The organism is Paenibacillus sp. ALE3 (assembly GCF_054113405.1).
The window spans coordinates 4,650,343-4,707,515 of record NZ_CM134214.1; the positions used below are offsets into that span (position 1 = coordinate 4,650,343).

Genomic DNA, 57,173 nt, shown 5'->3' on the forward strand with positions numbered 1-57,173 from the left:
AGAGCTCTGCTGCATCGTTATATAGTGCTTTTCCACTCTTCGTCAGGGTAAGGCAGCGGTTCCGGCTTCCCTCGGCGGATGTATCCTCCACATACCCGCTTTGTTCCAGTGCCTTCAAATTGCGCACAAGCGTGGTTCGGTCGAGTCGCATCTCCAATGCTAATTCGCTTACACTTACCGGTCCCAGTACCGTTAAATGCTTGAGCAGCGAAAACTGGCTGATATTGAGTCCACTTGGAGCCAGATACTGGTCATACAGCCCTGTTACAGCCATCGAGGCACGACGCAGATTAATGCATGTGCAGACTGAGGGCGAGTTATTCTGTGATGTTTTTTTGTCTTTCCTTGAGGCAGTCATAGTTCTTAATTTCCTTCCATCTTTTCGTGTAACTACACTATTTCAAAATTCGGGTGCTTTGTCAGAGCAATTTATCACAGTCTCCATTCTCTGCAAATGCAAATGAGTCTAATTCATTGCAGAAAGTGCATTATTTCCAGTCTACAATCAAAAAAAACCATAAATACCTTGCGTTTTAGAATTAAGCTTGTTATACTAATAAAGTATGTATTAACCCCATAGGATTCCACGCAAGAAGCTATACTCCTAATACCGCATGGAGCTTCTCCAAATTTTATGTATAACCCTAATGTAGAATTTTGAGCTTTTGCCGAAGATTTTCACATTCACACTGGCGCGGTCATCGGAGCCGCAAGGACGAAAGAGAGGTAGGGCTTTTGTCGTTTGGAAAATGAACAGAGGAATCAGACTGCCCCTTATGAACATGCTGACCATATAATACAAGGTAGCAGGGGTTAAATATATATTATGCCGTCAAACGATGAAGTTTGATCAGGCCGTGCAGTATACGCAAGCTGCACACATCCTCCGGATGATCCCCGGGGGATTTTTTATATACGGAAAACGTATCTATGAACAAAAAAGTGACCCTGCCGATACATCGACAGGGCCTATAGCTTGATCAAAAAGGGGTTAATAGGGTCATTATAGTCTTGCTTTCTTAAAACTAAATGATATGCACCTTAAAAACTCATTAATTTTCCAGCTATATATCGCTGCTAATAATTCGTCCAATATTCCGTACTACCAGACTGTATCGTTTGGGTAGTAGGGCGTCCAGCTTCCACTTGGGCAGGCTTGTAGGTGGAAGGACGCTCCCATCCTTCCAGTAACACAATATGCTGGGTACCTGTGTTATTTTCCCATGTGATATATCGCTCTTGTTCCATATGCCGCAATGCGGCTGTAATTTCAGAATTTCGCCTACCCGTTTTTGCTGACAATTCAGCCATTGTAGGCATGTGGCGATGCTGGGCAAAATAATTATACAAAATACGCAGTAACTTCCGTTCCAAATCCGGCAACATTATTATCCCTCCTGCAAAGAACGTATGTTCCCATTATAACATATAAAAATGCACCCTCCTACTGGAAGATGCATACGGGCTTGTATGCCCATGCTGAATTTAGTTTTTTTCCTTCTCCTGACGACCGATAGAGCGCAACCACCAAGAGATTCCTCCAACACTTCCAAGTGCCAGAACCGTCAAGAAAATAATATAAAACAAATGAAATGCACGATCACTCATGGCAATCGCCTCCTCACTTTATGTATACACTTTCCAGCTAAGCCTGTAAACCTCTTTTTGATCCCACAATCACATTTTCGCCAAACATTTGACAATACATACTTGCTTGGGATGCATCGGTGCACACTTATTAAAAATGGTTAATATCAAATAGGAGACAGATCAAGGAGGTTATCGAATATGAAGTTTCTATTGATCGTGATCATCATTGTGCTGATCGTTGTTTTGCTCATGAGAAGACGTAGATGAACGAAAACATCCTGTATCGTTAACTAAGAATACAAAAAGGGCTTTCGGTACATCACCGAAAGCCTTTGTTCATCTGAGGTTAAGGCTGAACTACGCCTTGTTCCTTTTGCTATATTTAATAAAAGCAATCACAAGCGCTACAGCAAACAATATTCCGCTGACTACCCATGTGGTCAGAAACGCCATACCCAGACCGACATTAGCCCCCATGGTCGGGTGCTTCATAGCAGTAAACACCGAGCCCTGCATCATAAATATGGTACAGAACAAAACAATGGGTGCCAAAATAATCGTGCTTGCGGTCTTCCGACTACCAGATACTGCAATCACACACAGAGCAGAAATCACCAAGATCACCCAATAGATAACTGCTTCCCAAATCGCTGAAGTGCCCACCTGTTCGACCTCTTTTCTATCCATCATATATGCCTCTTCTATTGTAACAGACGTCACACAGTGAACCAAGCCATAAATTTAATCAGAAAAGGGGTAAACCCTGCCGACAATGTAAATAATGTATGGTAGCAGACAGCCCTACATAGAAGAAATGAGAGGATTGGATCCCATGAGAAGTGCAAGTCCTTTTGTCATTGTAAACGATGTGCAGCAATCGGTTGACTACTACCAATCTGTTTTAGGCGGGAAAATCAAAGTACTGAACAAGCAAGAAGGCAAGCTTTTACATGCCGAACTGCACCTAGGTAGCAGTCATATCCATTTCTCCGATTCCTACGGTAAACCGCTGAAAGCACAGCATGTCCAAATCATTCTCGACTGTGAGAGTGAGGATGAGCTTAAACAGGCTTACTACTCACTATCAGAAAAAGGTACCATCACTGTAGAGTTACAAGATACCTTCTTTGGTGCGCTGCACGGCGAAGTAACGGATCATCTTAATCAGATTGGATGGGTGATGAACTATTTTAAAAGATGACCACGTTTAGCTATAACCGAATACGTTTTGTAGCCACCATCAACGTTCCTTACCCGATAGCCCGATTGGGTCAGAATTCTGGCCGCTAGATAGCCACGCAGCCCGACTTGGCAGGATACCGCGATCTCCAGATCACGAGGAATTTCCGACATCCGCTCTCTGATCTCGGCCAGAGGAATATGCATGGAACCTGGAATGGTTCCTCCCTGTAGCTCCACCGCATCCCGGACATCAATAACAAGACCACCATTGCGGTGGAAATCGTCAACTTCATGCCATTGTATCGTCTGAACCAGCCCATCCATAATATTCGCAGCTACGTATCCCGCCATATTCACAGGATCTTTAGCTGAAGAATAAGGAGGTGCATAAGCAAGTTCGATATCTGCCAATTCACGGACATTCAAATGACCGCGAATCGCCGTCGCAATAACATCAATCCTTTTGTCCGCGCCATCAGCCCCAACAGCCTGCGCCCCGTAGATCATCCCAGTCTCCGGATGAAAGAGCAGCTTCATCGAAATGGGTGACGCGCCAGGATAATAACCGGCATGTGAACCGGGATGAATATGAATAGCCTGATAAGGAACAGCCAGTCGCTGCAATGTTTTTTCATTGTTGCCTGTAGAAGCTGCGGTCAATGCAAAGGTCTTAATTACGGATGTTCCGAGCGCACCATCATAGGAAATCGCCTGACCATTAATATGATCTGCGGCCAAACGCCCCTGCCGATTGGCTCCCCAGGCCAGCGATACCATCGTTGCAAACCCATGATTGCGGTCTTTGACCTGGATGGCATCCCCTACCGCATAAATGGACGGATCACTGGTTTGCAGCTGAGCATTCACCTGAATGGCACCGCGAAAACCTAGTTCCAATCCGCATTGCTTGGCCAGCTCATTTTCAGGCACAACACCAATCGCCAGAATAACCAGGTCCGTCTGAAGCATCTCCCCGGAAGTCAAACGGAGCTGTGTACCCTGTTCTTCAAAAGCTGCGACTCCTTCCTCTAAACGCACCTCCACCCCGTTCAGCTTCACATGCTGTTCCACCAGTTTAGCCATTTCGGGGTCAAGCGGATTCAACAATTGTTGTCCCTTATCCATGATGGTTACTGCAAGTCCACGCTCCCGCAAATTTTCAGCCATCTCCAGCCCAACAAACCCGGCCCCGATTACCGTGGCATGCTTGGGATGCCTTTCATCTACATATGCCTTAATAAGGTCGGTGTCATGAATGTTTCTTAACGTAAATACATTTGTAGCTTCATGTAATCCGGGAATATCCGGTATCATCGGTTTGGCTCCCGGCGATAATACCACAATATCGTATGGCTGCTCATCCGTCTCTCCTGTGATCATATCGCGATAATGGACAAGCTTATGCTCGCGTTCTATTTGTATTACTTCTTTTTGCACCCGTACATCTATATTAAAACGGTCTCTAATGCCTTGAGGCGTCTGGAGAAACAGCTTCTCCCGCGCCTGGATTGTCCCCCCAATATAGTAGGGAAGGCCACAGTTTGCAAAAGAAACATGCTCACCGCGTTCAAATAGAATAATCTCGTCTTCCTCACTCCATCTACGCAATCTTGCCGCAGCAGAAGCTCCACCTGCTACCCCGCCAATAATAATTATTTTCCTACTCAATTTCTTCCCCTCCTTATATACCCTATGGGGTATAATATATACCTATGGGGGTATGTTGTCAACATACAAAAAAGGCGAAGGTTGCCCCCCGCCTGATCAAACTCTGAATGAAAACCGATCGGAATCAAAAATCACTTGCGAATGCTACAAAACTTCCCTAACTCACTGGGCCTAACAAGACGCCAACTACTGTTTGTTATTGTTGACTGGCCGCGATTGCCTGCTCCAGATCATACAAAATATCGTCTATCGCTTCGGTCCCAACAGATAAACGTAACAGCTCCGGTTTGACTCCGGCAGCTACCTGTTCCTCTGCATTCAGTTGCTGGTGAGTCGTGCTTGCCGGATGAATAATCAAAGACTTGGAATCGCCCACATTCGCCAGATGAGAAAACAGCTTTACATTCGCAATCAGCTTGCTTCCCGCCTGGCTCCCGCCTTTGATACCAAAGGTCAGAATTGCCCCTTGTCCTTTTGGCAAATATTTTTGGGCTAACTCGTAGGATGGATGGCTCGGCAATCCGGCATAGCTGACCCACTCCACATCCTTGTGACTTTCGAGATATTGCGCTACCTTCAGGGCGTTCTGACTATGTCTTTCCACCCGCAGATGCAATGTTTCCAAGCCTTGAAGCAGCAGCCATGAATTGAACGGAGAAATGGCTGCTCCCAAGTCACGCAGCAATTGCACCCGTGCCTTGATAATATACGCAATAGGTCCCACCGCCTCGGTGTATACAACCCCATGGTAGCTCGGGTCCGGCTCAGTCAGTCCTGGAAAACGGCCACTCGCTTTCCAGTCAAACTTGCCGCTGTCCACAATCACTCCGCCAATAGACGTACCGTGTCCGCCAATAAACTTTGTTGCCGAATGCACAACAATGTCCGCTCCATATTCGATAGGACGCAATAAATAAGGGCTCGGGAACGTGTTATCCACAATCAGCGGAATACCATATTCGTGCGCAATCGCAGATACTGCTTCCACATCCAGCACATTGCCCTGTGGATTGCCAATCGTTTCGGCAAAGATGGCCTTCGTTTTATCCGTAATGGCATGACGAAAATTCTCTGGATCATCCGAATCGACAAAATGCACCTTAATACCCAATTTGGGCAGTGTGGTAGAAAACAGATTATATGTACCGCCATACAGGCTGGAGGCTGATACAATTTCATCTCCAGCTCCCGCAATGTTCAGAATGGAGAAGGAAATCGCCGCCATTCCCGAAGCTGTGGCCAACGCGCCAGCCCCGCCTTCCAGTGCGGCGATCCGTTGTTCGAACACATCCGTGGTCGGATTCATCAGACGCGTATAAATGTTGCCAAATTCTTTCAGCGAGAACAAATCAGCCGCATGCTCGGCATCCCGAAATCCATATGAAGTGGTTTGGTACAACGGAACGGCGCGGGAAAAGGTAGTAGGATCAATCTCTTGTCCGGCATGGACAGCGAGGGTTTCGAATGACAGCTTGCGTTCATCTGACATGATTATTTCCTCCCTTGTTATTACGTGCTGTATGAATCGTCTCTTCCTGTATGCGTAGTCATGGATGATTTTTCAATTATTCTCGCATAAAACGAACGATTTGGGAAGATAATTCTCATTATTCAGGTAGGATATTATCATTTTATTTAAAGCATTTCAGGTTTCGGATCGGAAGGTTTTGCCCAAATGCTCACCCAGACCAAAATAATGGCGGAAATTATAGATGAGCGGACTCCACTTTGCCGGATCAATATGATTCTCACCGAGGATGATATCCTGATGAACATGCACCTGTATGGCTTGGGTTTCGACGATCGCAAAATAAGGAGAATGGTCAGGAATCCGGACTTCCTTCACCTTTGCTTCGATTTGAATAGGGCACTCCCTGATTCGGGCGGGCTTGACCCTATTCGAGTCAATCGCAGTCAGTCCGCTGATCTCATACTTGTCTTTTTGATATGTAAATCCATGTTTCTCTTTTTCCACTGGAACGGGATTCTTACCTGTAAAAGGAGCCAAACGCTCTACATTTTCCCACATGGAAGGCCCAGGAACATTGATTACACATTCAGAATGCCGCTCCATATTTTCTAGTGCTTTGCCACCTGTTCCAATGCCTAGTACCACACAATCTCCTAATGCCCACGAGGAGGAAATAGGGCTAATATTGGTCGTTCCATCCTCATTCAGCGTGTTGAGTAAAATCACAGGGGTTCCGTAATATAAAATGCTAGGGGTTATCGTTTTTATACTTGGGCTGTAGTTCATCTGATTTATTTGATTTATTTGATTCATTTGGTCCATGTTCTCTTCTCCTTCTGTTCAGATCTGCCTCCTTATTGTAAAATGTAAACATTTCAACCTTCATCGAAGTATGGATTACTAAGGGGGATACCGTGCCATGAGCACCAAATCAAATGTAGCCATGATTGCTTCTCTCGTAAGTGAGCCTTCCCGGGCAACCATTCTCACCGCTCTATTAGATGGCAGATTTCACACGGCAAGTGAATTAGCCCATATGGCAGGTATCAAACCGCAAACCGCCAGCTTCCATCTGGCTAAAATGACCGAGGCACAAGTCGTTACCGTAGAAAAACAAGGTCGGCACCGTTACTATGGCATTCAAGACCCCGAGGTTGCCCAGGTGATGGAGTCACTTTTATCCATAGCTCCACCTGTTCCAATCAAGTCATTCAAACAAGCCTCCGAAAACGAGGCCATACGGTTGGCAAGAACTTGCTACGATCATGTTGCGGGTCATTTAGGCGTACAAATCATGAGTTTTTTCATTCAAAGGGGGATTCTTTCCGAGGATCAGGACGGACTTCATATTACCCAACAAGGAGAGATTTTCTTCGCTGACTTTCAGATAGACCTCAAGAACACAAGACAAAAGCGTCGCTCCTTCTCACATAAATGCCTGGATTGGAGTGAACGACGCCATCACCTTGCCGGTGCTTTAGGAAGTGCTCTTCTGGACAGATTATTCGAATTACATTGGGTCGAGCATCTGCCCACAACCCGAGCGATACGCATTACAGCCGAGGGTAAAAGAGGTTTTAAAGAGGTATTTTCGATAGAGATCGGCTAGATAATCATAGTCTAATGCTTTTCTTGTTCTGTATTGGATGTTATGACCGGAGACAAGGACCTTTGTTTTCTGGTCAATGGCCGGACATAGGCATAATTGTTTTTTGGAGCCTTTCCTTTTGCCACACCTGCCTTATATCCTCCAGCAGCAGCCGGAATGGCAACCAAAGTCCCATAGGTTCTCATCGCCCGTTCAATTGGGAAAGATACAGAACGCGTTCCATCGGTAGATCCGGCAAAATGAACCGCGGCTGCATAATTGTTCAACCGATCGTTACTGTCATTCAGCCATACGGAACCCGAATCTCCAGGTCCAGTTCGCCCCTGGGTAAAACGAACGACGGTTTGATCACGGAAAATCTTGATTCCCGAATCGCCCCTCACTCTTTGCTCCACGCCAATCGCCTCCACAACTCCTCTGGCGAAGCCGTTTGTTTTAGCCATTCTTTTAAACGTCATCCCCAGACGATAGCTCAATAAGTGCCCAGGTACGGTAATGAGACCACCACTTTGGTTAATCAGATACCTCGGATTAAGCAGACTATTTGAATTGGCAATAGCTATGGCAGAGTCCTGAAAGTTAACACCTGTCGTAGTAAGCGGGACAAATTGAAAAGCTCTCCCGATCTGATCCGCCGTTCTACCCCCATCTGCCGGAGAAGGCTGAATGGTATTGTGAAATTGGCTTGTATTCGTCGGGACTAGAACATGGGCATTACTCAAAATAAACAAAGTATTATTCTTAATAACAATGAGTCCTCCGGTCCCTCCTGCAGTGGTGGGAACCGTTGTTCCTACACTGACTGCACCGGGCACGGGGCGCCATCTTTGGCGAGGGTTTGTTTGGGTAGGCATCGCCGCTTCCCTTTTGAAGGAACCCACACCTAAAATTCGGATAGGTATCGCAGAAGCCCGACTTATATTTTGGGTTACTGCCTGCAATTTGGTTTGCGACACAGCCGAAAGATTTCTCAAGGTGTATAACACAATCGCAGCACCCTTTGCCGGTCTATTGGGATCAGCATAACCTACTCCAATCCCTGTTACTCCGTTTCGCTTTAGCATCGTTCGCCAAATCCGACTCTTCAACTTGAAAGCTTGATAAAAGGTAGCCACAGCCACATGCATCTCCTTTTCATAGTCAATGATGTATATACATATGACTAATCGGCACATCATGACTGTACGTTTCCCCAGAACAGTGAAAAAGGTGTGGGCTAGAAGCAAACGACTACTTTTATTGATCAACCTTCCTGAAGAACTCTACCATTTCGTTAAATGATTGCTGCGCTGAGTGTACGTGATATCGGGGAGAGTAGGGGTCACTGAATCCGTGCTGTCCGTTGAATTTATGTACCCGGATATTATAGTTGTCTAAAGTTGAAATGAGCTCATCCACATTAAATGATTTTTCTTCCTGCGGGAAAAAAAGCAGTGTTGGACAATGTGGAGTTATTTCCAAATAATTTCGAATACGAGAGCCATAGTATCCTACGATTCCATCAGCATATTTTTCTTTGCTACACAACCAGGCAATCGTTGCCCCGATGCTAAATCCGACGATAAATACCTTTTTATAGCGAGCTCGAATACTTAATAATACCCTTTCGATATGATAGGAAGCGCGTTCAAATCCTACATTCCCCATAAAATGGGCATAGGCCGCCTCCTCTTGCGAATAATCAAAAGGCGTTTCTTTGCCTATCAAATTTGGACAAATGACGTCATAACCCTGACCCGATAATAAACTACAAAAATTTTGTATATGCTGGTTAATCCCATAAATCTCATGCAGCACGACAATTAGGGTGTCCGATTTTTTATCTATGCTTATCATGTTGCTCCCCCAAACAGGTTTGAATATGGTAAAACAAATCCTCCGGATACATATATTTATACTTAGCGCCACTTCTAAGGATAACCGGTTGAACAGTTCAATGGATACAACCAGTGCTGCTCGAATATACGCTCCTCGAGCACTTGGTAAGCATTATTCATACTTTCCAGCCTCCCTTTTTTAGAAAATACTATATCCAATATGATCATTTCGCTATATATTTTTGGTTAAAATTCAGAGAAATGCTTCTCATATACATACTCATCAAGTCAGTTTCTGCATCCTCATCCTATGATATAATTCCTTCAATATCATCGTATGGAAGGATGGTGCAGATGTCGGAACAGCAAGTATACGTCCGATTCCCAGAAGAGGTGGACGTCACAGAATTGACAGCGATGTACAGACGCAATCGCGAGTTCTTTGATAAGTTTTCGCCAAACCACCAAGAAGAGCACTATACGGAGGAGCACCAGCTCCAAACGATTATTAAGAGTAAGGCTGACATGGTGGAGGATCGGAAATATTCCTTCGTGGTATGCCACAAGGAGGACGACCGGATTATAGGTAGCATAGGCCTATCGTTTGTGGTGAGGGGACCCCTTCAGAGCTGTATGATCGGATACAGCCTAGACCAAGCTTATAACGGCAAGGGTTATATGACAGAGGCGGTGAAGCAGGTGGTTCGCTACGCTTTCGATGAACTAAAGTTTCATCGGATCGTCGGAGAAGCCTCCCCTCGGAATCCAGGATCCATCCGTGTGCTTGAGAAGGCTGGCTTTCACAAAGAAGGCATTTCTCGAAGCAACGTAAAAATTAATGGAAAATGGGAGGAGCATCAGGTTCTGGCGATTATAAATCCATCAGAGGATATCTAAGTTTAGTGAACGCTAGTAGAGCCGAGAGGTGTAGTAAATACCGGAGGATCGGAGTCAGAATTAACGGCAGCCAATAATATTGGACAACCTAACAGAATACGTTAGTGGAATAACAACAGCGGCAGTCTAAGACTTTATTTTTTTAGTCTTAGTCCGCCGCTGTTTGATTTTTTTGCTCAATCTAAAACTTTATTTCCAATGCACATTTCACAGAAACTGTATTCGTTTTGCAGAGGAATCTCAGTGCATGATTTCATTTTTATTCACCTTAACACCGGATAAGGACTGATCAAACATATCGAGAATAAAAAGAAACCTCTCAGCCTCACGAAATACATGATCAGCTAATAAAGGATGGATAATGCTTTTTATTCGACACTCGTCGATCAAATCACGCGCTGTTTTCTTAAAATCTCGCAAGGACTTCACAGAGATACGGTTTTCATCCACAAATTGACTCAGAAGTGGAACCGTCTGCGACTGTGGGCGCATATAACTTAAATCAATCGCTTGAAACATCAGTGTATCAAAATCATTACTAAACTCCCTAGCTTGTTCAACCAGTTTACGTTCGGAGGGATCCAGCAGATGGCCTATGAATTTTGCGTGATCGGCCATAATCTTTAAGAAAAATACATTTTCGTCAATAATAGCATCAGGTAAGGGTTCAAGCGTTCCTGAATTGAGTTCCCCTAAACGATTTCTGAAGTAATTTGCTTCCCGGCTTACGTGATCTACCAGTAAGGGAAAATTGGTTTGCCCAGGAAGTTTGCATTGTAATATAAGGCCCAATACCATTCTCTTAAATGCCCAAATATTCGTCGCCGCGTTCTGAACTTCCGTATTAAACTCTCTAATTGTATAAGGATCTGTGTCAGTCTTAAATTCATACGATCTTTTCTCAATATCCTCAAAAATGGAGTAAAACCGATTGGCTTCTGTTTTAAGCTGAGTATCTTCTGCTCTAAAACCTAACCCCAGAAAAAAGGAATGCTCCTTCATGATCCTCGACCAAAACCGTATTTCATCTAATGAGCGCGCCACAAATGCATCCAATCATATCCCTCCTCTATGTGAGCCAAAAAGCACCTACTTAGTCATATGGGATATGCCAGGTCATTATGATTATCAAAGTTCCACGTCTCATACGAATCTAATTCTGAAAATTAAGCCGGAGTTATTAGATCATTCAGGGTTTTCTCCTGCTACCAGGTTTACGCGAAACTCAAGCTGGTTTCTCATAAAAATTTTACCTGCTATCTTGACCGATTCTGGCTTAATCTCCTCTACTATTCCCCCATAGTCCTCAAATGTCACGCGTAATTCCTCATCAACGGACACCACATATACATGCCCCTGGACCAAAGCAGCTCCAAACAACTCCATGTCTGTCTTCAATATTTTATATGTATGTTTCACAACGATCACCTCAACTATTTTCATTCAGTAAATTATAAATATCTTCCTTCTGCAATAAACATTTCTGCGTATGTTACTTATGTTCCTCCGAAACAAATTAATTTCCATAATTATACTCATATTTGAATATATATCATTTAATGTTTGGACAATTATCCCAATCCAGTTCTATAATTCACTTGTTATTACATAATTTTAGGAGGAAGCCATGAAAAATATTTATAAAAAACTAGGAACAATAATGTTAGCCCTTCTCATTGGAGCTTCGATATTCTCATTGTTCCCCACCGTTACAAAAGCTGAGACTACAAATGTGACTTGGACGAATGGATCTTTAGTAGCTTCTCTTGATGGGTCAGGAACAAGAGACAGAGCGAACATGGGGAAAACAAACGGGAAATGGTATTGGGAAGTAAAAGTAAACAATGTTGCCTCATTCGTAGGAATAACAGGTGAATCAGATCAAGAGACTCAAACTATTTATGGAAATAATGGATCGATTTACAATAGTATCAAATCACCTGTAATTATAGGTTACAGTTCTGGCTTTGGGAATGGTGACGTTATCAGCATCGCATTGGATTTGGATAACGATAAAATTGTTTGGTATAAGAATGGGGCTTCCCTCGGAGCTAATTCCATTAAACCATCTGAACTAGAGGGGACGCGGGTTTTCCCTGTGATTGCAAATGGAACTGGTACGAAAATAAATTTTGAGGCTAATTTTGGAGCAAGTGATTTTAAATATCCAGTTCCTGAAGGATTTTTGCCTTACCAAGAATCCGGTACATCTACAACACCTGATCCATCAACAAAACCCGACCCATCTACAAATCCTGATTCGTCTACAACGCCTGGTTCATCTACAACACTTGATCCGTCGGATACAGATGGTTCCTCACCAACTGGTGACCGCGCCATTCTGACTGTAACGATGGACAATGGATTTGATAAAGAATTCGAACTGAGTAAGAAAGAATTGAATGCCTTCATCGCTTGGTACGACGCTAAAGATGCCGGCAGAGGTGCTTCATTCTTTGCCATCGATAAACATAATAATAACAAAGGTCCTTTCAGCAATCGCAAAGACTATGTAATCTTCAACAAAATTCTCACATTTGAAGTAAGTGAGTATTCAACCAAATAAACATTATGAAGGACTTCATATCGGCTAATACGCTAATGAAGTCCTTTTTTTATATACTTTTTAGGCAAAAAGTTTGCCACCGCTTAATTCAAAAAAAAAGCGCAGCTTCCAAAAAGCATGGAGGCTGCGCTTATATTTAACTAAACTGCTCTTGAATGAGTGCAAAAAATCAAACTACACTTGGCTTCCAACTTGGTTTGGATTAATATCCATATTTTTAGTGTACACCTTGTTATTAATGAGACTGATGATACTGTTAACAATAATTGAAGTAAGTACCGTTAACAATGTTAACCACAACAAGATCAAGATAGATACCTTGGGGAAGAAAACAATACTCTGAAAATAATAATAACAAAAAAAGGTGTGGGTTAACCAAATATTCATTGAATTTTTACCCAGGTAAGCGAAAGGTCTGGTTAGTTTTAATTTATTCATTAAATGAATACTAACGAGGATAACTACAGGGGCTATGATCATATCAATCGTTGTCTTCTCAAACCATTGACTCGTAGTACGAAAACGGAATAATAGTACAAGAACAACAATATCAAATAGTATATTATTGAAAATAATAGAATTATAAATCTTATTCATCCATGAGTACAATTTATATTTCGCAAAGAACAGCCCTATCATAAACGGCAACTGCCAATACATAATGCTGTAATAGTTTCCTTGTGAATATGAATTATAAAAAACTAGGCCAGCAATTAGAAGGGTTACCCATGTGTTACGTTGGAAGGCTTGGAAGGTGACCGGAAAAATCAATAGCAGCAGAATATAATCATATAAAAACCACCACTCACCATTATATGAACTGGATAGCGCTATAAAATTTCGCAAAAAGTCCATGATTGAATTATGTTGAAATCTATCGGAAGTTCCAAAGAAGTACAAACCCACCGGAATAAAAAGTAAAAAAACAACCCAGTAGTTTATCATAATTTTGCTTAATCTTGTAAAGCTTTTCTGCATTAAATGCTGTGGATTTTGAACATTGCTCTTATATAAACCATAACCACTTAAAAATAAAAAAATAGAAATAGCGATCTGGCCAAAATGCCCTAAATAGAACTCTCCTCTTTCATGAAATAAACTAAATAATGAAACATAGTCGTACTTTAATCTGTCAGGAAAAGCAAAAAGATGATGAATCAAAAGTAGTATTACAGCAATCCCTTTCGCAATATTTGTTTCTACAAGCTTTAATTCCTTGTCATGGTGCACAGAATATCCTCATTTCTAGTTGTATTGGAATAGAGATATATTAGCACAAGCAAATAATATAAAATATTTATTTTTTTGAGCACCATATCACATCCCATTTTTATACAAAAAAAAGGGGGAGTATAAAAAACAAAAAAAAGCTTTCCATAGCCACCCTTGGGGTGATTATAAAAAGCTAATCTGCTTTGCAGCGTCTATAGCGCTCGCTTAAAATTTTTCAGGGAACTGTTTGACAATGCCTTCTGTCAGGATGTCCGCTAGGTAAATCATATGGATCTCATTTTTATCGGTTGCTGCAATATCTGCTTTCCAATCTCCTTTGAGACAGTTAAGGACTATTTCCGTAATCAACTGAAGGTGCGTGTACAGCATATCTTGTAGTGTTTTGAACTGCCAGTTCGGATTCGCTTCACTTAAAAATTTGGCAATATCGTCGGCGTTTGCATGCCAATCCGCATCTAGCTTTTTCATATCCGCCTGATTGCCCGCTTTGGCAGCGGCTACAATTTTTCCTGCGATCAGAATATGCTCTCTCAGAAGGTCAGCCAGCTTATTACCGGCAGCTTCCCCATAATAAGGCTTGATCACATTGCCTATATCCTGCTGGTTCCGTAAAAGCCGGTCCAATACGTCCTTTTGGTCCGGGCGATTAGATATGGCGCTGACAATATAGCTTCTCGTCCATATCGTATGGTCGATCCATACCTTCTGCATATCTCCTTTCAGTTGCACCATTTTGGGACTTAGGCAAGTGAAACCCTTTTCCTCACCCGCCTTCGCTTGCGAGACTACTACCGGAGTCATGCTAAAAACGAACGTCAAGGTTAACGACAATGCCAGTAACCATTTATTTTTCATATTCATCCGCTCCTCTTACGTTTGGAATAAACAGGCTGTCTTATTATGGTTGAAGTATACGATTCTATGCGCAGGAATATTTATAGCTTTCAGCCGTTACCATCTAACATGCTGATCACCCTCGTAACGATCTTACAAAAACATGATTTCGTATTTCAACACACAAAAAAGGCCTGCCGGCGCTTAGCCAGCAGAGCCCATGATTCCATGGTCCAAGTAAAAGAAGCAATGCTGATGAACAAGCTACGTCCTGAAGTAGCCGTATACTCGTTTCGATGCTAGATCCTTTTGGAGAATAGGCCATGCCGATGGGCATGAACTATTTTGCCCGGTGGACCGTCAGGTTGACCCGATTCGTCTCACACATAAATGTGGAGAGATGAACAGGCTCATCGTTTGCGTCAAAAGCAATTTTCAATATCCGGAACAAGTTCGCTCCAATATCACATTCAAGCAATTTCGCATAATCTTTGGTCGCACCGATTACATCAATGATCTTATCATTACTCACGATTTCGGTGTTATAATCCTCCGACAGAATCTTGTAAGTCGATTCTTTCATTGCGATCTTCTTTTCTAAATCCGGAAACCGGGTGAGTGAATAATGGGCTATATCATAGAAAAGCGGGCGGTCATCTACATACATCAACCGTTCAAGCTCCAACACAGGGCTGCCTTCTTCAATAAGAAGATGTCCGGCCACCTCTCCAGACGCCGGGATTACTTCGCTTCTTAATATCCGTGAGTTTGGAATCATGCCCAGCTGGTGGCTGAACTCTGAGAAACCGCTTACGGATAACAGTTCATTATGAAATTTGTTGGAGGCCACAAAGGTGCCTCTACGAGGAATTCGCGTCAGGGTTCCTTCCCGCACGAGCTCCTCAATCGCTTTCCGTATGGTGATTCGGCTTACACTATAAGTATCACAGAGCTCTGCTTCCGTTGGAATCTGTTCATCCGGTTTGTATCGTCCGTCCTGGATATCGTTCTTCAACATTTGCCTGATCTGCATATACAGCGGCTGGGGGGTTGAAGGATTCAAATTCATGGTAAATTCATCCTTATCCATCAATGATTATAATAAGTATTATACATTGATGATCATCTCCAGTCACCATGCACCGAAATAACCTATCGTCTTCCCGGCTGTGATTGCCCCAAGCTCCAGGCAGTTCTCAGTTGAAAACCCTTTCAATCGGCCGTAAATGAACCCGGCAATGAAGGAATCCCCAGCTCCCATCGTATCCACGACGTTCACCTTACCCACGCCGTGCGGAAAGAATTGTTCCCCATCGTAAGCAAGCGAACCGTTCTCTCCCAAGGTAGCTACAGCAATCTGCGCTCCTCTTTGCTTGACCTCTACCAAGAGCTGGCGGATATAATCATCATCCTGAGTGTACGAAAAGAATGGATAGTCTATATAGGGCGTTAACGTCTGTACCCGATCATCCTGCAGTTGATCTGAAAAATCAAAGGAAGTGATCAGGCCCTTTTCCTTAAAGAGAGGAAAGTACGGATCGGCATGGCCCCATATCCCCGAGTGGACAAGCTGATAATGGCCAGCAAAATCGAGCTCTTCTGCTGTAAGGAAGAACTGTGTCATAACTCCCTCGTCGTAATCGCCGAACTTCCGGTCATTCTCCACCATCTCTACGTGGGTTACCGCTGTTTTTCCGTCCTTTTTTGAAATCCGGGAAGTATCCACGCCCTTGTCCTGAATAGCCTGGATCATGATCTCCCCATAAATGTCGGTGCCCACCCAGCCCAGATAGGCCGTCTTTGCACCCATTTCAGTTAAATAGACGGCCACATTCACCGGATTGCCTCCAGGATAGGCTTTGCCGCTTGCTTGATAGACATCCATGCAGTTATCCCCGACTGTAATGATTCTCATCTTGCTCCCACCTTCCCTGCTATTAAAGAATGAGCACTACAAAGTAGTGCTCAAATCAAATGCATCAATATAGAATGAACTAAAGACTGCACATCTTAATATTCCATTTGACGATAGTATCTTCTAAGTGTTAACGGATGATTTCTCTCACGCTCCAGGTAGGCGCTGATACGGCTTAGTACAGACCAGTTGATACTTACGGCAAAATGCTTTCTGAACTCCTCGCTAATGCCTTCCATGGCAAAGTCTTTGGTATCAATAATGGTCAGCTTCTTCGTAATCTTCTCAGCGAATCTCTCTACCCGATCCATCAGAGGTCTTGTCTCATCTTCGCCTTTCAGCAGAATAACACTGGTATCTTCAACCACAAGCTCAAGCGTGCCATGGAAGAATTCCGCCGCATGAATCGACTTCGCATGAATCCACTGCATTTCTTCCAGGATACACATCGCGTAGGAGTACGTATTCCCCCACAGGTTGCCGGAGCCAACCATCATATGATAGTCAGTATCTTTATGTTCTTTTGCAAAAGCTTCCGCTTTAGGGTCAAAGGTCTTGACTGCGTCCAGAATCGCACGCGGCAATAAGGCAACTTCCTTCGTGAACTGCTCATATTGAGGGAACTCATTGTTGTTATACATGAACCGGAACACAACCATGTACAGGAGCATGAAGAATGTATCGAAGGAATGTTTCTCCGAGCCAGTAGTGATGCAGTGATCTACAATTTTGGTTAACGGAGTGTCCCTTTCTGCCACAAGTGCAATCGTAGTCGCTCCCCGTTCCTTACAGAACTCGGCTGCCGCAACGGTCTCCTGCGTGGTTCCCGACACAGATGTAAAAATACATACGGAATCCTTACTGAAATGTCTGTTGTTCATCACCATAAACTCAGCGGCAATCGCCGCATGCACATCAATGGTCGAGTTTGATTTCAGAATATACTCATAAGGATACATCATCGCAATTGTGCCACCCGCACCAATCAGAAAAATATTGCTGTACCCTTTCTTGGCAATCCCGTCTACAATCTCTTCAATTTGTCCTCTAAAGGCCAGGCCCTCTTGCTCCACAAGCTTAAGGAATAACTGTTCGTCAAAATTCAACATTTACGTTCCCTCCCTAATACTGGAGCGGTTCCTCTCCAATATCATCCAATTTTATTTGTTATATACAGTAGTATAACCAGGCAATACAATTAAAACAACTCCTTTTGTAACATCTGAAGGAAATCAGTGAGTTAGCGTTCGCTCCCTTCATTTCATCCAGGCTAAGTGACTATATTACTGCTGTTATGACTGCTTTTAGATCCATACTTCTTCTCCCAGTAGTAATACACAGGCAGACCCGTTGCGATGACTATCGCCGCGGCAATCATGCCCTGCACTGGAGCCCACGTAAAGGTTCCCCAAGCCAGCCATCCTGCCCCAAGGATAGCCAGAATAGTGGTTACTCTCCACATTGGCATGCGGTAAATCGGCTTATAATCCTCTCTCTTACGGCATTTATAGACTGCGGCAAAATCCATAATGTTAATGACCAGCTGAATCAGCGTGAAATAACCAAGCAGTTCGGTTAAATTGCTGAAGAACACAAGAATACAGGCCAACGTAACCTGGGCAATGATCGAGAAGCTTGGTGTTTCGAATTTAGGATGAACTTTTGCAAAACGCTGAAAGAACAGCCCATCCTTCGCCATAGCATACTCCAGGCGAGGCTGAAACATAATGCAAGAGCTCAAGGAACCCAGAATAACAATAATCGCGGTAACGGCTACAAAGGATGAGGCCATGCCGGATAATCCGGGAATATACTTGACGGCGTCGGACACAGCGGAGCTGGAACCCATCAGTTTATCGAACGGCATTAGGCCGGTGACACATACCGCAAGCAGCGTATATAGACCCAATACAATCAGTACCGAACTAATTAATGCCCGAGGGAGAACTTTCCCTGGATTTTTGAATTCTCCAGCCATAAAACAAATGGCGGCCATTCCCGTGTAAGCCCACGTCGTGGCAGATACGCCACCAATTAAGCTTGAACTTGTCGCTCCTGCGGCAGGCGTGTAAGCAAAGTTGTCAAAGTTCATGTACATAAGGCCCAGCACAATGACAATCAGGAAAGGGATGATTTTGATAGCCGTAATAATGACTTGAAAACTACCGCCTGCCTTGACACTTCGATAATGGATGGACGTGATGATCAGAATGATCGCTACTCCTAGCAGTTTACCGGCAATTCCAACGAAGAAAGGAAAGAAACTCGCCAGGTATGCAACAATGGCCAGAGCCATGATTGAAATGGACGGAGGATCGAGTGCCCAGAAGGTTGCCCATCCGTATAGAAAGGCCAAAGGCCTCCATCCTGCTTTATTCAAGTATACGTAACCGCTTCCATTTTGCGGGTAGGCAGTCGCCAATTCGGCCAGCACCATGACCTGCGGAATCGCAATAACTCCACCAATAATCCAGGCTAGAATTGAGATCGAGGGCATACCCGCAGCTTTTGCGACATCACCGGAAGAGACGAAGATTCCGGAACCTACCGTAGTTCCAACAGCGATGGCTAGGGCCGACCAAAAGCCCAGTTTTCGTGTAAGTGAGTCATTACTCATAACGAGTTCCTCCAAATCAAGGTGATAAGAATTCCATTCCCCTTATTTTCCTGACCGATTCCCTAAGTGCTTCCTGTGGATTCTGATAATAATTGAACCCCATAATCTCTAGTGTACAAGCTCCCTCGTAATTATGGCTCTGAAGACTGGTTAGATATTCCCGCCAATTCAGCACCCCATCATCGAGAGCCAGATGCGCATCAGACGAGCCGTCACCGTCGATCAGATGAAAATGAACCATCTCCGGGAGTAAGGAGAAATAATCTTCGGGTGTCTCGTTAGCGAGTTGCATCGCTACGGTGTCGATCATCCCTTTTAATGACGGGGAACGGATCTCCTCCAACATCCTCTTGATTCCCTTAGCATCGATAATTAGATTCGATTCGAATCGGGTCAGAGGCTCTAACGCTAAAGTCACCCCTTCCTTCTCAGCCACCCTAGATATCTGATAGATGGAGTCGCTCGCATATTTCCATGATTCCAATTGCGATACAGCAAAGTCTCCTATTCCTGAAGTCACAAGCATCATGTTGGTCTCCAGCTCCAGCGCCGCGTACAGATTATCTATGAAGTAATCGATGCTCTTCTGCCGCAGCTGGGGGTCAGAAGCGGCAATATTGAAGGGATAGACACACTGTTCCGGCGTATAACAGACGACCTTCATGTCTCGGGATTTCAGCTGCTGCCTCACGTGCCTCAAGTTGCCAAGAACATTCCGATAGACGTACAAATGAGGCTCGCCCGCCCACAACTCGATGTGCTCATCCCAAGCTCGGCGACTTGGTCCAAGAAGTGCTCGAAAGGAAAATACCTGTACGTAATATTCATTCCTGCAATCTTTATCTGCTTCACCCCCTCTCATGTAAGCGCCTTTAATTGTTATGTCTTGTATTATAATCAGGAGTTACAAAGATTTCAATGTCTTTTTGAAAATAAATAAAAGCCATTCAGCCGGTTCCTAATGTGGGCTGCTCATCTCTTATAGGAGCAAAAAAAGCAAGCCTCAACGAGTACATTTGCTCGTTTGGCCTGCTTTTTTGTCCTGTCCAGGGATTAAGTGCTCTTGTAATCGCGCCCACATTACTTTCGCTGAAGCACTGGCTTACTTATCATCCCCCTTATACCTTACATTTGAGATGTGGGGCGAATCACGATCTCATTCACATCAACGTCAACCGGCTGCTCAATCGCGTACGCAATGGCACGGGCAATCGCCTCCGGTGGCAACGCGAACTGGTCACGAAGCTCTTCGAGCCGGGCCCTCACCTCAAGATTCGTCACACCTTCAGCGAAATTCGTCCGAACCAAACCGGGTGAAATGATCGTTACCCGCACCTTATCACCGGCTTCCTGTCGCAAACCCTCAGAGATGGCGCGGACAGCGAATTTCGTGGCAGAATAAACAGACTGGTTCGGTACAGTTTTATGTCCTGCTGTAGAAGCAATGTTGACGAAATGTCCGGAACCCAGCTTGCGAAAGACAGGCAGTGCTGCGGCGATGCCGTACAAAACACCTTTAATGTTGACGTCGATCATGTCCTCCCAATCCTCAACACGCAAGTCGTCAAGGGGAGAAATCGGCATCACGCCGGCGTTGTTCACGAGAACGTCAATCGTGCCGAATCGCTCACATGCCAAATGGATGAGCTTGGTTACATCCTCCCGCCGTCTGACATCTGTGCTAGCATACACGACTTCACCGCCAACCTCCGCGATGCGGGCCGCAAGAGCTTCAAGGCGCTCAGGTCGCCGTGCCCCAAGTACGACTTTTGCCCCATGCTCAGCCAGTAAAAGCGTAGTCGCTTCACCAATCCCACTGCTTGCACCCGTAATGACAACAACTTTATCTTTGATTCCGGACAGGGTTGCATTCTGGATTAATCTCATTGCCGAATCCTTCTTTCATCTGGAAATTTGTCTTTCGCCTTGAATTATAAGAAATATCAAAATAAAGCAGATAGACGATTCATACGCGTTCCTTGCCTATTCCTGTCCGGTTTGAGTTACAATATTCATATCAGATTAAATGAAAAAGGATTGGTGAATAAGTTTGAACCAACTCATTACGGAGTTAGCTAAGCAAATAGCACGGCATACGCCTAAGGATGGTTTACACCAAACAGCGATTCCAGAGCTTTGTTTCAGGCGCGCATCCGCGGAGTCGAAACCGACGCATACCCTCAACATGCCCTCTCTTTACATAATTGCCCAAGGCTCTAAAACTGCCACATTTGTCGGGGAAAGCCTCATGTGCGATTCGTCCAGTTATATGGTTGCATCCGTACATCTACCAGTGATTGGGAAAATTACTCATGCTTCTCCACAGTTGCCGTACCTAAGTTTACAATTAACACTTAGCCCTGATGTCATTATAGATATATGCACGAAATCTAGTTTGCAGAAAAAGGGAGACACGGGAAGGGGCATTTTGGTTAATCCGTCCACTTCCTTTCTGTTAGATGCGATTTTACGCCTCGTCAATCTTTTAGATTCACCCACGGATATCGAGATACTAGCTCCACTCTACATCCGGGAGATATTTTATCGTGTGCTGGAGGGAGAGCAAGGAGCGTTACTCAGGCAGTTCGCCGTGATCGGAAGCTATGCACAAGGTATTTCAAATGCAATACATGTAATCAATCGTGACTATTCTGAACAGCTAGTCATTGAAGAGTTAGCAAAAAAAGTGAACATGAACCCAACAACCTTTCACAAGCACTTCAAAAGAGTAACGGGAATGAGCCCCCTTCAGTATCAAAAGATCATTCGATTGCAGAGCGCACGTCGACTGATGCTCACGGAAGGCTACGATGCTGCAACGGCAGGATTTCAGGTCGGTTACGAAAGCCCTTCTCAGTTCAACCGAGAATACGCTCGTTTATTCGGACGCCCACCGATGAGAGATATCAGTCATCTACGTGACATAGAACTACCATCCCAGCTAATTTAGAAGTTTACGAACGTCAGGCAGATAAGTTAGCTGATGATGTCTTTTATCTACCTTAAATAGAACATAAATAGCCCATCGCCCTGTAAATTGGAAGTAAAGAAGCACTGCCAGTACACTGTTAAGCTAACGGGGATCTCCACAATAAACATAGCTGCAATGGATTGATATGCGACCATCTTTTGACAAGACAGTACATATAAACTGTGGAATAGCAGCATATTACAGTTGACCGTTATATAGAAGGGAACTATATGGCCATGGTTGACAAGTTAAAAAAATGGCTGTTTAAACAGCCTTCACGATCTAAAAATGGCAGCAGCCCTAAGCCAGCTAATGATGAAAAATCGACTGAATTATCCAAAGAGCTGAGTGGTACGCTTAAGGACAACGTGACCATGCTGAAGCAGAAAATAGGACATAGCACGGATTTCATTCTTCGTTGTTTGAACGATAAACAGGGCAATCCGGTTCTCGCCGTAGGCTTTCTTCAAGGTTTGATTGATCAGCAAATTTTAACGACACTGTTGGAGGAGCTCACTGCAGGTATTCGAAATGGAGATGTCTCTGATCGTAATGTTGAAAGTTGGTTGATGGATCATATCCCTATTGGGGGGATCACTGGCCTTGACAATGAGCAATCGCTTATCCATGCCGTTCTTTATGGACAGGTTGCTCTCCTTGTCGATGGCAGCACTAAGGCCTTTGCTGCTTCTATGAGCGGGGGGGCTAAAAGAGCGGTTGAGGAGCCAACATCGCAGACAGTAATTCGCGGCCCTAAAGAGGGGTTTACAGAGGATATATCCACCAATATCGCACTCCTCCGGAGAAGGATCAAATCAACTGAACTCCACTTTGATTCTCGAATTATCGGATCATACACGCAGACGAAGGTATCGGTGGCATATATTCGAGGCATTGCAGATCCAGAGGTGGTTAAGGAAATCTCCAGACGATTAGATTCCATTAACACTGACAGTATTCTCGAAAGTGGATATATCGAGGAATTTATTCAAGATGGGGTATGGACACCCTTTCCAACCATATATAACACTGAGCGCCCGGATACTGTAGCAGGCAGCTTGCTTGAAGGATTAGTAGCGATATTGGTTGATGGGACTCCATTTGTACTGATTGCTCCCGTAGCTTTTTTTCGATTTATCGCCTCCAGTGAGGACTACTACCAACGTTATGATTTGGCATCTTTTCTTCGGATCGTTCGGATGTCATCCTTTTTCTTGGCATTGCTGTTACCCTCGTTCTTTATTGCAACAACTACATTTCACCAGGAAATGTTGCCTACAACACTGCTTATCACTCTGGCTGCGCAGAGAGAGAGTACACCATTGCCAGCTTTGCTTGAGGCATTGCTAATGGAACTGACCTTTGAGGTTATCCGCGAAGCAGGTGTACGAATGCCACGTGCCGTAGGACCTGCAATCTCTATTGTCGGGGCATTGGTTCTTGGACAAGCTGCTGTTCAGGCGGGATTGGTTTCCGCAGCTATGGTGATTGTGGTATCATTCACAGCCATCTGCAACTTTGTACTACCTGCGATCAATATGGCGGGGGCTGTTCGTCTGCTCAGATTTGGACTTATGCTGTTAGCGGGTTTATTTGGATTGTACGGCGTTTTGGCGGGAATGGTCCCCATCCTCGTTCGATTAGTATCTATAAATTCGTTCGGCATTCCTTATATGGTACCGATCGCACCTTTCTATAAGAGCAATATGAAAGACATGTTAGTGCGTGTACCTTGGTGGAAAATGAAGAAAAGACCGATAATGATTGGGGGTTCCAATCCAGTAAGGCAGACAACAGAGCAGGAATCATATGCAGAACAAGCGGGCGAACACGGCCGAGATCCCATGGCGTAAGGAGGAGCAGATATGTCCCAATTAGGCAGGTTTATTTTGGTCTTGATCATATTATTCATTTTGGCAGGTTGCTGGAACCGAGTCGAACTGAATGAGCTATGGGTAACCGCAGCTACAGGAGTAGATATGATGGACGACGGACAGTGGATGGTTTCCTATCAGATTATTGTTCCCTCCGCCCTTGCAAGTGGAACCGGAGGAGGATCGGGAGCGACTTCTCAACCAGCATCCCATGTATTCTCTGTAAAGTCCAAAACCTATAATCAAGCGTTATCGTACAGCAATTTGGAAACATCTAGACGAATTTACGTAGCACATAATCGTGTTGTATATATCGGTAAGAGAGCGGCTGAGAAGGGAATGGACCGTTTAATCGATTTTTATCTTCGTAATACGGAAGCGAGGGAAATGGTATCTATGATTGTTACGGACGGACTAGCATCCGATCTATTAAAGAAATTATCGCCACCTGAAAAACTTCAAGGCGCCGCCATGGCTGATTTGGTCGACAAAGAGAGCGATATTTTATCGTTGTTTCCAAAAGTTAGGGTTTATGATTTCGTATTAAGCATGAACTCGGATTCCAAATCTATTGGAGTACCGGTCGCCGAGTTGACCGGAGAAAGGGACTATCAGGACGAGAAGGAAGCAGAGAGTCTGGATGTCTTCAAAAAAACCTCGGTCCCACTCAAGCTGGCATTGACTAAATTGGCGATATTCCAAAAAGGAAAGCTTAAAGGGTTTCTCAACAAGGAAGAGAGTCTGGGTGTATCTTATCTGTCTCAAAAGGTTAACAACACCGAAATTTCGTTCCCATGCAACGAACAACCCGGTAGGGATATTTACTCTTCCCTACTAGTAAATTCTGCTAATGTAAAGCTTACACCCAGAAAAACCAGTTCTCATTACACTATGCAGGTTAGAGTGAAAATTAACGGGACTTTAAATGAAACTACATGCACTAAGGATATTTCCAAGACGAAGACCATACATGATCTGGAAGAAGAGATTTCAAAAGAAGTGACCAAAACGATAAATGAGGGCTGGACTAAACTTCAGGAATTTGGTGCAGACGCAACTGGTTTTGCTGACCGGATTCACCGGAGGTTCCCAAGGGAGTGGGAGACGGTGAAAAAAGACTGGGAGCAAGAATTCAAGAGGATAGAACTAGACATTCGAGTGGATGCACGGATTCAGCGTCCTGGCCTCCTACAGAAGCATATCGGAAGTCAAACCTAACCCATTTTGTATAAAGGGGCTTTGAAAGTATGAGTAAAACTGTCACCAAGGTATCCGGGTTAGCAATCGCTTTTTCCTTGTTTCAGGTAGGCAGTACAACATTATTCCTATTGGGAGCTACAGCCAAGCAGGATGCATGGCTGGCCATGCTGATCGGTGCGCTTGCAGGCTTCGTACTGCTAATCATGTATTTATACATGCATAAGATTGACCCACACCGGGACTTATATGAGCTCCTATGCCATTATTGGGGAAAATGGATAGGTAGTCTGGGGGGACTTCTGTTCATCAGTTACTTTGCTTATGAAGCTTCCAGGAGTGTCAGGGACATTGGTGAGCTCGGCGCACTGACATTGCTGAACAGAACCCCTACCGAAGTTATTACGTTTATAGCGTTAATTGTCTGTGCCGATGTGGTGCGGTTTGGACCGAGGGTCTGGTTCCTTCTATGTCATATATTCCTCCTTCTGTTGATTTTTGGTTATGGGACTCTATTATTGCTTACTCCTTTTACAGGACTCATTCACTTTGAATTTTTGTTCCCTGTATTGGAGAACGGTTTAACTCCCGTATTGAAGGCTGCCATTCCCGAGATCGTGTCTTTTCCCTTCGGGCAGACGGTTCTTTTTCTTGTGCTATTCAAAATCATCACGGATAAACGTAAATTAAAGCGGTCGATCGTCATTGTTTACTGGATCACTGCTGTGTTCCTTATCGTTATGAATGAGCTATCAGTCCTGGTTCTAGGTCCAGAATGGGCGGCATCAAGCACCTATCCCTTGTTTGAGGTTACTCAACTAATTCAGCTTCCGAAAATCGTTGAGAGAGCTGATGTCCTGTTTACGATGATTCTATTTATTGGAATCGGAGTCAAAACGGCGGGTTTTATGTTTGGTGCTGTCATAGGGCTTCAAACGATAACCTCCTTAAGATATAAGCCTGCGTTACTGTTGCTAAGCATCATCATATATGCTCTTACGTTTCTCTCCCCTAGGTTAACCGAATTTTTGTGGTTCGGTCTTCATGTAGTCTTGGTTCAAGTCTGGCCTATCTTTCAAATTGCTCTGCCTGTCCTCCTTTTCCTGACCATGCTAATTCGGAAGAAAAAGAGAAGGGCTTATAGTTAGTACCTATTTTTTCTTTTGGTTAATAAGCAGGTAAATAACCATATTATTGAAGCGCACCCCCTCGACTATTTATCTGATCTTTATGATTACTTTGTCTTAACCTGCCAATTCAATTAATCATAACAGACAGCTTATTTTGTATACATTATTTGTAATGCAGCATTGCTTTTAATTACACATTAATTCATCACTTCTGAGAATCATAAATTTGTACAAGGGGTACTGTACAATACACTGTCCTTAGATTGTTCAACAAAAATTCCCGCCGACCAGTTCAGGTTAGCGGGGATTTGCTTTGCTTACGTTTAAGCTCCTCCAATGGTAACCTGAGGCTGGATACTATGGTGGTTAAAGGCTTGATCTGGAACAGTTATAATAAACAACAAAAAGCTAGCCGCGATAATCAGCAGTACCGTTTTTTTTAACATTAGTCATCCATACCTTTTCAATAAGATTTTAAAAAACAGCTTTGGTTTAAGGAACTGTATGATTCCGAAAATGCAAAAATAGCCCCACCTTTACTAGACTAAAGGTTAGAAGAATGCTCGCTCCAACGAAAAAGCGCGACCTCCAAAAAGCTTGGAAGCCGCGCTGTGCTTGAGTTTTATAGAATGCTGGTGAAGGGAATTGAACCCCCGGCCTACGCATTACGAGTGCGTTGAAATAGAGTTTTGATGGGTTTTACAAAGCTCCTACAGCCTGTCCAACAATAAATAGGGTTCCGTCAGGTATTACAGATATCCGTATTTCGGTAGAAGATTTGGTAGAAGAAAATAATTGAGGCAATAAGACGAGACTGATGCCTTAATGCTCTCTAAAGTTCCCTTCTCGTCTCCTGCCAGCATGATGATCTTTTGATTGCGATCCCAACCCTCCAGATGACGATTTCCCGTAGTGTAGACTTATCCATCCCCATTTGCTCTAAAGCAAGTAACCTAAGTTTTATGTGCGCTTCAACGTCTTATCTCCAGATCCTTCATAGCAGCATCCTACGTTCGCCTGCTGAAAAGCTGCAGACTGAACGGCGACGTTAATCTAACGGGTAGTCTATAAGAGTTATAGCTTGACAATAATCAACCACATCCACTTTGAAACGGTCACATCGTAGTTATAGTGATCTCGCTAAAATAATGTAATAATTAAATAATTAGGATGAAGGGATAAAAGAACTTGCGGATAGTCGTCTGAATTTATATACCAAAATACGATTTTATGGAATCAGCCTCTATAAAGTCAGAATCCAGTATATACTAGGGCTTTGATCCCCTTCGATAATACTTAATGAATTTTCACAAATCGATTGGAGGTAAAGATCATGATTAGAGCTGCTAAAATGGAAGATGGGAAAGGTATATCCAAACTATTAACACAATTAGGTTACCCAGATACCGAATTTTTTATTAAAGATAATATGGAACGGCTTCTTACTCATCCTGACGAAGAATTAATGGTCTATGAAGATGAAGGGTGTATCGTTGCCTGTATTTCGATACATTTTATCCCACAATTAGGGATAAGAAGAGATACCGCATTGATTAGTTATCTTGTTGTTGATTCCACAATTAGAAGTAAAGGAATTGGAAAAGAGTTAGAGGAATTTGCCACTGCTTCTGCCAGAAAAAGGGGATGTGAGAGCATCCAAGTTCATTGTCATTCCAGAAGAATAGATGCTCACCGATTTTATGAGCGTCAAGGTTATAAAGAGGCTCCTAAGTACTTTTCGAAAAGGTTAGACAAAGACGGATCAAACACTCGCTAGAAAATAAATTTTGTCAGACGATAAGAAGATATTAATGGCAAGAGAAGCAGCAGGGAAATAATTGAACTAACGGGAAAGGTTATTAAATGCAACAGCCATTCTAAGGGCTGAATTTTCACCGAACATTTAAAAATTGGACTCATATTATTTCTACTAGAATGTCTTTCTGTAAGCAATTTCTTAAAATAAAAAACTCTGCTGACCAATTCAGGTTAGCAGAGTTTTTTACTGTTTAACAATAAATCTTACTTTTGTTCTCAGTATATTATCTAGTTAACCTATCCTGGGTATAGCTCCTGAATATAAATAGGGTTTATGTACTTGAATTTTGGTGGCACGTAGTGGAGGAGCTTTAACTTTTTAGTGTTCTTAACCTCTAAATATAATGTAGTCTCGCTTGGAACACTTACCACTTCGAATAATATACTTCTTTTGTTCTAAAACAGACAGCGCCCTCTCAATGTCTTTTTTACTCCTTCCTGTTTTAAACTCTAACTCCTCAATCCTTTCTAACTTTTGCTTTTGCTCCCAAAGGTCATAAAGTACTTGGAGTATTTTATACTCTAAATTACTCAGCATGCCATTCTCCTTCCTTTAATTCATAACACATTATATGAAGCATTTTTGTAATGGCTACAACAGCAATCACTCATGCTACCCACAAATTAAAGCATGTTAACGTTAAGCTTACGGGCATCTTTACAATAAACACAGTGGATTGGTATGCAATCATTTTTTACAAGATCCGTACATACAAATCGTGAAATAGCAACATATTATAGTTGACCGATATCTAGAAGGGAACTTTATGGCCATGGTTGACAAGTTAAAAAAATGGCTGTTTAAACAGCCTTCACGATCTAAAAATGGCAGCAGCCCTAAGCCAGTTGATGATGAAAAATCGACTGAGTTATCCAAGGAGCTGAGTGGCACGCTTAAGGACAACGTGACCCTGCTGAAGCAGGAAATAGGACATAGCACGGATTTCATTCTTCGTTGTTTGAACGATAAACAGGGCAATCCGGTTCTCGCTGTAGGTTTTCTTCAAGGCCTGATTGATCAGCAAATTTTAACGACACTGCTGGAGGAACTTACTGCAGGTATTCGAAATGGGAATCTCTCTGATCGTAATGTTGAAAATTGGTTGATGGATCGTATTCCTATTGGGGGCATCACTTGCCTTAAAAATGAGGAAGCACTTATCCATGCCGTTCTTTATGGACAGGTGGTTCTCCTTGTCGAAGGCAGCACCAAGGCCTTTGCTGCTTCTATGAGCGGGGGGGCTAAAAGAGCGGTTGAGGAGCCAACATCGCAGACAGTAATTCGCGGTCCTAAAGAGGGATTTACGGAGGATATTTCCACCAATATCTCACTCCTCCGGAGAAGGATCAAATCAGCTGAACTCCACATTGATTCTCGAATTATCGGATCATACACGCAGACGAAGGTATCGGTGGCATATATTCGAGGCATAGCAGATCCGGAGGTGGTTAAGGAAATCTCCAGACGATTAGATTCCATCAACACTGATAGTATTCTCGAAAGTGGATATATCGAGGAGTTCATTCAAGACGGGGTATGGACACCATTTCCAACCATTCATAACACCGAGCGCCCGGATACTGTAGCAGGCAGCTTGCTTGAAGGGCTGGTAGCGATATTGGTTGATGGGACTCCATTTGTACTGATTGCTCCCGTAACTTTTTTTCGATTTATGGCATCCAGTGAGGACTACTACCAACGTTATGATCTGGCATCTTTTCTTCGGATCGTTCGGATGGCATCCTTTTTCTTGGCATTGCTATTACCCTCATTCTTTATTGCAACAACTACGTTTCACCAGGAAATGCTGCCTACAACACTGCTTATCACTCTGGCTGCACAGAGAGAGAGTACACCATTGCCAGCACTGTTAGAAGCAATGCTAATGGAGCTGACCTTCGAGGTTATCCGCGAAGCAGGAGTACGAATGCCACGCGCCGTAGGACCTGCGATTTCTATTGTTGGGGCATTGGTTCTTGGACAGGCTGCTGTACAGGCGGGATTGGTTTCCGCAGCTATGGTCATTGTGGTATCATTCACAGCCATCTGCAACTTTGTGTTACCTGCCATCAATATGGCTGGGTCTGTTCGTTTGCTCAGGTTTGGACTCATGCTGTTAGCGGGTTTATTTGGATTATACGGCGTTTTGGCGGGCTTGATTCCCATCCTCGTTCGATTAGTATCTGTGAATTCGTTCGGCGTTCCTTATATGATGCCGCTCGCACCTTTCTATAAGAGCAATATGAAAGACCTGTTTGTTCGTGTACCTTGGTGGAAGATGAAGAAACGGCCGGTAATGATTGGGGATTCCAATCCAATAAGGCAGGCAACGGAGCAGGAATCATATGCAGAACAGGCAGGGGAACATGGTCGAGATCCCATGGCGTAAGGAGGAAACGGTATGCCCCAATTAGGAAGGTTTTTTATGGTCTTGGTCGTGTTATTCAGTTTGGTGGGTTGCTGGAACCGAGTCGAACTGAATGAGCTGTGGGTAACTGCGGCTACAGGAGTAGATATGATGGACGACGGACAATGGATGGTGTCCTATCAGATTATTGTTCCCTCCGCCCTTGCAAGTGGTACCGGAGGAGGAACGGGAGGGTCTTCCCAACCGGCATCCCATGTACTCTCTGTAAAGTCCAAAACCTATAACCAGGCCTTATCTTACAGCAATTTAAAAACATCAAGACGAATTTACTTAGCACATAATCGTGTTGTATTTATCGGTAAAAGAGCAGCTGAGAAGGGAATGGACCGTTTAATCGATTTTTATCTTCGTAATACGGAAGCGAGGGAGATGGTAAATATGATTGTAACGGACGGACTAGCATCCGATCTATTAAAGAAATTATTACCGCCTGAAAAACTTCAAGGAGCCGCCATGGCTGAATTGGTCGACAAAGAGAGCGATATTTTATCGTTGTTTCCAAAAGTTAGGGTTTATGATTTCGTATTAAGCATGAATTCGGATTCCAAATCTATTGGAGTACCGGTCGCCGAGTTGACCGGAGAAAGGGACTATCAGGACGAGAAGGAAGTAGAGAGTCTGGATGTCTTCAAAAAAACCTCGGTCCCACTCAAGCTGGCATTGACTAAATTGGCGGTATTCCAAAAAGGAAAGCTCAAAGGGTTTCTCAACAAGGAAGAGAGTCTGGGAGTATCTTATCTGTCTCAAAAGGTTAACAACACCGAAATTTCGTTCCCATGCAGCGAACAGCCCGGTAGGGAAATGTACTCCTCCCTACTAGTAAACTCTGCTAATGTAAAGCTTACACCCAGAAAAGCCAGTTCTCATTACACTATGGAGGTTGGAGTGAAAATTAACGGGACTTTAAATGAAACTACATGCACTAAGGATATTTCCAAGACGAAGACCATACATGATCTGGAAGAAGAGATTGCAAAAGAAGTGACCAGAACGATAAATGAGGGCTGGGCTAAACTTCAGGAACTTGGTGTAGACGCAACTGGTTTTGCTGACCGGGTTCACCGGAGGTTCCCAAGGGAGTGGGAGACGGTGAAAAAAGACTGGGATCAGGAGTTCAAGAAGATAGAACTGGACATTCGAGTGGATGCACGGATTCAGCGTCCTGGCCTCCTACAGAAGCATATCGGAAGTCAAACCTAACCCATTTTGTATAAAGGGGCATAAAAGTATGAGTAAAACCGTCACCAGAGTATCCGGGTTAGCTATCGCTTTTTCCTTGTTTCAGGTTGGCAGTACAACATTATTCCTATTGGGAGCTACAGCCAAGCAGGATGCATGGCTAGCCATGTTGATAGGTGCACTTGCGGGCTTCGCACTGCTAATGATGTACTTATCCATGCATAAAATTGACCCACATCGGGATTTGTACGAGCTCCTATCCCATTATTGGGGGAAATGGGTTGGCAGTCTGGGTGGGTTTCTGTTCATCGGTTACTTTACTTACGAAGCTTCCAGGAGTGTCAGGGACATTGGTGAGCTTGGCGCATTGACATTGCTGAACAGAACCCCTACTGAAGTCATTACGTTTATAGCGTTAATTGTCTGTGCCGATGTGGTGTGGTTTGGACCGAGAGTCTGGTTCCTTCTATGTCATATATTTCTGCTTCTGTTGGCGTTTGGTTATGGCATCATACTAGTGCTTACTCCTCTTACGGGACTCATTCACTTTGAATTTTTGTTTCCTGTATTGGAGAACGGTTTAACTCCCGTAGTGAAGGCTGCCATTCCCGAGATCATGTCTTTTCCCTTCGGGCAGACGATTCTTTTTCTTGTCCTGTTCAAGATCGTCACAGATAAGCGTAAATTAAAGCGATCGATCATCATTGTTTATTGGGTCACTGCTGTGTTCCTTATTGTAATGAATGAATTCACAGTCCTGGTTCTAGGTCCGAAATGGGCAGCATCAAGCACCTATCCCTTGTTTGAGGTTACTCAACTAATTCAGCTTCCGAAGATCGTTGAGAGAGCTGATGTCCTGTTTACGATGATTCTTTTTATTGGAATCGGAGTCAAAACAGCGGGCTTTATGTTTGGTGCCGTCATAGGGCTTCAAAAGATAACCCCCTTTAGATATAAGCCTGCGTTACTGTTGCTAAGCATCATCATATACGCTCTTACGTTTCTCTCCCCTAGGTTAACCGAATTTTTGTGGTTCGGTCTTCATGTAGCCTTGGTTCAAGTCTGGCCTATCTTTCAGATTGCTCTGCCTGTCCTCCTTTTCTTGACCATGCTAATTCGGAAGAAGAAGAGACGGGCGTATAGTTAGCTACAGTTTTAGTCACAAGCATATTGAATTTCCGAATCGGTTGAAGTGGTTGCTAGAATTGAAATGTGCATGTCTATACCAGATGTCAAGCATATCAGTGCACTAAAGACCAAACTTCGAGAAGTTACCTATTTTTTCTTTTGGTTAAGCAGGTAAATAACCATCTACTATTGGGCTTGCGGGAAACGATGCTCAATAAACACAAGGAGACGGCAGCCGATAATGTTGCTGTTTCTGTTCTAAATTAAAAGTAAAAGACCTTCATATCATTAAGTGCACCCCATAGAATAGACAAGGATAGGTAATGTGCAGAAGATGAAGCACACAATATGTACCATTGAGATTCAACTATTTTTGCAGCATGATCATGGCGTCTAGATGAACCATAAAGAGTTACTCCCGCTCATGCAGGTCTTGGGAATCCGCTCACAAAATCGCCGGAAGTCTCATTGCAACTATACTTCTTCTACGGAAGTTCGTGTGGCGAAAAACCTGCTAAAACAGGATTTTAACGCGCGCAAACCTATCAAAAATGGGTCACAGATATCGCGTAATATCGTGTAGGGGATTGCTGGGTATCTATCTGCGATTAAATACTTATCCAACAATGAAATTGTAGCCTACCAACTCAGCGAACGTAACGACAACGAATTGGTTCTACAGACGTTCGCCAAAGCCTTTACCAAGCAAAAAGACGTGACCGGACTGGTCGTTCACAGCGACCAAGGCTTCCAGTACACGTCTCATGCTTACCAAGACATGCCGCCAAAGGTTGGCGCCAAATCAGCATGTCTCGCCGGGGCAATTGCCTAGACAACGCCTCCATGGAGAGCTTCTTCTCGTATTTTGTATACATTATTTGTAATGCAGCATTGCTTTTAATTACACATTAATTCTTCACTCCTGGGAATCATAAATTTGTACACCATAAATAAACAAGGAGTGATTTTATAAGGGGTACTGTTCAACACACTGTTCCTTAGACTTGTTCAACACACTGTTTCCTAGATTGTTCAACACACTGTTTCCTAGATTGTTCAACAAAAATCCCCGCCCACCAGTTAAGGTTAGCGGGGATTTGCTTTACTTGCGTTTAAGCACCTCCATGCTGCACACTGGGTTCGATGCTATTGCTATGATGTAAGTAACCAGGTACAGTTAGCAAAAACAAAAAGCTACTCGCAACGATGAGCATAACCACTTTTTTCAACATTGTTTAACCACACCTTTTCGATAAGATTTAAAAATGCTGCTTTGGTTTCAGGAACTGCATACTCCCGAAAATGTAAAAACAGCCCCATACAATTTATGAAGTAAGTCTCATTATTTAGTGTATGATAACTTACCATTGAATACATCAAATGTTTAAAACCATCATCGTAAAAGCTTCGATGTAAATAATAATGAGCTAACTCGTAACCACACCACGCAAAATAATCTGGTACCACTTGTTGAGTATACATATCACTTGATGATTGTTGCGATAATGATACCATGTCCGCTTCAAAGCGTTTAATTATATTACTAACATCGATATCATATCGGTTAGCCGCTATCATAATATTCAGCAGTTGGATGACCCTGTCTTCTTGAGTTGTATCCTCCGCCGTATCAATATATTCAACATAATCTTGTAGCACCTTTATATCTCCGGATAAAAGCTTATTGACAATAACATTAGCTTTTGCCCAGTACTTAAACAAGCCAATCCAGTGTTGGGTATCTTCATCTGTTTCTTTAACCCAATCTAAATTAGCATAGGCGTATGTATATTGTAGAGCTTGTTGATAATCGCCTTGGGCTTCATAGACACTTGCACACAGCAGGTCAGCATAGGAAATGTATACAAACAAAGGACGAGTCAGCTTCTTAGTAGATTCATTACATTCTCGACTCTTGTGTTCATGTTTCAAATTATATTGAATTTCCGCTTTAGTCCTCATTATTTTTGCTACTTCCTCTACCTTGTCCCATTTACGCAAAGACCTGTACACGTTAGCCAAATCCTTCAGCGCGTCAAGCTGTTCTATTTCATCCAGACGTTCCACGAAGGGTTCAAATAGCGTTGCTGCCTTGAGATTCCGACTTTGATCGTCTCCAACTTGAATCGTGAATATACGATATTGACAGACTGCCAAACGCTCAGAATGTTGATATTTCTCCGCTTCAGCCACACCCTCATAGAGCAGTAGCGCAGCCTCATGTCGTCCCTGCGCCAACAATTCTTCTGAAATTTCAAATAGCTTGGGTGAATATAGTAGATTGTCCATGATGGCTCCCACCACTCGACGGATCGCATCCAACTTGTCCAACTCCGCACAGCGAAACAAAAATGGCTCGATTCGCCTCATATTCGGGGGATGGTCGATGATGTAGTTTTCTATAAACAGATCGTAAAAATCCCCTTCTGGTAAACCCATAGCCTCAGTGATTAGGTCAAGCTGGTTAACAGACATTGACTTATTCCCTGTCACAATAGCACTTACTATTCCCCTATTCATGCCTGCAAGTTGTCCAAATTGCGCTATGCTCAAACCCTTTTGTTGTAAGTATCTATCTAATTCTGCTCGAATCGTAGGTGTATGCTTCATATCATAGCCACCCTTCATACAGAAATCCCAGTATTTTATAATCATTTACTATTTTTGTCCAGTAATTAACAGTTGTCAATATCTTTTTTGCGAATCAAGTGGAAAAGCTACGTTTGTCATAAGGGTACTCCTGTAAACAAAAAAGCACCCCACCGGCTTTAAGCCAGCAGGGTGCTTCGTATTTCCAAACGTTTGTGATTATTCGGCAGCAATAGGTGGTTGGGTAGCTGGAACGGCAGTTTGCTCCTTCGTAGAAGCTGTAGGTACTTTATTATCTCCCACAGCTTGGTTTACCAATTCGCTAACTTTAGCTGCAAAAGCCGAAACAGCCGCTTTAGCCACATCTTCAGGTGGCTGTAATTCAGAATCAACGCGCTTGGTTTTACCAGGGTTAAATTTCTCCCAGGCTAATTGCACAGCCGATTCAATTTCATCTGAACCTACCTTTATTCCCAGCGCTCCCAGCTTGTCTGCGAGGTGCTTAGTTGCCCCGTGGAATTTAGCAGCTCCTTGGCCTGCAAATTTGGTTTCGGCATAAGCATAGGCATCGTGAGCAAGTTGCTCAATTCGCTTGCGTTGCTCTGCTGTAAAACGAGCCTCGTACAATGGCTTTAGCTTTCTGTATACCGCCGTGCCAAGGGTCAGCACTCCGATTGTAACCAAGCCGATAGCGGACAGTGCAATGGTTGTGACGTATTGTTCTATCATAATAATTACTTATCCCCCTTGAAGATGTTTTTACGTAGACGATTAAGAGCGACAGCAACTTCTTCTCGGGTAATTGATGCACCTGGCCGGGTTCCATCAAAATACCCGTTTTGGGTCATTTCCTTCCACGCATCGGCTGCCCATGGGCTAACTTTGTTAATGTCTCTTTGTTGTTTTGACACTGTATCTTCCTCCTTTTTCATTGCCTTGATCCAATTGCGTAACTCGTCCGCTGTGCCGTTGTACTCGTTAAGATCTACTGGTCCGCCAATGCCATTAACTCGCATTTTTCCGTTTGGTAGCGTTCCGCCTGCGGAACCATCGGAATACTGCCAGAAGTCCCAACGTTTCCAACCGGACGCATCCGGTGGTACTTGTGTGGCACTGTACCTTGCAATCCATAATGGGTAACCGGACAGCCCCGAAAAATTCCCGATAAAAGATGGATACGTATAAACAATTGGGCGTACTCCAGTGAGTCGCTCCACTTCCTCCAAAAAGGCCCTGGCTACGGCTGTAATCGCCGTTTTGCTTAGGTTGGACTTATTGGACTCGTAGTCCATCACGGGAGGCAGGTCGAACGTGGACACGCCTCCAGCGTCCTCTATTGCCTTTGCAAAGTTTCCCGCCTCTCGTCGGGCCAGCTCTGGCGTAGTGGCAGAGTCGTCAATGTAGTGATACGCCCCGATAAGCAGGCCAGCCGCCTTCGCATCTTTCACAAACTGCAAAAATGTTTTTGATCGGAATGCCCCCCCCTGCGTTGCCTTTATAAAAACAAATGATATGCCGTCTGCTGCAACCTTTTTAAAGTCAATGTTTCCCTGGTGATGGGATACGTCGATCCCTTGGGCGTTACGTCTATTTCGTTGTTGCATCTGTTTCATCTCCCTTGTCTTTCAACTGCCGCAAGAAACTTTTAAGCTTGAACGGCAATGGGATTCCCAATGCCCCAAGATTCTCGGCCAGTGACAGCCCTTCACGACCGGCGTAAAAATAAATCGCTGCGATCCTAAAAATAGGCGCATCTGGTTGTAACCAATCATCAATTTGTGCAGATAAACCCACCACCATTAAAACAGTAGCCTTACGGATTCCTCCCCAAAACATCACATCGCTGTCCATTTTCTTGTTTTTAATAGCTGCGGCAACTCCAAAAATATAATCCAATATCATCATCGTAAGCAGCACCTGAAGCGGCTTGTCCCACCCACCCAAAAATGTAACAATCAGACCAGTCAGCGCCGTCACTCCCCCTGCCGCCGCCTCCTTTTCTGATGTCCCGACGATTGCGGTCCATACGGTGCTGCCAAACATTTTTATTTGGCTCACTACCTTTTCCCCCTTAAAAATAAAGCCCCCGACCACTCACCGGGGGCAAAAAAATAACGCATCCGATTGGATACGCCTTTTACGCTTCTTGTTCTGTTGTTTGTTCGGCTACTGAAGCCGCTTGTGCAGGCTCAGCAATACCCAAGTCTGCTTTGACCAAGTCTTGCAATGATGTTGGCACGTCTGCAACTGTGCGCCGACCAGAAAGAATAAGATGTACAAATGTAGTTGCAAATGCTTTTTTGATACGCTCGTCCATGATGTCACCTCCCCTCATGATTTGCCATAAAACAAAAAGCAGAATCCACTCACAGGCCCTACTTAACATTTTCCATAACTATTTTGACCAACCCAGCTATAGCTTCCTTGTTATCCAAATCGGATTGCTGGAGCTCAGCCACCTGATCGTACAAAGGTTTCTGAGGCGCAGGGACTGGACAGTCAGGTTTATCTGTTGGAAAAGTAAAAAGCATAGTCTGTGCCGAAGGATCAACTCGGTAAAAGGTGGCCAAAGCAAAGTCCTCTGTGTGTTGACCATATTCCAATTGCAAAACACCTACTTGATCCCTGTCCAAAGCTTTTATTTCAGGGTAAAAACCGAAATCATCATCGATCGTGGATTCGATTACATCCCCCTGCGCTTCTCCACGAATCAAGAGAACTTCCCCTGTAGTCTTCCGATAAAAAATACGTCTTCCAAATTTAGTCATCCTTTTCTCCCCCCTTACTCGATTGCCCACCATAAAGATATTCCCGCTTCATATCTGCGAGGTGCTCCGCTATAGATTCCAGACTTGATAAATACAGTTATAGTGGTACCCGACAAACTGACCGTTATACTCCCGTTTGTATTGCTGATGTCTCCTTGTGCATCCGGTGCTACCGTTATAAGACCTGACGGCAACGAAAACTGATTCCATCCACTGCTCATCGAAATTATAGCGTAGACGTATGCTGATACCCGAATGAACAACCTACCTATATTAAATCCTGTGGGTAGCTGGAATGTCCTTGTCATGACGGCTGGTAGAGCTGCAGTTTGCCCCCCATCAGGCTCACCGCTAATCGACAGATTTAAATTGCCGTTAGCATATTTTTTAACTGGCATATTGTTTAATGAGGCGACTATTTGATCGGCAGTCATATCAGTATTGGCGCTTCCTCCCTTGCCGTTGATCGCGCCTACGATTTTATTTTTAAGATCAACGGCTTGCGTAAAAGCTTGGTCTGCCCGGCTGTATGCTTCATTGGCTCGATCATATGCCGTCTTGACCGCGATCGGCGCGGCTGCCTGATCTGTAGAAGTGCTGCTTACCGATGTATTAATCTGCACAATCCCTCTCGTCTGTGTTGACGCTGAAGGTAAATCCGATGCAGAGTGCGTGTGTACCTTAGGAGCTGCGTACTGCTCTGTATACTTCTTGGCATTGCCTTCTGCTGCATTCCATGCTGCTTGCTTGGCGGCAGTTACATGTAAGTTGGCATCAGAAATATGATTGTCCAGTGCTACCTTGGATGCAATATCGTTTCCGGCTGGATCGTTTTTAATGTTTTCAATCTGTGCGGCCAGTTCCTGGTCATTTTCATACAGAGTATCGAAGCGAGCATTTAGTAAATCCGCATGTCCAGGGTCTTTGGGTAAAATACGTTCAGGTTGTTGCAAGGTCATCTGTTTCACCTCTTTCAATAAATGTCATCAATTTCAAAAATGAATTCCATGTCTTCGTCCTTGACCTTGTTGCTCATCGTCCGAACGGCAGTCAGCTTGCCCGCTGAATCTACCAATGCAAGCTCATTAATCGTCTCCCCCGCCAATTCAGTTTCCATAAGTGAGCAGATATAACGGATTGTCGCAGGAGCAATGAATTCAAAGCTGGTAATATCCTTCTGAACCAGTTCCTTTTTCAGCGCCTGTTCTGTTCCGTCCAAAGGCAGCGGCTTTCCTGATTGATCCACCCCCCCGCTGCCGAAGGCCATCTTAACCACCTTCGTCAGTGCCGTTCCCTCCACTCTCGCCCGGGCCATCTGCTCTCGTGCATACGTCGTCGTAACGGTAAACACTTGATTTGCCATAGCTACCTCCTATACCTCAATGATTTTTTCAGATGCATCCAACAAGCGGCTACCATCCATCAAGACGCTGCCATCCCACTGCCAAAAATTGTGCCGCGCTCTAACGATGCCATCCTGCTTATTTTGGACGCGGTGCGATGTCCGAATCACTATCCTTTGTCGGTACCTTTCCCGCTCTCCCACCCAACCAGAGAAGTTCACACTACCATCCAGTAGGTGTACGCCATCCCAATACCAAGGCTGCCCGCCGAAAAAACGCACTCTGGAACGTAATCGGATACGGGAATGGATCTGGAACGTATGATGAAATGCAATGTTAAATGAGGGCAAAGCCTTGTTGATGTGGACAGGCCGGATGTACTCAAAGTCTTCCATCAGGCTTTTAATATCTAAAGCCGAATCGACTGAGTAAACAAAACGAATTTGCTTGGTGAGAAAGTCCTCCTGTATATCCAACAGTTTGCCGTATTTATTACCAATTAGCCGCAGTGTGGGCAGCGTAAATGGCCGCTTTGCCCAACGTTTACGACGTATCGCGTCACGCCGCTGCTCCAATGTCCAAATTTGCTCCTGTCGGAAATATATCCATTCCCATATCGGTAGCGACCAAGTAGCCCGTTGTAAGATAAACTGATTGCCCAGATCGTCAATTGACTTTTCACGCTCATCCACCACCAGTTCCATAACACCAAAATGCCGCTCGGCCATGTCGATCTCATACATGTGCGGCGGCAACATTTCCCGATAACGCAGAGGTATCATGTCAGGCTCACCTCAATTTTTAATACGGACGTTACTGGAACCTCAACGTCTTTGGTCGCTCCATTAAGCGTAAGATTTTCATAATCCTCCACGCCTTTGACCAACAAAGCTGCACCGACGTAATTAAAGACAAGCTTTGTACGACCAAGGGCATAGTCGGCAATTCGCTTCCTAATGGGTTCCACCAGCTCAGTAAGTGAAAGGGCTGTGTTTAGCTGTGCCTCTACTTTCAATGTGAACACTGGGGCAGGATGCACGGCCAGATCATGACCAGCAATCCGCTTGCTTTCCCACATAGCTGCCTTAACTTTAGCAGCGAATTCTTCTGTGACTGGTTTGCCCTGAAGGTCAGTCAGGTACAAATCAATAGACACATCGCTACGAGCCTTCTCCACGGCAACAGCACCACCGACACCCTCCAGTTCCTTCGCCCATGTCTCATAGTCCTTACGACGTCCGCTGCCTTCCTCAGTAAACGCACGCTCGAGCATTCGCAATCTGTACGTATCATCGTCCTCGCCCACTTTACGGGGCATTCCGTCCGACCACCCGTGACCATCCAGAAATTCGCCATCTGCCCAAATGGGAAAGCCCTGAAGGAAAGCATACGTTAACAGTTCCTGCTGTTCGGAATATTCCATAGCTATGGGGTACCACAGATCATAGAAATATTCTCCCGGATCAGTAGGAGGCGGGGGTAAGCCTTTTTCCTGTGCCAATGTAATCGCACGGTTAACCCATCGGCGGTAGACTTCCTCGGGGGTTTCCTCCAAAATTGCCATCGGTGGCAGTGCCGGCAGATCCGTTAATTTCACATTCACAGTTCAATCGCCTCCTTCAGCTCCGCTTCTCCGGCTAAGCCAGTTAATTTAATTTTCAAGTACATGTTCTGGCCGTCCCGTTCCATAGACAGCACTTCTGCTTGAGATATTTCAGCATGCGCGGTCAATGCTTCCTCGATGTCTCGTTTGATCTCGACTTCCTCCCAGTTGGCCCATTCAGACCGTTCTACACCTATTTCCTCGTTGTACACAACGTATTGAAACCGCTCGGTGTTCAGGATTTTCATCGCCGTCTGCACAAGGTATTCACTATAAGTAGCTGTTTTTTTGGGACGTCCATCATCTGTGGTGACCATCTGCCGCGTGCGATAGTCGATCACATAAGTCCATTTGGTTTCAGACGCTACCGTCTCTGTCAACTCCACCTCGTCAAGTGTGGAAAGATCAAGATCGGGGAATAACGTTTCATCATCAGCCACCAGCCCTTACATCCTTTCCATGAACATAGTACCGCTGTCCGCTCAGTCTGGAGACAATCAGCCGGTCACCAACCTGCAAAGGGCTTGGAATAACCAGCTTGCCACGTAACGAGCTGCGTGGGGTCTGCTTGTATGGCTCCCCTGTTTCGTAAACCACACCGTTAGCCAGTACGCCTGTAACGCTGCCTTTGGCTTCATCGCCCTCCAGATATTCAGCAGCTATGAAATCCGCTTTAACTTCCCGATCCAACAAATACTCAGCAAACACCAGTTTATCCGTTGGATAGGGAGTAAGGTCACCATCCACCTCTATTGACGGACTACTTGGCCAACTTAGAAGCGTAGCCCTTTCGGTGTCCCGTGAGTCGATACTGTCTTTGGTTTGATCTTTTAGAAGCTTGAGCGCTTCATTCAGCACGGCTATTCCCTCCTTTCCAATTCCAACGTTACGGTATATGTTCCATTCTTGTAGCTGCTATCAGCCGTGACGACAATCCACTTTGAGGTATGATCCGTTTTAGTCAACACCAGCCAGCCAGAACGCAAACCAGACAACGTATGGTCTTCATGTCGGACAGTGATCTTCTTAATCTGTTTGGCAGCGGACAAAACTTTGAGCCGCTGTGTAGCAATCGTCTCCGGCTTTTCATCCTCACCAACCTCGATGATCTCTTCCATTCGGCCCATTGCCTTCACTGCACCCGCTGCCGTTTTAGTAACAGCAGAAGCGATCTTATCATCCTTCCATTTTTGCGCGGTTACGACTGTATAGGTTTCCTCGATGCTGTATCCTGCCGTGCTGGAGGTCATCTGTTCGGGTACAAAAATAGGGACCTTTGTATTGGTCCCTTCGCGCATCACTTGCAGATAAAAGCTCTTTTCCGTCCTAACAAGGTCTATATAATAACGGTAGCCGCTACGCTCATATGCCTTTTGCAATACGTCGAGGATGATTTCCGAATGGGCCATAGTCCCATAACGCTCGTCCAAGCTGAAGCCCAAAGCTGGGCAGCGAAAGTCAATGCCTGTGCTCTTGACGTATCTTTGCAGCTCCGCTCCCGCTTCACCCTTTAAGTACGGCCGAGTCCCTTTGTTTTTGGACAAGTACCATCCAATTTCCCTCGCCTCAATTTCCCAAGCGTTTGTAAATTCGTCTTGTTCATACTTGATGATGGGTCCGTGAAAAAATTGGTTCTTGTGATGGTACAAAGCACCACCGACCTTTTGCGAAAAGCACATCAGCATACCAGCTACTTTTATATTGCTCGCATTGCGAAGTCGTACCGTAGCGCTGCGGGCAATCTCATCACGGCCAGAAGACCAGGACACTTCCTCGATGCCATCCGTCAGCATCTGGCGGGCGTTCTCCTTGCCATATACAACCGCAAATCCGTCCATAATACATCACTTCCCTTTCGCTTTGGAAACCTTGTCCGATATCCGCTTTTTGGAACCTGTATAGTCAAAAGCACCCCTAGCGTTTGGGTCCTCCTTAGCCTTCTTACTTTTATCCTTTGCCTTCTTTTTTTTATCATCTTTTTTCTTATCGTTCTTTTTGTCCTTTTTGCCGGTAGTATTAGGGCGGCTTTTGGACGGTTTAGTGATCACGGTTCCAGGCTTGAGAACCTGTTTAGAGTTAGAATAAGAGACGATTTTAACAGGCTTATACTCCACAAATGAATAGTTACCATGAAGATTCCCCTGTCCATCCTTGTACGTCTGATCCATCCCCTCCAGGAGCATCGTTTGACTAAATAGGTTCTCAAAGTTAAGTACAACAGGCTTACCTTTCCATTGCTCCAGCAGTTTCCACGTTACTTCTGGTGTTTTATAGGTGACCGTCTGTTTGCTATCCGTCTCCCAAATCTCTTCCCAATAGCGCGGAAGGATAGCAGAAAAAGAAACCCGTTTCACTTTCGAGACGGGTTTTCCTGTGCGCTCCTGTCCAGTTATGACGGTAAAGGTTTCAACCTCATTACCAGACGTGATTTGAATTTCTACCGGGGTGATCGGAAAGGTAAGACGGATCTTTCCTTGCGATAGTGCCAACATGGCTTACCCTCCACTCTCCAATACTTTCATCATTTCTTCACCAAACACTTTACGGATCAACGCACGACCTTGAGGACTGGTGAGCATCTGTGCGAACTCGGCAAAATTACTAATGCCCTTTGCCATTTCTCCGAAATCAATATTGATATTCTCAATGCTTATTGACTTCGGGGCAGCCGAAACGGATGGATTAAGCATCTGTGCCATCGGCATCATACTGGACGCACCGATCAGGCTTGGCCGTCCGACTTGACCGCCGTTTGCATATGGACGTACACCCATAATAATCCCAGCCCGTTCCCATAGCTCCCGGCCACGACTGCGACGGTTGGCCGACAATGGAATTATCATTTCCGGACCAGCTTCCCCAACCAGGCCAACGTGCGGACGATTAACAAAACCACCTTGAGCATACGGACGTGGCTTGGGTTTCGGTGTAGTACCGCCTCCGCCAGAATTACCGTCTTTCGCATCCTTCATTTTCTGTAAGACTACGGCAACGCTACTGACTACAGAGGAAAGTGTCGGGAACTGGCTACGCATCCCAGCAACGAAATGGGAAATAAGATCGCTACCCCAGCTATTACCTTGACCCGACACGCTTTTTAGAGAGAGCAGATATTGCTTTGCTTTTTCAGCAGCCGCCTTGGCCGCATTGCCGACCTCTTGATAAGCTTGTTTGCTCTTGGCTGCACCCTTGGCTACTTCATCCGAACTGCTCTTTGTAGCCGTTCCCACATCTTTAATGCTCTTCTGGGCCTTGCTACTGTCTCCCATCTTCCAGACAACGCCCCACGCATTTTTAAGCGCATTAAGGCGTTGCTTAACTTCTGGTTGCTCGGCAACGGTTTTCAGCCCCTCTTTAAGACCTTTATCGACTATGCTTTTGCGCACATCGTCGCCAATCTGTTGAAGACGCTTCTGCTTCTGCTCAGTCAGATTGTTGATCGTAATTTTGGCTTCAGGAGGGGGGCCAGGCTTCTCTTCCTTCTTGCCTGTGAACCAGTCTTTAACACCACCCCAAGTGTCTTTTACTGAATCAAAGACTCCGACTGCCTTATCTACTACCCAACGAGTAGCGCCACTCTCATCCGCAAATTTCCCAATCTTTTCACCGACGACGTTTCCGATGTATGCGCCGGCCATTGTGCCAAGCGGACCAAGAACAGACCCAAAAGCACCGCCAATAGCACCGCCAGCTACACCGCCAACCATAGCACCGCCCTGAGTAGATACAGCCTCGCGCAGGCCTTTATCCTTTGATGCTTGATAGAGGTCATATGCACCGGCTGCTACGCTTGCAACCGTACCAACGATACCGCCAACTTTAGCCGCTTTGCTTGCTCCTTTCAGGAAACCTCGCAGACGGCCACCGCCAGATGGCGGACTCGGTGGTGGGGGTGGATTTGGTGGAGCTGGACGACGAATACGATAAGGATTGTCACGCGATCCCCTTGGGCTTGGGTTCGGGTTAGGTGGATTTAGTGGAGTGGGACGGGGACCATTAATACGTATACGTCGTCTACCGCCACCGCCTCCCGCTCCCCTACGCACTCCACGACGGTTTCGTCTACGGCGGCGATCTCTGTCTCGGTCGCCCCCATCGGCACCACCATCACCTGCCCCGCCGTCTCCGCCACCAGACACAGAGCCATTTATATAGACTTTCGTAGCGTTAACAGTCATGGAAGCGATAGAGCGTAAACCACCAATACGATCATCGACAGGGTTACGGTTTCCACTCAATTGGCGTCTAATACCGCGTCCGCCCATCCGCTCCCGTATTCGGGCAGCTCGTTGGGCTGGGGTTTCTTCAGGTGGTGGAGCTGGAGGTTCAGGAGGTTTCCGTCGAATCCAATTCCAACCGGCTTTGACTCCTCTTCCTGTGGCATTTGCCCCCGCTTTTCCCTTCTCTCCTACCCATTTAGCTGCGGTGGTTAATTCATCATTGAATTTCTTAACACCCTGAGCGAAAGACCATAATTTCTTAGCCACCAGTACAGCAGCCAGTCCCATCAGAGCAGTGTTTATGGCTCTAAAATGATCTTTATAGAAGCTGGTCGCTCCGGTTATCGCATTGGTTATCCCTGTACCAAGTGCCTGAATATTGTCCTTATTCTGTACCAGCAAGGCGTTAAATTCCTTCATAGCTGGAAGGGCTGCTTGAGCAATATTGGTTCCAATCTCTTGCATTTGCAAGCTCATTTCAGCACGAGTTTGCTTCATTTCCGTCATTGGGTCAGCAGTTTGCTGCTTACGAAGCAAATTATCAGTGGTGCCCTTCATGTTAGGTGCTTTTTGAAACGCTGTGCCGAACGTCTTCAGGATGGAATCAGCATTGTCTTCACCAGCGCCAGAACCTAGAGTGACAAGAGACTGTTTTAGCTGACTTCTGGTTTGAGTGGCCAAATCCCCGACTAATGCTGCAATGGCTCCTTGCGCACGCTGTTTGTCACCTGAATTAATGTCGTCTGTAAAAGCCGACGCCTGGCGTTGGGCCTCATCCTTCCCTGCCCCACGACTGATAAAGTAATTCGCCATATCCCCTGTATTCAGAGCTTTGACACCAAACGTCTCTTTGAAAAAGTCGGCAGGCTTGTCGAAGTTAAATGCGCCATTCTGGACAGTTTTCGTTAAAAAGTTTGCCATTTGCGCTGAATCGGTGCCGCTGCTTGCAAAGTATGGACTGTACTCCCAAAACGTATCGAACAGATCCTGCTGCTTGTCACCTACCTCCTTATAGGCATACATCATGCTATCAGCGACTTGACTGTAGGATTCTTTAAAACTGTTCGACGTTTGAGACAGCGCCCGCTGTACTTCCTCAGCTCCGGCATCCGGGCGAATGTACTGGATTTTAGCAGACGCACTTACGAAGTCACTCATCTTGGATTTGTCCTGAACTAAAGGAGCCGCATCGGCAAGTTGTCGTGTTCCTTCAATACGATCTGGGATAATGGCCTTTTTAACTAAATCATCTACCGTACTAAGGCTCTGCTGACGAATGTTTTCCGGCATGTATGCCGCACTTCGCGCCGCCTCACGGCTGTAGTCGGACACGCCTCCAAACATAGAGTCACTCACACCGCTACCGAGCACAATCCCGCCCGCCAAAGCTGCCAAGGCTGAAATCTTGTCAGATACCTGGTCAACGACTGGACTTATGGAATCCTCAGCACGTAATTTCACATTAGCATCACGAATACTACGGATATCCGCGTCCGCACGATCCGCTGAACGCCGAAGATCGTCGGCTCCAGCACGCGCCCGCCGAAAGATATCGTCCAGATGGATCTGATTCATGCGGCGTACTTCGTCGGACGCGCCATTAATCCGTCTGCCTAGATCGTCCGCAGATTCCCTCGCCCGGCGGCTACCTGATACAAAATCATCGAACATGCTACCGGATGCCCGGCGAAAATTCACCAAGTCGTCATGGGCGCCCTGAAGCATACGACGCATATTCCGGACTGCGCCGGTGATCATATCCCTTGCCTCAAACGGTACCGTAACTGATGTAGTTGCTATAGTTCCCACCCCCTTCCTGTTTCGACATGGTTATTTCCGATTCATACGCGCCATTTCTTCCTCAGCGATCATTGATGCTGCCAGGCAAAAATAATATTGGCGCTCTTCATCCACTTCATACGGCAAGACCTCAGAAGGCAGCTTTTTTTGGTTAACCCAAAAATGGGCTATCCAGCTTGCCTCGCCATCTCGCCGGATGAGTTTTTTGCTTCTTTCATCAATTCTTCCTTAGTTTCTTGGAAGTTACGTACCGCCTTGCTGAGGATTGCATAATGGTCTGGATTGCTGAGCATTCGTGGTGGTAACTCATTCTTGTTTATGCAACTATAAACTTTTAGAAGCTCTTTGTTGTTCCAATCGAAGTCATGCTCCGTCGCCCGCACAATCATAACGTCGATATCGTTGAATGTTTCCTTTGGTGAACCATCATCATTAAATGCCACATCATAGCAACGGCGAATATCCATTGTCGTCAGGCGGCGGACAGACCACTTTTCTCCATCTACCTCCACTTCAATTTGTTCTGGCTTTGCTGCTTCAGTGCCGGCAGCAAGGTATTTTTGCAGTTTATCTTGATTTTGGTTACTCATGTTTAGTTCCTCCTATATAAATCTAAAGCTAGTTAATGCCAAAAGACCGCCCTTTATATTAAAGGCGGTCATAGAAACCCATGAATCATTCATTTGTTTATTTACTTCCTAATGTTTTTAGAAATCTCCAATTTTTTTAATACTTCTGTTCCAGCCCAACCTCCTGCGCACGCTAAAATAACATTATGGAATAATTGCATAGCGATAGAATAAGTTATCGACCCCATGACTATTTCCATTATAAAAAACCTTCTTATGTCGGAGAAAGTTATCACATATATCCTAAATTCTTGATTGTAGAGCATTGGTTTCATTGTTCACCTCAACATTGTTTATGCTATCCATATGCTTCTACTAAGTTGTCTGATTCTTCTTTGTCCGATGAAAAACGACTTTTATGCCATGTAATCCGGGAACTTGTCCACGAAATCAAAATCCGTAGCTGTACCGGACAAGGTAATGTCAATCCCATTGTTGTCATCGATTTTCGCGACGAGAATATCTATCTCCTCGTGAATGTGAATCCCCGTGATTAAGACACGTTCCGTGTTGCCCGTGATACGGTCTTCCAAGGAACCTGTAATACGAGGAAGGAACATTGTACGACCTGCTTTAAAGTCGTCCAGCAGTCGGTACCGCAATCGCGATTCCAGTTTTGACATGACAATTTTAACTGAGATTTCGTATCCTGTAAGTTGCTTCGTTTTGGCCATGCGCCGTGCTCGAACAATGTCCAAGTTTTCTGGTTTCAGAAGCACTTCCACTTCCTTGACTGTCTGGACATCCTCACCATTATCGTCTTGGAGCGAGAGATTCCGCCCGATAAGTTCGCGTTCCATCTATTATTCCACCTCCCAGTCAGTATAGAAAATTTCGATAGCATCCAATGGCTTGGCCCCAAGCTTGAAATATGCATAATCATTTTCACTTGTCTTATCAGGGTTTTCTGCAAAACTGAATTTGTCTGCAATGGCCTTCTGCTGAGCACGGATTTTGAGATATTCCAACACAGCAGCAATAAACATGCTGCGCCCTTCCTTATCGTTATCCAGCTTGGCCTTCCACTTCTTGCCCGCTTCGTAGATATCATTCATCACCTGGTCAGTGGTGGCCGAGACACGAATTTTACCGAAGTCCTCACGCTCATTTGGTCCGAGTGTGGTCAGTGTGTTGATGGCCTGCTCGATAACGTAGTCGTATCCGTCACGCGTAGCCATCAGCGTACCTTCTGCAAGTCCTTTCAACACTTCACTATGACTCCAGTCCACTTTTGCCTGCGTCATCGGAACTTTGACACCTGTAAATGACTTATTGGCAGGTGTACCCGCAACCAATCCAGCCACCCATGCTGCCCATTCGACGGATGTGTAGGTCTTGCCGTTGGTGTGATCGCCAGCAAGAGAGCAGTTAATTACATAACGGGCATTCATAGCACGACTACGAGCATTGTGGGCCTCGATATCGCCGTCCGTAGATGCAGGGCCAGCAATAACCAACGTCGCCAGCTTATGGCCCTTATCACGGCGATCCAGCAGCCATTGTTTGGCGGCAGCTTGTACAGCCGGATCAGTAGCGGAAAGGTAAATAGTATCAAACGTCAGGCCGTACACCCGGTTGAAGATACGATTCCAGTCGGCTGCCGCAAGTGTGGCCATACCGGTTGTGCCGCCATCCAGTTTGGTGTAAGCCACGTCTGCAAGGGCAGTAGCTCCAGTTTCTTTAAAACGAACCATAGCCGATTTTTTAAGAGCTTCCACAGCAGCGGCCTTGTCTGCAACCAGATACGTTTCTGTGTCATACACGCCTTTGGTGTCGCGTATAACAATTTCCTTTTTGGTTTCATCTATAAGTGCGGGACGCACCATATATTCAAAGTCGTTGCCTCGTGTGCCTGGATAACGCGCTTCTACGGTGTAACTGTCAGCAACAGCTACCGATGCAGCCTTTTCTTCACCGTTTGTAACCCGGTAACCGATAACAGTCGCCCCGCTTTCGGCAGCAAGCTCCAATACATCAACAAGCTTGCTGGACTCCTTCAGTCGTTCAGAATCATTAGCCATATCTACGGCTTGGTTCGGTGCGCCCCATTCGGCCTGATAGGGAATGAGTACGCGGCCAGTTGTGGGAACAACACGGGACCGCGCTTTTACCAACAGCGCAATATAAGCGCTGGGTCTAACCCTCTGAATTGTCATTTAGCGTTTCCTCCTTTGCTTTTTTCACTTGTGGTACTTCTGGCTTAACAGGCGCAGAAGCAGGGGCTTCCTTGACCGGATGCAAATACACAACCAGTCTTTGCTCCACTTCTGCCCGCGAAAGTAAGGCGTCAGTAGCGCAATCAAAAAGAGCGCCCGCAATCTCGTAAGGCTCTGCCTTCAAGACCGCTGCGCTCTCAATCCATTCCTGCTTATTCCGTTTGTTTAAATCCTCAGTCATGCGTCAAATTCCTCCCCGTTGTGACTGATATAAAAATTGTTAATCTTCTGAATTGGGTTGCCATCGTCATTGACCAGTAACTTCGGTACACTGAGCAAATACGAGTACCTAAAGGTAACCTCTACTTGATCGGCCTTTTTTCGGGTTCGTGGCGGCTCAATGACCAGCACAACCCCAAAACGCTTGGATGCTACGTTAAACCGTTGCTGCCGCAAGTAGAGGAACAACGGGTCAAGATCAAGCGGTATAGGCTCCCCCTCGTCTTGCTCGTCCGCTCGTTCCTTGTCATAGTGGAACACCAGCCCCACATCTTCAATGATCCGATCAGCTCGCGGCGTGTGAACCTTGTCCGAAACAAGATCCGTCTCGATAAACACGGCAGGCAGTTTAAAATCACCAGCCAACCATTTAGACCGATCTCGCAAGATAGAGAGCTCAGGATACACTCGTCGCACAATTTCGGCCCAGGCTTTTAAACCAACATCCATTATCAGCGCAACATCCTTTCCAGCTCAACCTCTAACCGCCGCATGATGAGTTGGTTCATGCCGCCTTCCAAATGCTCCACCGCAATATCAAAGTAGTGACGACCTATGAAGCTACGTGGCTTTGCCATGAACCCAGTTTTGGCAGACGGATCGTAGACAAATGAGCCGCCACCATTCCAGTAACCCGGCACAAAATGTTTCTTCTCAACGGTGTAACCATCATTGACCAATTGTGCATAAGGCAAGTTGGAACCAAGCTCCAACGTGATCGCGTTGCGGTCTACATCCCATTCCCACACGTTGTTATCATCGCCACGGGAAAAGGACTGCCACATGGCCCCAGTGTCGATCAGATCCTGTCGGTCGATTTCATCGATAATCAGATTGAGCAACGTTTCCCCGGCTGCCTCCGCGATGTTACGTAAAATACGTTCCATCCCTTCATCGGCTATCCGACGGAAACGCCGGGACAGTCCATCAAAATCATGCACGGTCATTCCCTTTCACCTCACATGTTACAAGCAGCTCACGCCAGTAACGGCGCGGAATGGAGTCAACAACAAGGTATCGACGGCCTAGCAACACCACTTCGTCACTGAGCTTAATGTCGGCTGCCTTCGGTACTCCTACGATCTTTTTGACGATGTACATTACTGGTTTAGCATCCGCTTTGGCTTCCGTCGTAGTTGCCACGACAAAGCATTTTACGTCAGTCACCTTGCCCGATTTACGATCATCAAACAGATCGTCATTATCCCGTTTTTGACCAACACGATACACGGCCAGTGGCGTTTTAAAACGGTGGTTCATAGCACGTATGCGGTGATGTTACCATCATCCGGTCCAGTCTGCTTTTTCACCCACAGAAACAGGATAGCGTCCACATCAACATTACCCGTCGTTTTGCCCTCCACAGCCTGCCGGGTGTACGTCCAAGCTCCATCGCTCTCGGACGCATAGTTACGCGCTACCGATGCGAGATATTCCTCGCTGTCCTGTAGGGCCAGTCCCTCCGCCAGCTTGGTCCAAGCCAGCATAATCTGCTTATCAGGTTCAGCCGGGAAGGGAACGGGCAAGTACAGCTCAATGCGCACTTGTGCGTCGTCAATGTATTGCTGTAGCAGCTCTGCCGATGCCTCTTGGATCGGGGTTACGCGGCTACGCTGTTGGAGTATTGTTGGCGTCAGCATTTTTACCGTCAGCCCCTTCAGGTTTCGCCGGATCACCTGCAAGTGGCGTATTGTCGGTAGGTTTACCTCCACCGCGTAGCGCAGTGATCAGATCCTGTGTATTCATATTGCTAAATCCCTTAATCCCAGCAGCCTTAGCCTTATCTTTAAGCTGGACAAGCGTCAGGTCTTCCAGCGGAATAACCTTTTCTTCCTTGATATCAAAATCCGAGCGTTCACGAAAATTTTTAACAACAGATTCGCTATCAACCAGCACCGGCACCTTTTGCACAAAGCGGATGCCGTAAAGCATCAAAGAGGTGTTTTCTCCTCGATATGTGATATAGGCCATCAGAACGTCACCCCTTCGACATATGCAACTGCCCCCGGTTCTTCAAAGATAGAGTCAAAATCCGAATGGATAGCGTAGAATCGCTTGTCTGCATAGATGGCTTCTCTGCCCTCGGTAGTTTTACGAATCTGCATGTCATAGGTGTTAACCAACGCAAAGTTATCGTGATAAGTGAACAACACAGCACCCTCTGGCATATGTGCGACTTCAACCACATCATAACTATTAATTTTCTTCACACCACCAGTAATTTGTAACTGAATAGATGCGCTGGTGTCTTTCTCAGCCAGCGCCTGAATACGCTCACTAAATGTGTTTGGGTGCATGAAATATTTGAACACGCCACCTGTGCGCAAGCGAGTAGGAATTGCACGCTCGATCTCGAAGAAGACGCCTTTTTTCTTTACATCAGGAAGCGTCGTCCAGTCAATGAAGTTGCCCTTGGTCTTCGCCAGCTTGAGCCATCCGTCATTGATGCTTAGGAAAGCATAATCAGGGTCTGTATTCGGCGTAGCAGTATCCCCGTTGAACCCAATATCCTGCATGTTATCACCATAGTTTTTGGTCATGGCTGCCATAATGATTTCCTCGGCATTCTGCCCGCGTACCCGTTGAGTCTGACGAATGAACTCCTCCGTGATTTCAAAAGGAAGGACTACTGGTGCCACAGCATAAGGGACCTGTGGAAAAGTAGGTGCAGCCGTATTGGTGGCCTCCTTATTTTCCACCTTACTGCGTAGGTTACGGCCGGTCACACCGATTTTGTCAATTGTACCTTTAGAGCTTATCTTATTAACCGTTCGAATCCCCTTTAGAAACTCCGTAGATTCATAAGCCATTTCAGTAAACTTGTCCACCTGTTCATAGTTCAGGGCCGTTTGATCCAACGTGCTCGTTATGGTGGATTTGATAATTTGTCCGTTTGTTCTCATATTTGCTTGTCTCCCTTCTTGGTATTAAAGCAGGCCGCCGAAGCTTACACCGCCAGATTTTTGAATTTCGTCTTCTCCAGAGCCACCTTGAGCGGAACCACCACGGCTGTTCTTTACAACTTGTACGTCAGTAGCCAGCGCTTGGACTTGCTCAGTCAGCGGTGCTAGTGCCTTTGTAATCGCGTCAGTCAGCGCGTTTGCTTGCGGTTCAGCAGGTGTTTCTGTTCCTGCTGGCTGTTCAGACTCCGCCCCTTCTTGTTTCTTTAATTCAGTAACCCGCGTCGACAGAGCTTCTACCTGTTTAGCGATTGGAGCCACGGCAGCCTGTACAGCCTTTGCAATATCTTCAGCGTTCAAATCGTCTTCCTCCTTGTTCCCCTCATCTTCTTCAGGGGCGGTTTTTGTTTTTAATTCGGTCAATGCAGCAATGGCATCGTCAATGTGTTTCATGTTGCCGTCCGAAATCTTTTTCCCTGCTTTAGCAATCTGTTCAGGTGGGCTTCCGATTGCCTTTACAATATCCTCTTGAACGAGCACTTCCTGAGCGATGTCCACAAAGTCCTGAAGGGCTTCACGGATTAATTCAGGGTCGCTCTCCATGCCGCTCTCCCAACTATCCCAACTATCCCAACGAAAAAGAACCGCATTCAAGGCATCCTGAGCAGCCCAAAATTCGCGGTTCTTACGGTTCTTATTGTATTTGTCAGCGACTGCGCCTTTCTCAATCAATCCCATTGCGCCGAGCGCTTTAACGATTTTACTCAAGAGCCCCTTGGATACCTCCCCGTCTTCCTCGATCTCTTCCCGTTTACCAACACCCCACATAGAGAAGCCAGTAATCTCGCCTTTCTGAATATCATCCCAAGTGTCGTCATCCGTTACCTTTACCCCGGCCACCCAGGAGCCTTTAATAATAGTTTGTTCACCGATCTCCATGTCACAAGGAGCAATATAGGATTCGACTACATAGCCTTTGTCCGTATCCAGGTCATGCTGCTTGTCGATGTTGTAGGTATGTTGTTTCTCCATGAAGAGATGGGCGGCCTTCTCAATTTCCTCCGCATCCATCTGATCCCCATGAGCGTCAGCCACGTCCGGCTGATATACCACACCGATTACAACTTTCTTGGCATCGTCAACCTTCGCAATCTGTACTTGCTTCTGGATGGCATTTTTCCCGGCAGATTTAATGATTGCAAATGGAACACCGTTGGCTCCTTTATCAACCAGCGAAATATGAGTAATCTTTGCATCCTTCAATTTAAAGGTCATGTTCTCTTTCACCTCCCCTCATAATTAATCCAGTACCAACTGCATCGTACAGCGACAGTTTACGATTTCCTTCGCCTCCCCGGACGGATCACCGGGATACATCAGATTGCTGTCCCCCACTTTAAACGGTTCATCCAACGGTACCACTTGACCATTGGCCTTTCGATGGCTCTTGCGAGTACGTGTGCCAGCAGCAGACCGCCACTTCTTTCCCTTAGCGATTTCCGACTGCTTCCAGCCTTCCAGCTTGCCACCGTTGGCGGCTGCGGTGCTCATGGTACGTGATACCCGCTGCGCACGCTGCATACTAAATGGACCATCTTCCCCGCTGGCCGCTTGTGCACTAACCTCCTGCACTAGTAATGCCCGCTCGGAAGGTGTAGCCCCTTCCTCAATGGCTTTGCCGAAGCTACGCAGCAACACATCCGTAGAAGCTTTGTTCATGTCTGGAACCAGCTTTTTTAGCTTCTTGGTAAAACGGCCAGCAGCCTTGTTGCTAGTGCTCCATACCTTTTCCTTGTCCAACGCGGACAGCTCTGTTTCCCCGGCCAATTGAAACAGCGGTTCAAAAGCCTCCTTTATGGCTTGCTCGAACAGCTCCGCAAACACATCTGTAGTGTGCAAAGCGATAAGCACCTTACCTAGCTCCCCGATATCACCCAGGGCATCCTCGCTTAGTTCCGAAATGGCATCATGAAGGGCTTGCCCCTGTAGCTCCAGAATCTCAGTTATGCGATCCTCGCCTTGCTTGTACAGTTCTTCCAGCACCTTGCGTTCAACATACGACAGTTCTAAGCTGTCTAAAAATTCATCGTCGTCTGCCTTGGCGATCAGCGCCCAACAGGACTCACACATGAACGCCTGCCTCCTTGTCAGCCTGTTTTAACAAGCGTTTGGCAATTGTAGCGATACGATTCTGCATGTCGTCTGTGTCTGTGTCAGGCTCTGGCTCAAGCAGTGCTGGCTGACTGGCTGCGAGCTGGGCAATAGGTGTATCAAGGTATTCCTCGCTGAACTTGGTTTCGTCGATAGTCGTACCAAGGACGTCTTCAGCAATCGGAATCAGATCCCGAACCAACATAATCCCACGGTCTGCGATAAAATCCAGCATAGCCTTGCGATCCGCAGGGTCTATAATCTTCGGCCCTCTCAACACGGCACGCACTCGGAAAATGTCCATAGCCGGAAACAAGCGTTTATTAAATATCTCTGCCATGATCCACTTGCGGTATGGTTCAAAAACCTGTTCCTCAGCAAAGCGTAAAGCTGCATCGGCGGTCGCCCTGTTATAATCCGAGCTTTGACCGACCAAGATTGGAGGCAGCCGGAAAGCGGACAAGATATCAGCTTTTTTCTCCTTCCCGTATTCCAGGAACAAGGCATCCTGCTGTAGAAGGTCATTCAGCTTGTCCAGCTTGATAGCAACCTTCTCGACTTTCTCATCCATCGGGCCGCCCGTCTCTTCTCCCTTGGCTTCAAGGTACAGGATACCTCCTTGAGATTGTGAGCCCTTCACGTTTTTCAGCAATTCCATCGATTGCTTGGTAAGGCGACCATTGGTGACGGTCAAAATCATGGAGAGCATACGCCCGTTGGAAAAATAGGACACGTTCAGTTCCTCAGCTTCGCGACTGCCAACCACACCAGGCGCATTGCCGAACCATCGTGGCTCACCATAAGGGCCGTCATGACCGATGCGAAGAGGGATGATCTGATTTTCCTCTTTACCTTCATCTACATCTGTCCCAAAAAGTCGGAACCACACGACAGATGTATTGCGCTTCATAGCATAGCGACGGGTATAGATTTCCTGCGAAAATTCCTCTACCTGCTTTGTGGAGCTGATTCGCCGCTTGCGTTTGATAGTCGCCTTGTTACTTTCCTTCGTACAGCGGATGTACTTCGGGTTCATTCGGAAAATGGTAGGAAATTCGGCACCAACGGGCCAAGCTACCTCGACATGAGCCATTCCCGTACTTTCCAAATCGTCAATCAACTGGCTTATGATTTCGTCTGGTGTATCCTCCAGATTGCAGGTTTCAAGGAACTTTTCGGCCTTGTTCCACTCATCCAGCGCAGTTTCATCGCTCTCTCCTGGCAAATACTCTAGGGCAATGCCATAACCGGCTATATTACGCTTGTACGCCTCAATGCACTGAGGTATGATATTTGAGTTTTTGACCAACAGCTTGCAGGAAGCAGGGTCATTGCCGAGTGCGAAGGATAATAGACCATGAAGATCGTACAGATCGTCAAACAAATCCGGCAATTGAGCGCTGGAAGGTATATGCCGTTCGTCGTCCGCCTTGCTGATCTGAAACCACTGTGCATTTCCCTCACTCATTGTTTAGATCCACCCCACTCCCTCGTTATAATCATCACGGGACTCAGCCCGTTTTTTCTGTTTCTTATTGAACCATTCAAACCATTTATCAGCTACTTGTCGCACCTGCAAGGCAATGGAGTACGCAAGAATTCTATCGTCA

62 protein-coding genes, 1 tRNA gene and 1 pseudogene (2 of these 64 only partly in view) are annotated in these 57,173 nt (G+C 45.4%); 13 read left to right on the plus strand and 51 right to left on the minus strand.

The window, feature by feature from the left end:
• From ACXHJ2_RS20675 to ACXHJ2_RS20690, 4 genes are all read right to left on the minus strand, one after another.
• A protein-coding gene (locus ACXHJ2_RS20675) for a MarR family winged helix-turn-helix transcriptional regulator (RefSeq protein ID WP_058830601.1) crosses the window boundary here: on the minus strand, positions 1-358 show its 5' portion. Its footprint begins 98 nt before the window's first position; 358 of the gene's 456 nt are visible here — the first part of the coding sequence; the start codon lies at positions 356-358; its stop codon lies beyond the left edge, outside the window.
• A 719-nt stretch (positions 359-1,077) separates the two neighbouring features.
• Positions 1,078-1,386 carry a LexA family transcriptional regulator gene (locus ACXHJ2_RS20680; RefSeq protein ID WP_058830602.1) on the minus strand — a complete coding sequence of 103 codons (309 nt, stop codon included), beginning with the start codon at positions 1,384-1,386 and terminating at the stop codon, positions 1,078-1,080.
• 99 nt (positions 1,387-1,485) lie between these two features.
• Positions 1,486-1,608: a hypothetical protein gene (locus ACXHJ2_RS20685; RefSeq protein ID WP_255305280.1), complete on the minus strand. Its 123-nt coding sequence runs from the start codon at positions 1,606-1,608 to the stop codon at positions 1,486-1,488.
• Between the two features lie 339 nt (positions 1,609-1,947).
• Positions 1,948-2,280, minus strand: a complete 333-nt coding sequence (locus ACXHJ2_RS20690; protein ID WP_013369166.1) for a hypothetical protein — start codon at positions 2,278-2,280, stop codon at positions 1,948-1,950.
• A gap of 142 nt (positions 2,281-2,422) precedes the next feature.
• Here ACXHJ2_RS20690 and ACXHJ2_RS20695 point away from each other — a divergent pair, with 142 nt between their 5' ends.
• Positions 2,423-2,791, plus strand: coding sequence for a VOC family protein (locus ACXHJ2_RS20695; protein WP_025676223.1), 369 nt, complete (start codon positions 2,423-2,425; stop codon positions 2,789-2,791).
• Here ACXHJ2_RS20695 and ACXHJ2_RS20700 read toward each other — a convergent pair.
• From ACXHJ2_RS20700 to ACXHJ2_RS20710, 3 genes are all read right to left on the minus strand, one after another.
• Positions 2,776-4,440 (minus strand): CoA-disulfide reductase, encoded by a 1,665-nt coding sequence (locus tag ACXHJ2_RS20700; protein ID WP_165083490.1) that lies wholly within the window; start codon positions 4,438-4,440, stop codon positions 2,776-2,778. The genes ACXHJ2_RS20695 and ACXHJ2_RS20700 overlap by 16 nt on opposite strands.
• 196 nt (positions 4,441-4,636) lie before the next feature.
• On the minus strand, positions 4,637-5,929 hold the full coding sequence (locus ACXHJ2_RS20705) for a homocysteine synthase (protein ID WP_165083488.1): 1,293 nt from the start codon (positions 5,927-5,929) through the stop codon (positions 4,637-4,639).
• Positions 5,930-6,085: 156 nt separating this feature from the next.
• On the minus strand, positions 6,086-6,724 hold the full coding sequence (locus ACXHJ2_RS20710) for a flavin reductase family protein (protein ID WP_165083540.1): 639 nt from the start codon (positions 6,722-6,724) through the stop codon (positions 6,086-6,088).
• Positions 6,725-6,830: 106 nt separating this feature from the next.
• Between ACXHJ2_RS20710 and ACXHJ2_RS20715 the strand changes: the two genes are divergently transcribed.
• Positions 6,831-7,520 carry an ArsR/SmtB family transcription factor gene (locus ACXHJ2_RS20715; RefSeq protein ID WP_165083486.1) on the plus strand — a complete coding sequence of 230 codons (690 nt, stop codon included), beginning with the start codon at positions 6,831-6,833 and terminating at the stop codon, positions 7,518-7,520.
• Between the two features lie 11 nt (positions 7,521-7,531).
• On the opposite strand, the gene ACXHJ2_RS20720 is transcribed toward ACXHJ2_RS20715, so the two are convergent.
• Positions 7,532-8,698 (minus strand): hypothetical protein, encoded by a 1,167-nt coding sequence (locus ACXHJ2_RS20720; protein ID WP_165083484.1) that lies wholly within the window; start codon positions 8,696-8,698, stop codon positions 7,532-7,534.
• Positions 8,699-8,756: 58 nt separating this feature from the next.
• Entirely contained in the window at positions 8,757-9,356 is a 600-nt protein-coding gene (locus ACXHJ2_RS20725; protein WP_165083482.1) for a dienelactone hydrolase family protein, read from the minus strand.
• A 335-nt stretch (positions 9,357-9,691) separates the two neighbouring features.
• Here ACXHJ2_RS20725 and ACXHJ2_RS20730 point away from each other — a divergent pair, with 335 nt between their 5' ends.
• Complete coding sequence (locus tag ACXHJ2_RS20730; protein ID WP_165083480.1) at positions 9,692-10,234, plus strand: GNAT family N-acetyltransferase; 543 nt, start codon at positions 9,692-9,694, stop codon at positions 10,232-10,234.
• A gap of 240 nt (positions 10,235-10,474) precedes the next feature.
• Here ACXHJ2_RS20730 and ACXHJ2_RS20735 read toward each other — a convergent pair whose 3' ends face one another.
• Positions 10,475-11,290 (minus strand): DUF2935 domain-containing protein, encoded by an 816-nt coding sequence (locus ACXHJ2_RS20735; protein WP_013369156.1) that lies wholly within the window; start codon positions 11,288-11,290, stop codon positions 10,475-10,477.
• A 129-nt stretch (positions 11,291-11,419) separates the two neighbouring features.
• Positions 11,420-11,677: a hypothetical protein gene (locus tag ACXHJ2_RS20740; RefSeq protein WP_165083478.1), complete on the minus strand. Its 258-nt coding sequence runs from the start codon at positions 11,675-11,677 to the stop codon at positions 11,420-11,422.
• A 184-nt stretch (positions 11,678-11,861) separates the two neighbouring features.
• On the opposite strand from ACXHJ2_RS20740, the gene ACXHJ2_RS20745 reads away from it, so the two are divergent.
• Positions 11,862-12,800, plus strand: coding sequence for an SPRY domain-containing protein (locus ACXHJ2_RS20745; RefSeq protein ID WP_165083476.1), 939 nt, complete (start codon positions 11,862-11,864; stop codon positions 12,798-12,800).
• A gap of 174 nt (positions 12,801-12,974) precedes the next feature.
• Here ACXHJ2_RS20745 and ACXHJ2_RS20750 read toward each other — a convergent pair whose 3' ends face one another.
• The 8 genes and pseudogenes from ACXHJ2_RS20750 to ACXHJ2_RS20785 all read right to left on the minus strand — a co-directional run bounded on the left by ACXHJ2_RS20750 (position 12,975) and on the right by ACXHJ2_RS20785 (position 21,286).
• Entirely contained in the window at positions 12,975-14,030 is a 1,056-nt protein-coding gene (locus ACXHJ2_RS20750; RefSeq protein WP_040102263.1) for an acyltransferase family protein, read from the minus strand.
• A gap of 207 nt (positions 14,031-14,237) precedes the next feature.
• The gene (locus tag ACXHJ2_RS20755) at positions 14,238-14,888 is read right to left on the minus strand and encodes a glycosyltransferase (RefSeq protein WP_185156547.1); all 651 of its coding nucleotides are present in this window, start codon (positions 14,886-14,888) and stop codon (positions 14,238-14,240) included.
• A 319-nt stretch (positions 14,889-15,207) separates the two neighbouring features.
• Entirely contained in the window at positions 15,208-15,936 is a 729-nt protein-coding gene (locus tag ACXHJ2_RS20760; protein WP_025676235.1) for a GntR family transcriptional regulator, read from the minus strand.
• A gap of 63 nt (positions 15,937-15,999) precedes the next feature.
• Complete coding sequence (gene frlD / locus ACXHJ2_RS20765; RefSeq protein WP_165083472.1) at positions 16,000-16,782, minus strand: fructoselysine 6-kinase; 783 nt, start codon at positions 16,780-16,782, stop codon at positions 16,000-16,002.
• 95 nt (positions 16,783-16,877) lie between these two features.
• Positions 16,878-17,891, minus strand: a complete 1,014-nt coding sequence (locus tag ACXHJ2_RS20770) for an SIS domain-containing protein (protein ID WP_019685995.1) — start codon at positions 17,889-17,891, stop codon at positions 16,878-16,880.
• Positions 17,892-18,052: 161 nt separating this feature from the next.
• Entirely contained in the window at positions 18,053-19,399 is a 1,347-nt protein-coding gene (locus ACXHJ2_RS20775; protein ID WP_165083470.1) for an amino acid permease, read from the minus strand.
• Positions 19,400-19,415: 16 nt separating this feature from the next.
• Positions 19,416-20,242 (minus strand): annotated as a pseudogene (locus ACXHJ2_RS20780) (TIM barrel protein).
• A gap of 282 nt (positions 20,243-20,524) precedes the next feature.
• The gene (locus ACXHJ2_RS20785) at positions 20,525-21,286 is read right to left on the minus strand and encodes an SDR family oxidoreductase (protein WP_165083468.1); all 762 of its coding nucleotides are present in this window, start codon (positions 21,284-21,286) and stop codon (positions 20,525-20,527) included.
• Positions 21,287-21,449: 163 nt separating this feature from the next.
• On the opposite strand from ACXHJ2_RS20785, the gene ACXHJ2_RS20790 reads away from it, so the two are divergent.
• The 4 genes from ACXHJ2_RS20790 to ACXHJ2_RS20805 all read left to right on the plus strand — a co-directional run bounded on the left by ACXHJ2_RS20790 (position 21,450) and on the right by ACXHJ2_RS20805 (position 26,589).
• Positions 21,450-22,349: an AraC family transcriptional regulator gene (locus ACXHJ2_RS20790; RefSeq protein WP_165083466.1), complete on the plus strand. Its 900-nt coding sequence runs from the start codon at positions 21,450-21,452 to the stop codon at positions 22,347-22,349.
• A gap of 257 nt (positions 22,350-22,606) precedes the next feature.
• Entirely contained in the window at positions 22,607-24,223 is a 1,617-nt protein-coding gene (locus tag ACXHJ2_RS20795; protein WP_165083538.1) for a spore germination protein, read from the plus strand.
• A gap of 12 nt (positions 24,224-24,235) precedes the next feature.
• Entirely contained in the window at positions 24,236-25,462 is a 1,227-nt protein-coding gene (locus ACXHJ2_RS20800; protein ID WP_165083464.1) for a Ger(x)C family spore germination protein, read from the plus strand.
• A 29-nt stretch (positions 25,463-25,491) separates the two neighbouring features.
• A complete protein-coding gene (locus tag ACXHJ2_RS20805) occupies positions 25,492-26,589 on the plus strand; it encodes a GerAB/ArcD/ProY family transporter (RefSeq protein WP_165083462.1) in 1,098 nt (365 codons plus the stop codon).
• 305 nt (positions 26,590-26,894) lie between these two features.
• On the opposite strand, the gene ACXHJ2_RS20810 is transcribed toward ACXHJ2_RS20805, so the two are convergent.
• Both ACXHJ2_RS20810 and ACXHJ2_RS20815 read right to left on the minus strand, forming a co-directional pair.
• The gene (locus tag ACXHJ2_RS20810; protein ID WP_255305602.1) at positions 26,895-27,017 is read right to left on the minus strand and encodes a hypothetical protein; all 123 of its coding nucleotides are present in this window, start codon (positions 27,015-27,017) and stop codon (positions 26,895-26,897) included.
• A gap of 184 nt (positions 27,018-27,201) precedes the next feature.
• Positions 27,202-27,288 (minus strand) — tRNA-Thr (locus ACXHJ2_RS20815).
• A 616-nt stretch (positions 27,289-27,904) separates the two neighbouring features.
• Between ACXHJ2_RS20815 and ACXHJ2_RS20820 the strand changes: the two genes are divergently transcribed.
• Positions 27,905-28,348 carry a GNAT family N-acetyltransferase gene (locus ACXHJ2_RS20820; RefSeq protein ID WP_165083460.1) on the plus strand — a complete coding sequence of 148 codons (444 nt, stop codon included), beginning with the start codon at positions 27,905-27,907 and terminating at the stop codon, positions 28,346-28,348.
• 369 nt (positions 28,349-28,717) lie between these two features.
• Here ACXHJ2_RS20820 and ACXHJ2_RS20825 read toward each other — a convergent pair whose 3' ends face one another.
• A complete protein-coding gene (locus tag ACXHJ2_RS20825; protein WP_165083458.1) occupies positions 28,718-28,927 on the minus strand; it encodes a hypothetical protein in 210 nt (69 codons plus the stop codon).
• A gap of 235 nt (positions 28,928-29,162) precedes the next feature.
• Between ACXHJ2_RS20825 and ACXHJ2_RS20830 the strand changes: the two genes are divergently transcribed.
• The 4 genes from ACXHJ2_RS20830 to ACXHJ2_RS20845 all read left to right on the plus strand — a co-directional run bounded on the left by ACXHJ2_RS20830 (position 29,163) and on the right by ACXHJ2_RS20845 (position 33,957).
• On the plus strand, positions 29,163-30,779 hold the full coding sequence (locus ACXHJ2_RS20830) for a spore germination protein (protein ID WP_165083536.1): 1,617 nt from the start codon (positions 29,163-29,165) through the stop codon (positions 30,777-30,779).
• 12 nt (positions 30,780-30,791) lie between these two features.
• The gene (locus tag ACXHJ2_RS20835) at positions 30,792-32,018 is read left to right on the plus strand and encodes a Ger(x)C family spore germination protein (protein WP_165083456.1); all 1,227 of its coding nucleotides are present in this window, start codon (positions 30,792-30,794) and stop codon (positions 32,016-32,018) included.
• Positions 32,019-32,046: 28 nt separating this feature from the next.
• Positions 32,047-33,144 (plus strand): GerAB/ArcD/ProY family transporter, encoded by a 1,098-nt coding sequence (locus ACXHJ2_RS20840; protein ID WP_165083454.1) that lies wholly within the window; start codon positions 32,047-32,049, stop codon positions 33,142-33,144.
• 651 nt (positions 33,145-33,795) lie between these two features.
• Entirely contained in the window at positions 33,796-33,957 is a 162-nt protein-coding gene (locus ACXHJ2_RS20845) for a hypothetical protein (RefSeq protein WP_446724845.1), read from the plus strand.
• 362 nt (positions 33,958-34,319) lie between these two features.
• Here the strand turns inward: ACXHJ2_RS20845 and ACXHJ2_RS20850 are convergent, their stop codons facing one another.
• The 29 genes from ACXHJ2_RS20850 to ACXHJ2_RS20990 form a co-directional block, all read right to left on the minus strand.
• Positions 34,320-35,735, minus strand: a complete 1,416-nt coding sequence (locus tag ACXHJ2_RS20850) for a helix-turn-helix domain-containing protein (RefSeq protein WP_165083452.1) — start codon at positions 35,733-35,735, stop codon at positions 34,320-34,322.
• Between the two features lie 198 nt (positions 35,736-35,933).
• Positions 35,934-36,443, minus strand: a complete 510-nt coding sequence (locus ACXHJ2_RS20855) for a phage holin, LLH family (RefSeq protein WP_165083450.1) — start codon at positions 36,441-36,443, stop codon at positions 35,934-35,936.
• Between the two features lie 5 nt (positions 36,444-36,448).
• Positions 36,449-37,318, minus strand: coding sequence for a glycoside hydrolase family 25 protein (locus ACXHJ2_RS20860; protein WP_165083448.1), 870 nt, complete (start codon positions 37,316-37,318; stop codon positions 36,449-36,451).
• Positions 37,302-37,772 carry a phage holin family protein gene (locus ACXHJ2_RS20865; protein WP_165083446.1) on the minus strand — a complete coding sequence of 157 codons (471 nt, stop codon included), beginning with the start codon at positions 37,770-37,772 and terminating at the stop codon, positions 37,302-37,304. Before ACXHJ2_RS20865 ends, ACXHJ2_RS20860 begins: the two co-directional genes overlap by 17 nt.
• 79 nt (positions 37,773-37,851) lie before the next feature.
• Positions 37,852-38,031, minus strand: a complete 180-nt coding sequence (locus tag ACXHJ2_RS20870; RefSeq protein ID WP_165083444.1) for a CD1375 family protein — start codon at positions 38,029-38,031, stop codon at positions 37,852-37,854.
• 58 nt (positions 38,032-38,089) lie between these two features.
• Positions 38,090-38,482, minus strand: coding sequence for a hypothetical protein (locus ACXHJ2_RS20875; RefSeq protein ID WP_165083442.1), 393 nt, complete (start codon positions 38,480-38,482; stop codon positions 38,090-38,092).
• Positions 38,483-38,496: 14 nt separating this feature from the next.
• On the minus strand, positions 38,497-39,441 hold the full coding sequence (locus tag ACXHJ2_RS20880) for a phage tail protein (RefSeq protein WP_238791119.1): 945 nt from the start codon (positions 39,439-39,441) through the stop codon (positions 38,497-38,499).
• Positions 39,442-39,455: 14 nt separating this feature from the next.
• On the minus strand, positions 39,456-39,845 hold the full coding sequence (locus ACXHJ2_RS20885) for a phage tail-collar fiber domain-containing protein (RefSeq protein WP_165083441.1): 390 nt from the start codon (positions 39,843-39,845) through the stop codon (positions 39,456-39,458).
• A gap of 9 nt (positions 39,846-39,854) precedes the next feature.
• Positions 39,855-40,607 (minus strand): putative phage tail protein, encoded by a 753-nt coding sequence (locus ACXHJ2_RS20890; RefSeq protein WP_165083439.1) that lies wholly within the window; start codon positions 40,605-40,607, stop codon positions 39,855-39,857.
• Positions 40,604-41,428 (minus strand): baseplate J/gp47 family protein, encoded by an 825-nt coding sequence (locus tag ACXHJ2_RS20895; RefSeq protein WP_165083437.1) that lies wholly within the window; start codon positions 41,426-41,428, stop codon positions 40,604-40,606. The genes ACXHJ2_RS20890 and ACXHJ2_RS20895 overlap by 4 nt, the downstream gene beginning before the upstream one ends.
• On the minus strand, positions 41,425-41,868 hold the full coding sequence (locus ACXHJ2_RS20900; RefSeq protein ID WP_165083435.1) for a DUF2634 domain-containing protein: 444 nt from the start codon (positions 41,866-41,868) through the stop codon (positions 41,425-41,427). The genes ACXHJ2_RS20895 and ACXHJ2_RS20900 overlap by 4 nt, the downstream gene beginning before the upstream one ends.
• On the minus strand, positions 41,861-42,286 hold the full coding sequence (locus ACXHJ2_RS20905) for a hypothetical protein (RefSeq protein WP_014599831.1): 426 nt from the start codon (positions 42,284-42,286) through the stop codon (positions 41,861-41,863). The genes ACXHJ2_RS20900 and ACXHJ2_RS20905 overlap by 8 nt, the downstream gene beginning before the upstream one ends.
• 2 nt (positions 42,287-42,288) lie before the next feature.
• A complete protein-coding gene (locus ACXHJ2_RS20910) occupies positions 42,289-43,266 on the minus strand; it encodes a hypothetical protein (RefSeq protein ID WP_165083433.1) in 978 nt (325 codons plus the stop codon).
• Between the two features lie 6 nt (positions 43,267-43,272).
• Complete coding sequence (locus ACXHJ2_RS20915; protein WP_165083432.1) at positions 43,273-43,920, minus strand: hypothetical protein; 648 nt, start codon at positions 43,918-43,920, stop codon at positions 43,273-43,275.
• Positions 43,921-43,923: 3 nt separating this feature from the next.
• Complete coding sequence (locus ACXHJ2_RS20920; RefSeq protein ID WP_238791118.1) at positions 43,924-47,457, minus strand: tail tape measure protein; 3,534 nt, start codon at positions 47,455-47,457, stop codon at positions 43,924-43,926.
• A gap of 158 nt (positions 47,458-47,615) precedes the next feature.
• Positions 47,616-48,038, minus strand: coding sequence for a hypothetical protein (locus ACXHJ2_RS20925; protein WP_165083430.1), 423 nt, complete (start codon positions 48,036-48,038; stop codon positions 47,616-47,618).
• Between the two features lie 395 nt (positions 48,039-48,433).
• Entirely contained in the window at positions 48,434-48,877 is a 444-nt protein-coding gene (locus ACXHJ2_RS20930; protein WP_029517829.1) for a phage tail tube protein, read from the minus strand.
• Between the two features lie 3 nt (positions 48,878-48,880).
• The gene (locus ACXHJ2_RS20935; protein ID WP_165083428.1) at positions 48,881-50,233 is read right to left on the minus strand and encodes a phage tail sheath subtilisin-like domain-containing protein; all 1,353 of its coding nucleotides are present in this window, start codon (positions 50,231-50,233) and stop codon (positions 48,881-48,883) included.
• A complete protein-coding gene (locus tag ACXHJ2_RS20940) occupies positions 50,214-50,474 on the minus strand; it encodes a hypothetical protein (protein WP_165083426.1) in 261 nt (86 codons plus the stop codon). Before ACXHJ2_RS20940 ends, ACXHJ2_RS20935 begins: the two co-directional genes overlap by 20 nt.
• The gene (locus ACXHJ2_RS20945) at positions 50,471-50,962 is read right to left on the minus strand and encodes a hypothetical protein (RefSeq protein WP_238791117.1); all 492 of its coding nucleotides are present in this window, start codon (positions 50,960-50,962) and stop codon (positions 50,471-50,473) included. Before ACXHJ2_RS20945 ends, ACXHJ2_RS20940 begins: the two co-directional genes overlap by 4 nt.
• 2 nt (positions 50,963-50,964) lie before the next feature.
• A complete protein-coding gene (locus ACXHJ2_RS20950; RefSeq protein WP_165083424.1) occupies positions 50,965-51,459 on the minus strand; it encodes an HK97 gp10 family phage protein in 495 nt (164 codons plus the stop codon).
• On the minus strand, positions 51,446-51,772 hold the full coding sequence (locus ACXHJ2_RS20955; RefSeq protein ID WP_165083422.1) for a hypothetical protein: 327 nt from the start codon (positions 51,770-51,772) through the stop codon (positions 51,446-51,448). Before ACXHJ2_RS20955 ends, ACXHJ2_RS20950 begins: the two co-directional genes overlap by 14 nt.
• Positions 51,769-52,152: a head-tail connector protein gene (locus ACXHJ2_RS20960; RefSeq protein ID WP_165083420.1), complete on the minus strand. Its 384-nt coding sequence runs from the start codon at positions 52,150-52,152 to the stop codon at positions 51,769-51,771. The genes ACXHJ2_RS20955 and ACXHJ2_RS20960 overlap by 4 nt, the downstream gene beginning before the upstream one ends.
• Positions 52,121-52,483, minus strand: a complete 363-nt coding sequence (locus ACXHJ2_RS20965; RefSeq protein WP_165083419.1) for a Rho termination factor N-terminal domain-containing protein — start codon at positions 52,481-52,483, stop codon at positions 52,121-52,123. Before ACXHJ2_RS20965 ends, ACXHJ2_RS20960 begins: the two co-directional genes overlap by 32 nt.
• The gene (locus tag ACXHJ2_RS20970) at positions 52,483-53,415 is read right to left on the minus strand and encodes a phage major capsid protein, P2 family (RefSeq protein WP_058830643.1); all 933 of its coding nucleotides are present in this window, start codon (positions 53,413-53,415) and stop codon (positions 52,483-52,485) included. Before ACXHJ2_RS20970 ends, ACXHJ2_RS20965 begins: the two co-directional genes overlap by 1 nt.
• A gap of 24 nt (positions 53,416-53,439) precedes the next feature.
• Positions 53,440-54,687, minus strand: coding sequence for an XkdF-like putative serine protease domain-containing protein (locus ACXHJ2_RS20975; protein ID WP_165083417.1), 1,248 nt, complete (start codon positions 54,685-54,687; stop codon positions 53,440-53,442).
• Positions 54,688-54,711: 24 nt separating this feature from the next.
• Positions 54,712-55,542, minus strand: a complete 831-nt coding sequence (locus ACXHJ2_RS20980) for a phage minor head protein (RefSeq protein ID WP_165083415.1) — start codon at positions 55,540-55,542, stop codon at positions 54,712-54,714.
• Entirely contained in the window at positions 55,535-57,031 is a 1,497-nt protein-coding gene (locus ACXHJ2_RS20985; RefSeq protein WP_165083413.1) for a phage portal protein, read from the minus strand. Before ACXHJ2_RS20985 ends, ACXHJ2_RS20980 begins: the two co-directional genes overlap by 8 nt.
• 3 nt (positions 57,032-57,034) lie before the next feature.
• On the minus strand, positions 57,035-57,173 hold the 3' end of the coding sequence (locus tag ACXHJ2_RS20990) for a DNA packaging protein (protein ID WP_165083411.1). It continues 1,547 nt past the right edge of the window; only the last 139 of its 1,686 coding nucleotides appear in the window; the start codon falls outside the window, past its right edge — the gene reads right to left on this strand; it ends in the stop codon at positions 57,035-57,037.

Bases quoted from the DNA above. Each gene is read 5' to 3' on its own strand.
- ACXHJ2_RS20710 (WP_165083540.1), bottom strand. From the start codon at position 6,724: ATGAATCAAATAAATCAAATAAATCAGATGAACTACAGCCCAAGTATA.
- ACXHJ2_RS20970 (WP_058830643.1), bottom strand. From the start codon at position 53,415: ATGAGAACAAACGGACAAATTATCAAATCCACCATAACGAGCACGTTG.
- ACXHJ2_RS20860 (WP_165083448.1), bottom strand. From the start codon at position 37,318: ATGCAACAACGAAATAGACGTAACGCCCAAGGGATCGACGTATCCCAT.
- ACXHJ2_RS20975 (WP_165083417.1), bottom strand. From the start codon at position 54,687: ATGACCTTTAAATTGAAGGATGCAAAGATTACTCATATTTCGCTGGTT.
- ACXHJ2_RS20715 (WP_165083486.1), top strand. From the start codon at position 6,831: ATGAGCACCAAATCAAATGTAGCCATGATTGCTTCTCTCGTAAGTGAG.
- ACXHJ2_RS20835 (WP_165083456.1), top strand. From the start codon at position 30,792: ATGCCCCAATTAGGAAGGTTTTTTATGGTCTTGGTCGTGTTATTCAGT.
- ACXHJ2_RS20810 (WP_255305602.1), bottom strand. From the start codon at position 27,017: ATGTTAAAAAAAACGGTACTGCTGATTATCGCGGCTAGCTTTTTGTTG.
- ACXHJ2_RS20925 (WP_165083430.1), bottom strand. From the start codon at position 48,038: ATGAGTAACCAAAATCAAGATAAACTGCAAAAATACCTTGCTGCCGGC.
- ACXHJ2_RS20770 (WP_019685995.1), bottom strand. From the start codon at position 17,891: ATGTTGAATTTTGACGAACAGTTATTCCTTAAGCTTGTGGAGCAAGAG.
- ACXHJ2_RS20805 (WP_165083462.1), top strand. From the start codon at position 25,492: ATGAGTAAAACTGTCACCAAGGTATCCGGGTTAGCAATCGCTTTTTCC.
- ACXHJ2_RS20940 (WP_165083426.1), bottom strand. From the start codon at position 50,474: ATGACTGAGGATTTAAACAAACGGAATAAGCAGGAATGGATTGAGAGC.
- ACXHJ2_RS20760 (WP_025676235.1), bottom strand. From the start codon at position 15,936: ATGAATTTGAATCCTTCAACCCCCCAGCCGCTGTATATGCAGATCAGG.
- ACXHJ2_RS20680 (WP_058830602.1), bottom strand. From the start codon at position 1,386: ATGTTGCCGGATTTGGAACGGAAGTTACTGCGTATTTTGTATAATTAT.
- ACXHJ2_RS20695 (WP_025676223.1), top strand. From the start codon at position 2,423: ATGAGAAGTGCAAGTCCTTTTGTCATTGTAAACGATGTGCAGCAATCG.
- ACXHJ2_RS20755 (WP_185156547.1), bottom strand. From the start codon at position 14,888: ATGAAAAATAAATGGTTACTGGCATTGTCGTTAACCTTGACGTTCGTT.
- ACXHJ2_RS20945 (WP_238791117.1), bottom strand. From the start codon at position 50,962: ATGGATGTTGGTTTAAAAGCCTGGGCCGAAATTGTGCGACGAGTGTAT.
- ACXHJ2_RS20820 (WP_165083460.1), top strand. From the start codon at position 27,905: ATGATTAGAGCTGCTAAAATGGAAGATGGGAAAGGTATATCCAAACTA.
- ACXHJ2_RS20985 (WP_165083413.1), bottom strand. From the start codon at position 57,031: ATGAGTGAGGGAAATGCACAGTGGTTTCAGATCAGCAAGGCGGACGAC.
- frlD (WP_165083472.1), bottom strand. From the start codon at position 16,782: ATGAGAATCATTACAGTCGGGGATAACTGCATGGATGTCTATCAAGCA.
- ACXHJ2_RS20965 (WP_165083419.1), bottom strand. From the start codon at position 52,483: ATGGCCTATATCACATATCGAGGAGAAAACACCTCTTTGATGCTTTAC.
- ACXHJ2_RS20795 (WP_165083538.1), top strand. From the start codon at position 22,607: ATGGTTGACAAGTTAAAAAAATGGCTGTTTAAACAGCCTTCACGATCT.
- ACXHJ2_RS20785 (WP_165083468.1), bottom strand. From the start codon at position 21,286: ATGAGATTAATCCAGAATGCAACCCTGTCCGGAATCAAAGATAAAGTT.
- ACXHJ2_RS20885 (WP_165083441.1), bottom strand. From the start codon at position 39,845: ATGGCAAATCAAGTGTTTACCGTTACGACGACGTATGCACGAGAGCAG.
- ACXHJ2_RS20880 (WP_238791119.1), bottom strand. From the start codon at position 39,441: ATGACCTTGCAACAACCTGAACGTATTTTACCCAAAGACCCTGGACAT.
- ACXHJ2_RS20705 (WP_165083488.1), bottom strand. From the start codon at position 5,929: ATGTCAGATGAACGCAAGCTGTCATTCGAAACCCTCGCTGTCCATGCC.
- ACXHJ2_RS20825 (WP_165083458.1), bottom strand. From the start codon at position 28,927: ATGCTGAGTAATTTAGAGTATAAAATACTCCAAGTACTTTATGACCTT.
- ACXHJ2_RS20840 (WP_165083454.1), top strand. From the start codon at position 32,047: ATGAGTAAAACCGTCACCAGAGTATCCGGGTTAGCTATCGCTTTTTCC.
- ACXHJ2_RS20915 (WP_165083432.1), bottom strand. From the start codon at position 43,920: ATGTTGGCACTATCGCAAGGAAAGATCCGTCTTACCTTTCCGATCACC.
- ACXHJ2_RS20690 (WP_013369166.1), bottom strand. From the start codon at position 2,280: ATGATGGATAGAAAAGAGGTCGAACAGGTGGGCACTTCAGCGATTTGG.
- ACXHJ2_RS20720 (WP_165083484.1), bottom strand. From the start codon at position 8,698: ATGATGTGCCGATTAGTCATATGTATATACATCATTGACTATGAAAAG.
- ACXHJ2_RS20875 (WP_165083442.1), bottom strand. From the start codon at position 38,482: ATGACTAAATTTGGAAGACGTATTTTTTATCGGAAGACTACAGGGGAA.
- ACXHJ2_RS20685 (WP_255305280.1), bottom strand. From the start codon at position 1,608: ATGAGTGATCGTGCATTTCATTTGTTTTATATTATTTTCTTGACGGTT.
- ACXHJ2_RS20850 (WP_165083452.1), bottom strand. From the start codon at position 35,735: ATGAAGCATACACCTACGATTCGAGCAGAATTAGATAGATACTTACAA.
- ACXHJ2_RS20855 (WP_165083450.1), bottom strand. From the start codon at position 36,443: ATGATAGAACAATACGTCACAACCATTGCACTGTCCGCTATCGGCTTG.
- ACXHJ2_RS20745 (WP_165083476.1), top strand. From the start codon at position 11,862: ATGAAAAATATTTATAAAAAACTAGGAACAATAATGTTAGCCCTTCTC.
- ACXHJ2_RS20725 (WP_165083482.1), bottom strand. From the start codon at position 9,356: ATGATAAGCATAGATAAAAAATCGGACACCCTAATTGTCGTGCTGCAT.
- ACXHJ2_RS20800 (WP_165083464.1), top strand. From the start codon at position 24,236: ATGTCCCAATTAGGCAGGTTTATTTTGGTCTTGATCATATTATTCATT.
- ACXHJ2_RS20930 (WP_029517829.1), bottom strand. From the start codon at position 48,877: ATGGAACGCGAACTTATCGGGCGGAATCTCTCGCTCCAAGACGATAAT.
- ACXHJ2_RS20890 (WP_165083439.1), bottom strand. From the start codon at position 40,607: ATGATACCTCTGCGTTATCGGGAAATGTTGCCGCCGCACATGTATGAG.
- ACXHJ2_RS20950 (WP_165083424.1), bottom strand. From the start codon at position 51,459: ATGACCGTGCATGATTTTGATGGACTGTCCCGGCGTTTCCGTCGGATA.
- ACXHJ2_RS20730 (WP_165083480.1), top strand. From the start codon at position 9,692: ATGTCGGAACAGCAAGTATACGTCCGATTCCCAGAAGAGGTGGACGTC.
- ACXHJ2_RS20960 (WP_165083420.1), bottom strand. From the start codon at position 52,152: ATGCTGACGCCAACAATACTCCAACAGCGTAGCCGCGTAACCCCGATC.
- ACXHJ2_RS20775 (WP_165083470.1), bottom strand. From the start codon at position 19,399: ATGAGTAATGACTCACTTACACGAAAACTGGGCTTTTGGTCGGCCCTA.
- ACXHJ2_RS20935 (WP_165083428.1), bottom strand. From the start codon at position 50,233: ATGACAATTCAGAGGGTTAGACCCAGCGCTTATATTGCGCTGTTGGTA.
- ACXHJ2_RS20910 (WP_165083433.1), bottom strand. From the start codon at position 43,266: ATGGACGGATTTGCGGTTGTATATGGCAAGGAGAACGCCCGCCAGATG.
- ACXHJ2_RS20830 (WP_165083536.1), top strand. From the start codon at position 29,163: ATGGTTGACAAGTTAAAAAAATGGCTGTTTAAACAGCCTTCACGATCT.
- ACXHJ2_RS20955 (WP_165083422.1), bottom strand. From the start codon at position 51,772: ATGAACCACCGTTTTAAAACGCCACTGGCCGTGTATCGTGTTGGTCAA.
- ACXHJ2_RS20980 (WP_165083415.1), bottom strand. From the start codon at position 55,542: ATGTGTGAGTCCTGTTGGGCGCTGATCGCCAAGGCAGACGACGATGAA.
- ACXHJ2_RS20870 (WP_165083444.1), bottom strand. From the start codon at position 38,031: ATGGACGAGCGTATCAAAAAAGCATTTGCAACTACATTTGTACATCTT.
- ACXHJ2_RS20740 (WP_165083478.1), bottom strand. From the start codon at position 11,677: ATGAAAATAGTTGAGGTGATCGTTGTGAAACATACATATAAAATATTG.